Below are 54487 nucleotides of genomic sequence, written 5' to 3'. Positions count from 1 at the left end.
GGGGGCGTGCCGCAGGATCCGCGGGTCACCTGCCGGCAGCACCGGGAGATCCTGGACGCGGTACGGTCCGGTGACGCACGACGGGCCGAGGAGGCCATAAGGGAACACTTCGGCAACATCCGGGACCGTCTGTCCACACCGGCCCCGCACGACCCCCGCAGCCGTCACGATGAACGCGTATGACCGGTAAACGCCCTGTTTCGCGTCTTGCGATCATGATGGGCGACGTGGACGCTGGTTTCCTGTTTTCCGATTTGTTGCGGATTCGCGGCACTTCGGTGCGGTAAGCCGGTTGTCGGCGGCGCGGGGAGAGGGGCCCCGTTCGTGCGCCGGGCGCCGAGGGGGGCATCATGCAACCGGCAGGTCGCCCCACCATGTCTATAAGGTGTGGATGGCGTGGTGACAGCGACCCACCACTGACACGTCTGTGCAGGTCGAGGGGGCCTGGCACGGGCGGTAGGAAGCGACGGAACACGCGGTCGGCCCGCGTGTGGGGGGATGACTCATGACGTCGACGCCGCCGGGCGCCCGGCAGGAACGCGACCCGTCACAGACCACCCGGCTCAGGGTGCTCACGCACCGGACCGGTGACACGGGGACGTTCCGCCGGATCAAGAGGACACTGCCCAAGTACGACTACGAGCACTACAGCAGGCTGGCGGGCCCCCTCACCCAGCCGGACCCGGACAAGCCGTACCGGGTGCAGTACCGGTCGCTGATCTCGCAGGAGCCGCACCGCATCCGGGTCGCGCTGATGCTGGCCGCGGCCCCGGTGCTGTCGCTGGTGCTGCTGTTCTGGCTGCTCCAGCCCGAGCACTGGACCGAGCGGGACTACCCGGCCTTCGACTGGCTGCCGGCGCTCGACGTCGTGATGCTCGTCTCGATCGGCCTGATCGAGTTCTTCCGCTGCATGAACGTGCTGTCCAACGCGCACGCCACGCTGGTCGCCCGCGACCCGGTCCCGGTGGTGCCCGAGACCGGCACGCGAGTGGCCTTCCTCACCTCCTTCGTGCCCGGCAAGGAACCGCTGGAGATGGTGACGAAGACCTTGGAGGCGGCGGTGCGGATCCGCCACCGGGGCGTGCTGCACGTCTGGCTGCTGGACGAGGGCGACGACCCCGAGGTCAAGGCGGTCTGCGAACGCCTCGGCGTGCGCCACTTCTCCCGCAAGGGCGTCGCGAAGTGGAACCGGCCCACGGGCCCGCACCGCGCCAAGACCAAGCACGGCAACTACAACGCCTGGCTGGAGGCGCACGGCGACGACTACGACTTCTTCGCCTCGGTCGACACCGACCACGTGCCGCTGCCCAACTACCTGGAGCGGATGCTCGGCTTCTTCCGCGACCCGGACGTCGGCTTCGTCATCGGCCCGCAGGTCTACGGCAACTACGACAACTTCGTCACCAAGGCCGCCGAGTCGCAGCAGTTCCTCTTCCACGCCCTGATCCAGCGCGCGGGCAACCGCTACGGCGCGCCGATGTTCGTGGGCACCTCCAACGCCGTGCGCATCAAGGCGCTCCAGCAGATCGGCGGCCTGTACGACTCGATCACCGAGGACATGGCCACCGGCTTCGAGATGCACCGTGCCGAGAACCCGGCGACGGGCCGCAAGTGGAAGTCGGTCTACACCCCGGACGTGCTCGCGGTCGGCGAGGGCCCGAGCGCCTGGACGGACTTCTTCACCCAGCAGATGCGCTGGTCGCGGGGGACGTACGAGACGATCCTCAAGCAGTACTGGAAGGGCTGGTACTCGCTGCCGCCGAGCAGGCTCTTCAACTACACGATGATGATCATCTTCTACCCGATGTCGGCCCTGAACTGGATCCTGGCGGCGCTGAGCTGCGCGCTGTTCCTGGGCCTGGGCGCGTCGGGCGTGAACATCGACCCGGCGGTGTGGCTGATGCTCTACGGCAACGCCTCCGCCCTGCAGATCGGCCTGTACGTCTGGAACCGCCGCCACAACGTGTCGCCGCACGAGCCGGAGGGCTCCGGCGGTGTGGCCGGCATGGTGATGTCCGCGCTGTCGGCGCCGCTGTACGCCAAGGCGCTGATCGACTCCGTGCTGCGCCGCAAGAGCAAGTTCGTCGTCACCCCCAAGGGCGATTCGGCCAGCCCGGACCGCTGGTTCGGGACCTTCCGCTACCACTGGTACTTCATCCTGATCTTCGGCGCCTCGATCGCCGCCGGCTTCGTCTTCGGGCACTCCCACCCGGCGATGGTCGTCTGGGCCCTGTTCGCCATGCTCATCACCGCGTTCCCGGTCTTCGCCTGGCGTTACGAGCTGCGGCAGGCGAAGCGGAAGTCCGGCGCCCACGCCGCGGGCGCGCCGTCCCCGGCACGGCGGCCGCAGGACGCCGCGGGGCCGCACCGGACGCAGCCGCCGCTGTCCGTGCCGCAACAGCAGCAGCACGAGCCGCGGCTGCCGGCCGCGCCGCACGCGCCTCGGCACAGGCCCGGCTGGGCCGCCTCGGACGGGGACGACGACCAGACCATGCAGATCGCCCTTGGTGGACTTGGGGGACGTAAAGAATGAAGGACCGTGCAGGCCGCCGCCGCGCCCGCCGATTCGCGATAGGCACGGCGGTGGTACTCGCGCTGGCCGGGATGAACGGGCCGTGGCTGTACCGCTTCGGGACCGAGAAGTACCACCAGTACCAGATCGACAGACCCGAGTACAAAGCCGAGAACGGCCACTGGGACATCGTCGAGTTCCCCGAGGAGTACCGCCAGAACACCATCCACGCGGCGCTGCTGCACACCGGCAAGGTGCTGCTGATCGCCGGTTCGGGCAACAACCAGGACAACTTCGACGCCAAGCAGTACGACACCCGCGTCTGGGACCCGGTCAAGGGCACCGTCAAGAAGGTCCCCACGCCCAACGACCTGTTCTGCACCGGCCACACCCAGCTGGCCAACGGCAACCTGCTGATCGCGGGCGGCACCAAGCGGTACGAGAAGCTCAAGGGCGACGTGAAGAAGGCCGGCGGCCTGATGATCGTCCACAACGAGAACCCGGACAAGCCGATCACCCTGCCCGCGGGCACGACGTTCACCGGCAGGAAGAACGGCAAGACCTTCGTGTCGAAGGACCCGGTCCTCGTGCCGCGCGCGAAGAAGAACTTCGACCCGCGGACCGGCGCGTTCCTCGGCACCACTGCGGGGATCGGCCGCATCTACGTCGAGGCGCAGAAGGAGGGCGCCGCGTACGAGACCGGTACGCAGGACAACTACCGGATCCACGGTCTGAAGGGCGCCGACGCGCGCAACACGTACGGCATCGCGCAGAAGCTCGCCCTCGACAAGAAGGACTTCCAGGGCATCCGGGACACCTACGAGTTCGACCCGGTCGCCGAGAAGTACATCAAGGTCGACCCGATGAACGAGGCCCGCTGGTATCCGACGCTCACCACGCTGAGCGACGGGCGGATCCTCAGCGTCTCCGGCCTCGACGACATCGGCCAGCTGGTCCCGGGCAAGAACGAGATCTTCGACCCGAAGACCGGGAAGTGGGCCTACACCGGGAAGGTCCGCCAGTTCCCGACGTACCCGGCGCTGTTCCTGATGCAGAACGGCAAGATCTTCTACTCGGGTTCGAACGCGGGCTACGGACCGGACGACGTGGGCCGCGACCCCGGTGTCTGGGACGTGGAGACCAACGCGTTCACCAAGATCCCCGGGCTGAGCGACGCCGAGCTGATGGAGACGTCCAACACGGTGCTGCTGCCGCCGGCGCAGGACGAGAAGTACATGGTGATCGGCGGCGGCGGGGTCGGCGAGTCCAAGCTGTCCAGCAACAAGACCCGGATCGTGGACCTGAAGGCGGACGATCCGCGCTTCGTGGACGGGCCCTCGCTGGAGAAGGGCACCCGGTATCCGCAGGCGTCGATCCTGCCCGACGACTCCGTGCTGGTCTCCGGCGGCTCGGAGGACTACCGGGGCCGCAGCGACTCCAACATCCTGCAGGCCCGGATCTACGACACGGAGAAGAACGCGTTCCGGCGGGTCGCCGACCCGCTGGTGGGCCGCAACTACCACTCCGGGTCGATCCTGCTGCCCGACGGACGGGTGATGTTCTTCGGTTCGGACTCGCTGTTCAGCGACAAGGCCAACACCAAGCCGGGCAAGTTCGAGCAGCGCATCGAGATCTACACGCCGCCGTACCTGTACGGGAAGGACCGGCCGGAGCTGTCGGGCGGGCCGAAGACCGTCGCCCGCGGCGGGTCGGCGACGTTCGCCTCCCGGCAGGCGGCGTCGATCGAGAAGGTCCGGCTGATCCGGCCGAGCGCCTCCACGCACGTCACGGACGTCGACCAGCGGTCGATCGCGCTGGACTTCGAGGCGTCCGGGGACAAGCTGACGGTGACCGTGCCGAAGAACCGGAACCTGGTCCAGTCGGGCTGGTACATGCTGTTCGCGACCGACGCCGACGGCGTGCCGAGCAAGGCGCAGTGGGTCAAGGTGCCCTGACCGCACAAGGCGCCCGGACCCGCACCCGCACGGGGGCGCTCTCCACACCGGAGGGCGCCCCCTTTCTTCGTGCCACCGGTCCGGCCGGCCGGCTTCCGGGTCGGCCGGTCGGCCGGCCTCCGGTCAGTCCGAGGCCTTGGCCAGCTTCAGCGCGTAGTCGGACCACCACTGGCCCGCCTTCGGGCCGCCCTTGCACTCGCCGTCGGACTCGCCCGGGCGCTTGACCCACAGGTACGCGTCGACCAGCGGGTCCGCCGTCTTCGTCGTCGGGGTCTCCCCCAGCGCGCGGCCGGGCGGGTTGCACCAGCGCTCGCCGGGGTCGCCGCCGGTGTAGGGGCCGTTGCCGTTGCGGCTGGTGTCGACGACGAAGTGCTTGCCGCCCACCTTGGCCGACAGCCGCTTGCCGTAGGCGATGGAGTCCTCGGTGGAGTAGAAGTTGGAGACGTTGACCGCGAAGCCGTCGGCCTGGTCGACGCCCGCCCACTTCAGCGGCTCGAAGATCTGGTCGGGATCGCCCCAGCCGGCGTTGCCCGCGTCCAGGTAGACCTTGGTGTTCTTCAGGGAGGTGAGCTTGGCGACGGCGCCCTTGAGGAGGTCGTAGCGCTCCTCGTGGAACTCGTCCGGGGTGCAGCCGTCCACCAGGTGCAGCACCGCGTCGGGTTCCAGGACCACCAGGGCGGGCCGGTCGCCGATGCCCTTGGCCACGCCGTCGATCCAGCCGCGGTAGGCGTCCCCGTCGGCGGCGCCGCCCTGCGAGTACTGGCCGCAGTCGCGGTGCGGGATGTTGTACAGGACGAGCAGCGCGGTGCGGCCGGCCCGGTCGGCGGCCTCGGTGAGGCCGCGGGCCTCCTGCTCGGGGTTCTCCGGGCCGATCCACTCGGCGACCGGCTGCTCGGCGATCTTGCGGATCTGCGCGGCCTCGGCCTTCTTCCCGGCCTTCTCCAGGGCGGCCACCTGCCGGGCCGCGGTGCCGTCGGGATTCACCCAGAACGGTGCGGTCCCCTCGGGCCGCTGGGTGATCCCGGCCCGCTCGCCGCCGTCCCCCTCGGAGGAACACCCCGCGAGCAGCAGTGCCGCCCCCAGCACCGCCGCCGAGGCCCGCGCGCCGCGTCCCCTCCCGGCCCCCCACATGCCGTACATCCGACTCCCCCCTGCGTGCACCGTGCCGGATCCCCATCCTGGCACACGCCCCGCGGGGCCCGAGGGGGCCGCTCGGGCCCTGTCCTGGAGCTGTTACAGCCCCGCCCGGACCGGTCCGGGCGGGGGCTCGCCGGCCGGGCCGGGCGGGTCACGGGCCGGTGCGGCCCGTGAGGTAGGCGGAGACCACCACGTTCGCCGTGTAGGCGCCGGTCGCCCGGTCGAAGCGGCCTGCGCAGGTGATCAGCCGCAGCTCCGCCCGCCCGGACCGGCGCGGCCCGTAGGCCCGGTGGGCGTCGAAGCGGTCGCGGGCGAGGACCTGGACGTCCTCGACGGTGAACTCGGCGACCCCGGCGTCGTCGCGGACCACGCGGATCCTCTCGCCGGGCCGCAGGGCGCCGATGCCGTGGAAGACGGCGGGCCGGGTGTCGGTGTCGACGTGTCCCACCAGCAGCGCGGCGCCGGCCGCGCCCGGGGCCGGGCCGGCCGCGTACCAGCCGACGGCCCCGGGCCGGTCGAAGGGCGGCGGATCGGGCGCGCCCCGCTCGTCCAGGCCCCGGGCCAGCACCGGGGCGCGCACCCGCAGGCCCGGGATGTCCAGGCGCTGGGGCAGCGCCCTGTCCAACGGCCGGTGCGCGGGCGGCAGTCCCACGTCCGGCGGGCGTCCGGCCGCCGCCATGTCGCCGGTGGTGGGCGCGGACGCGTCGTACCGTACCTCGGTGATCTCACGGCCCCACAGCCACAGGCCGAGCAGCAGCGCCACCCAGGTGACCCCGGTCAGCGCACGGCCGGTACAGGTGGGGCGCCGGTGGTCGGACACGGTCAGCCCGCTTCGCGGCCGCGGCGGGCGCCGCCGAGGGCGACGGCCACCGCGGCGGCGCCCGCCAGGACCAGGCCGGTCGTGGTGTGCCCGGCGCCCGGGCCGGCCGTGCGGGCCCGGCCGGCGTCGGCGGCGGACGGGTGGACGGCACCGCCGCCGCCCGGCTCGGCGTCCCGCGCGGGCGAGGCCGGCGCGGAGGGCCGGGCCGGGGCGGGCGCGGTGGAGCGGCCGGCGACCGTGAGGGGGACCGTCCGGTCGGTGACGCCGCAGGTGATCTCGACGTCGTACGTCCCGGCCGGGAGCGTGGAGCGGACCCGGCCGGCGCCGACGAGGGTGCCGTCCCCGCCGGACAGCCGGACGTCCGCGACGAACGCCGGTGAGGCGGCGACGGCCGTCCGCTCCGCGCAGTCCGTCACGCGGAGCGTGACGTCGGTGCCGGGGACGGGGGTCGAGGGGGTCACCGAGACGCCGCCGTCGCCCGCGGCGTGCGCCGCCGGGGTGAGCGCCGCGGCGAGCGCGGCTCCCGTGCAGAGAGTGACTTTCAGCAGGCCCATCGTGAACCTCCAGACACCTGGAGACTCCCCCGCCGGCCCCCGTGCCGCATCCGCTGCGGGCGCGGAGTTGCTCCGAACGGGTTGCGCCGGGTTTGGGCCGGGCACGGAAGGCGTCCCCGCGCCCTGGCCGGGGCGCGGCTCAGATCCGGTCGACGAGGTCCGCGATGGAGTCCACGATCTGCGAGGGGCGGTACGGGAAGTCCTCCACCTGCTCGGGCCGGGTCAGCCCGGTGAGCACCAGGAACGTCTGCATCCCGGCCTCGATGCCGGCCAGGACGTCGGTGTCCATCCGGTCGCCGATCATCGCGCTGGTCTCGGAGTGGGCGCCGATCGCGTTCAGCCCGGTCCGCATCATCAGCGGGTTCGGCTTGCCCGCGAAGTACGGCTTCTTCCCGGTCGCCTTGGTGATCAGCGCGGCCACCGCGCCGGTCGCCGGGAGCGGCCCCTCGGTGGAGGGGCCGGTCTCGTCGGGGTTGGTGCAGATGAAGCGGGCCCCGTCGTTGATCAGCCGGACCGCCTTCGTCATGGCCTCGAAGGAGTACGTGCGGGTCTCGCCGAGGACGACGTAGTCCGGCTCGTGGTCGGTGAGGATGTAGCCGATGTCGTGCAGCGCCGTGGTCAGGCCCGCCTCGCCGATCACGTACGCCGAGCCGCCGGGCCGCTGGTCGTCCAGGAACTTGGCGGTGGCCAGCGCCGACGTCCAGATGTTCTCGATGGGCACGTCCAGGCCCATGCGGCGCAGTCGGGCGTGCAGGTCGCGCGGGGTGTAGATCGAGTTGTTGGTGAGGACCAGGAAGGGCCTGCCGGAGTCGCGGAGCTTCTTGACGAAGGCGTCGGCGCCGGGGATCGGCACGCCCTCGTGGATGAGCACACCGTCCATGTCGGTGAGCCACGACTCGATGGGCTTGCGGTCTGCCATGGGCCTCGTTCTCCTGCCGTACGCGGTCCTGCGTGCGTTCCAGCCTAGCCAGTGGCCGGATCTTGGAGGAACGGCTCGTTGAACGATGAGCTACCGGCGGCTTCCGGGCCGGCGGCGCCCGCGGGCCGGCGCGTCAGCGGCGCCCGCGGGCCAGCAGCAGGGCGCCGCCCACGGCGAGCAGCGCGACCGTGGTGGCGAGGACCGCGTGCGCCGGGCCGAGTCCGGTGCGGGCGAGTTCGTCGGCGAAGGGCAGCGACGGGGTCAGGACGGGGACGGACGCGGAGGGCGCGGGGTCCGTCGGGGCGGCGGGGGCGGCGGAGCCGTGCCGTCGGCCGGGCTGCGGGTCGGGCCGGGGGGTGATGCGGAAACGGTAGTCGTTCGACTGGCCGACCCAGTCGCCGTCGGCGTCGTGGCGCTGGACCACCGCGGCGTTGGCGGTGACCTCGTTGGGCACGGCGTCCGGGGCGACCGCCAGCCGTACCTTGACGGTGAGGGTGCGGTGGGGGGCGATGGTGAAGCCGGGGAAGCCGGGCTCCTCACGGGCTCCGGTGCCGGCCTGTGCGTCCTCCGTGGCGGCCCGCGTGCCCCCCGTGCCGGCCCGCGTGTCCCCCGTGCCGGCCGCCGTGCGGGTCTCGTCCGCGAACGCCCCGACGAGTTCGTCCCGGTCGGTCGGCTCGAAGCGGACGGGGCGCGGGCGGGCGCCGTCGTAGAACTCCAGGCGGGCCTGGGACGGCCGCAGCGCGCGCCGCTCGTCGACGAGGACGATGACCGGGTGGATGTTCGCGCAGGTGCGGGCGGTGGTGTTGGTGAGCTCCAGGTACCAGACGCCGGGGCCGCCGCCGGCCGCGTAGGCGCCGGGGCCGCCGTGGATGCGGGTGGTGACGGGGAAGGCGCGGTCGTCGGGGGTGGCACAGGTGGGCAGGGGGGATCGGGGGTCGGCGTGCGCGGGCGGGGCGAGGAGGGCGGCTGCCGCCACCAGGCCGAGGGACGCGGGTGTGCACAGTCGCATGACACATGCCCTTGCCGCCGGCGGGCGGACACCCTCGCGATCTCCCGGAAGTCCACCCGCACGGCCCTCGAAGTCCACCTGCTCGGCGGCGGGGCGACGGGCGGGTTCCGTCGTGCGGCGCCCCGCTCCCGTGCCGCGGAGACGGTCGCTCGCGCCAGGGCCGCGCCGGCCGCCGCGTCCGCTCCGGTCCGCGGCAGCCCCGGAAGCGGCCGCCCGGACGCGGCAGCCCCGGAAGCGGCCGGCCTACCCGTCCCTCCGCCCGAACACCGGCGCCAGCACCAGGTGGGCCGCGCCTTCGGCGATCCCGCGCCCGCCGCCGGAGGCGATCCGCACCGGCACGGGCGCGTCCCCCGTGCGCCGGGCCCGCGCGTCCAGTACGGCCTGTACGCCGCGCACGAACACCTCCGGGGCCGCCTCGACCGTGCGGCCGCCGAGCAGGACGCGGTCGATGTCCAGCAGGCCCACGAGGTTCGCGGCGCCGACGCCCAGCACCCGCGCCGCCTCCTCCGTCTCCCCCCGCTCCACGGCCCCCAGGCACAGGGCCTCCACGCAGCCGCGGTCGCCGCACCCGCAGGGCGGCCCGTCCAACTGCACCACCTGGTGCCCGAACTCCCCCGCCGCGGTCCGCGGCCCCCGGTGCACGCCGCCCCCGATCACCAGCCCGGCCCCGAGCCCGGTGCCGAGGTGCAGGTAGGCGAAGGACCCGCCCTCTCCCCCGACCGCCAGCCCGAGCGCCGCCGCGTTGGTGTCCTTGTCGACGACTACCGGCACCGCCCCCAGCCGCTCCGCCAGCGCGTCGCGCAGCGGGAAGCCGTCCCAGCCGGGGAACCCGGTCACCCGGTGCAGCACGCCCCGCTCGTGATCGAGCGGTCCGGGCAGCGCGACCCCGACGCCGAGCGGGCGGCGCGCCCGCGCGGCGGTCCCGTCCCCGGCCCACAGCGCCTCGACCGCTCCGGCCACCTGCGCCAGGACCGCCTCCGCCCCGGCGCCCAGGTCCAGCGGGGCCCGCCGCCGGGCCACCACCGTCCCGTCGAGGGCGGTCAGGACGGCCCGCAGCCCGTCCCGGTCCAGGTGCACGCCCACCGCGTGGCCCGCCTCCGGTACCAGCCGCAGGACCGTGCGCGGCTTGCCGCCGGTGGACGCGCGGCGGCCCGCCTCCGCCGCGAGGCCGTCCTGCCGCAGCCGGGCGGTGATCTTGCTGACCGCCTGCGGAGTCAGCCCGGTGCGTTCGGCGAGCTCCAGCCGGCTGATGCCCTCCGCGCCGGCCGTGCGCAGCAGGTCGAGCACCAGCGCGGTGTTGTGGCTGCGCAGGGCGAGCAGGTTCGCGCCGCCCGCCGCGCCCCGCATGCCGCCGTTCCCCGCTCCCGTACCGTCGCCGTTCGTCCTGTTCACGCCACCATTGTCCCCGGCGCTTGCACTTTGGCAACAGCGTTGCGAAAGTGGGACGCATGACTGGTACACCCCTCCGCGTCGGCCTGGTCGGCTACGGCCTCGCGGGCTCCGTCTTCCACGCCCCGCTGATCGCCGCCACCGACGGCCTCGCCCTCGACACGGTGGTCACCTCCCACCCCGAACGGCAGCGGCAGGCCCGCGCCGAGCACCCGGACGTCCGGATCGCCGCCACCTCGGACGAGCTGTTCGACCGCGCCGCCGAGCTGGACCTGATCGTCGTCGCGTCCCCGAACCGGACGCACGTCCCGCTCGCCACCACGGCGCTGCGGGCCGGCCTGCCGGTCGTGGTCGACAAGCCGATCGCGGGCACGGCGGCCGAGGCGCGCGGGCTGGCGGACCTCGCCGAGGAGCGCGGCCTGCTCCTCTCGGTCTTCCAGAACCGCCGCTGGGACAACGACTTCCTCACCCTGCGGGGGCTGCTCGACGCGGGCGCGCTCGGCGACGTGTGGCGGTTCGAGTCGCGCTTCGAGCGATGGCGGCCGCAGCCCAAGGGCGGCTGGCGGGAGTCCGGCGACCCGGCGGAGATCGGGGGGCTGCTGTACGACCTCGGCAGCCACGTCGTCGACCAGGCCCTGGTGCTGTTCGGCCCGGCGACCGCCGTGTACGCCGAGACGGACGTGCGCCGCCCGGGCGCGGAGGCCGACGACGACACCTTCATCGCCCTCACGCACGCCGGCGGCGTCCGCTCCCACCTGTACGTCTCCGCGACCGCCGCGCAGCTCGGCCCCCGCTTCCGCGTGCTCGGCTCGCGGGCGGGCTACGTCAAGTACGGCCTGGACCCGCAGGAGGCGGCGCTGCGCGAGGGCCGGCGGCCCGGCCCCGGCTGGGGGGTGGAGCCCGAGTCGCTGTGGGGCCGGGTGGGTTCCGGCGAGTCTCCCCTGACGGGCGGCGGCCGGCCCGAACCGACCGTCCCCGGCGACTACCCGGCCTACTACGCGGCGGTGGCCAAGGCCCTGCGGGAGGGCGGCCCGAACCCGGTGAGCGCCCGCGAGGCGGCCGCCGCCCTGGACGTGCTGGAGGCGGCCCGCCGTTCGGCCCTGGAGAAGGCGACGGTGACGCTGTGACCCCCGATCGGACCCGCCGGACCGACGAGCCGGAACCCACCCCGAGCCTGGAGGAGCTCCAGGCGCAGGAACGCCGCCTGGTCTTCCCCCGGTTCACCCACGACGACGCGTGGGCGCTGGGCTCGCTGCTGGTGGAGATGGCCCGGGAGCGGCAGGCCCCGGTCGCCGTCGACATCCACCGCGCCGGCCAGCAGCTCTTCCACGCGGCCCTGCCCGGCTCCACCCCCGACAACGACGCCTGGATCGCCCGCAAGCGCCGGGTGGTCGAGCGCTACGGCTCCGCCTCCTACCTGGTGGGCGCCCGTTTCCGGGCCAAGGGCACGACGTTCGAGGAGTCCTCCCGCCTCGACCCGGACGTGTACGCGGCGCACGGCGGCTCCTTCCCGATCACCGTCGAGGGCGTGGGCGTGATCGGCGCGGTGACGGTGTCCGGGCTGCCGCAGCTGCAGGACCACCGCTTCGTGGTGGAGGCGCTGGAGCGGTTCCTGGGCGTGTAGCCCGTCCGGGTGGCCCCGCGGAACCGGGGATTACCCGTGGGTTCCTCCCGGTTGGCATGTGCTGTACGTGATCACGTACGGCACCCACCCGGAGGGAACGGAACCGATGACCACCCCCCTGAAGGAGACCGTCGGCCGGTACGGCGTCTGGAGCGTGGGCCTGCGCTCCGAGGACCCGGACCGGCGCGGCGAACTCGCCGAGGCCGCCGCCGAACTGGAGGAACTGGGGTACGGCGCCGTCTGGCTGGGCGGCAACAGCGCCGCCCGGCACGCGGCGCCGCTCATCGAGGCGACCTCGCGGCTGACCGTCGGGACCAGCATCCAGAGCATCTGGGAGCACGAGGCCGCCGACAGCGCGGCGGCCTTCGCCGGGCTGGAGGCGGCCCGCCCCGGCCGTTTCGTGCTCGGGCTGGGCGTGAGCCACGGCCCGCTGGTGAAGGACTACCGCCGCCCCTACTCGGCCCTGGTCGCCTACCTCGACGGCCTGGACGCCGCCGGGGTGCCCGCGGACCGCCGGGTCCTGGCCGCCCTCGGCCCGAAGACGCTGGAGCTGACCCGCGACCGGGCGGCGGGCGCGATCCCCTACCTGGTCACCCCCGAGCACACCGCGCACGCCCGCGGGATCCTGGGCGAGGCCCCGCTGCTCGCGCCCGAGCTGGCGGTCGTCCTGGAGACGGACCCGGCCCGCGCTCGCGCGCTCGCCCGCGAGTTCCTGGCCGGCTACCTCCGCCTGCCGAACTACACCAGCAACTTCCTGCGCCACGGCTTCACCGAGGCCGACCTGGCGGACGGCGGCAGCGACCGCCTGGTCGACGCGTTGTTCGCGTGGGGCGAGGAGGACCGGATCCGCGAGCGGATCGAGGCCTTCCACCAGGCGGGCGCCGACCACGTCGCCCTCCAGGTGGTGGACGACTCCCCGCGCGACGTGCTGCCGAGGGCGGCGTGGCGCCGGCTCGCCGAGCTGCTCGCCTAGGCCCGGCCCCGGCGGGGGGACACGGGGAACCGCGCGGCGGCGTCCGCGGGCCGCGGACGGCCGCCGCGCGGTTCCCCGCCCCTCAGGCGTCCTTGAACTCCTGCCGCTGCCGCCCGAGCCCGTCGATCTCCAGCTCCACCACGTCCCCGGCCCGCAGGAACGGCTTCGGGTCGGGCCGCCCCAGCGCGACCCCGGCGGGGGTTCCCGTGTTGATGACGTCCCCGGGGTACAGGGTCATGAACCGGCTGAGGTAGCGCACCACCTCGGCCACCGGGAAGATCTGCTCGGCGGTCGTCCCGTCCTGCTTCAGCTCCCCGTTCACCCACAGCCGCAGCCCGAGGTCCTGCGGGTCCGGCACCTCGTCGGCCGTCACCAGCCACGGCCCGAGCGGGTTGAACGTTTCGCAGTTCTTGCCCTTGTCCCAGGTCCCGCCCCGCTCGATCTGGAACTCCCGCTCGGACACGTCGTGCGCCACCGCGTACCCGGCGACGCACTCCAGCGCCTCCTCCCGCGACTCCAGGTAGCGGGCCGTGCGCCCGATCACCACCGCGAGCTCGACCTCCCAGTCGGTCTTGGCGGAGCCGCGGGGCACGAGCACGGTGTCGTCCGGGCCGACGACCGTGTCGGGCGCCTTGAGGAAGACCACCGGTTCGGCCGGCGGCTCGGCCCCGGTCTCCCGCGCGTGGTCGTGGTAGTTCAGCCCGATGCACACGATCTTGCCGATGCGGGCCAGCGGCGGCCCGATCCGCGTCCCGGCGGCATCCAGCGCCGGCAGCTCGCCGGCGTCGGCGGCGGCCCGGATCCGGCCGAGCGCCGCGTCGTCGGCGAGCAGCGCCCCGTCGATGTCCGCCACCAGGCCCGACAGGTCCCGCAGGGTTCCCCCGGCGTCGAGCAGCGCGGGCCGCTCCGCCCCCGCCGTACCGACTCGCAGCAGCTTCATGGTCCCCATCTCCCTCGGTCGCGGGCGCCTGCCGGCGCGCACGGCCCGGGTGGGGCGGGCCGTGCGCGCCGGACCGGTCGATCCTCCGAAGTCACGGTCCAGCCCGCAAGACCCTGTTCACGTACTGGACCCGTCGGCTACCGGTGGAGGACGGCCCGTCCGACGGCGCTCCACGCTCGGGTGCGCACCGCCGGCTCCCGCTCCCGTGCGTCCCGCGCGGCCGCTCGTACGTCCGTTCCGCCCGTCCTCGTCAGGCCGTACCGGCGTCGGACGCGGGCCCGGTCTCGATGGGCTGGAGCAGCCGCTTCGGCCGGAGCAGCGCGCGGCTGACCGGATCCGCCGGGTCCGGATCGAGTCCCGGTCCCGGCGCCATCTCGACGTCCGGGACGGGCACGGCGGTCCCGCAGGCGGGGCATTCGCCGTACGGGCCGAGCTCGGTGCCGCAGTCGGCGTGCCGGAAGACGCGCAGCGGGGACTGGCCGTAGTGCTCCCGGCCCCACAGGCCGAGCGCCCACAGCGTCGGCCACAGCGCGATGCCGCGCTCGGTCACGACGTACTCGTCCCGCGGCGGCGACTCCTGGTAGCGGCGCCTGGCCAGGATCCCCTCGGCGGTGAGCGTCTGGAGGCGGGCGGCGAGGACCGCGCGGGGGATGCCGAGGTGGACGAGGAAGTCGTTGTAGCGCCGGACGCCGTAGAGCGCGTCGCGGATCACGAGCAGCGTCCACCGCTCGCCGACGACCTCCAGCGCCCGGGCGATCGAGCACTGCTGCGCGGCGTAGTCCTTGCCGAGAGCCATGCGACCCACTGTAACCAGCCGAGGGTTCATTCATCGAACCTTGGGTGCTACGGTTGCGGGCCACGAGTCGATTCAGTGACCGAACCTTGAGCGGTTCCGGGCCGCTCCCCTCCCCGGTCCCGAGGACGGAACAGGACAGGCCATGACAGAGACCGATCCCGCCGCCCCCACCGCCACCGGCCCCACGGCCGCCGCCCCCGCCGCACGGCTCACGGCCGGGCCGCGCCGGGACCCGCCCCCGCGCCCCGGTGCCACCCTGGCCCTGACCAGCGCCGCCACCGTCGTGGCGCTGATGACGTACACGGCGCCGATGGTGACGCTCCCCGCCACCGCGGCCGACCTGCACACCCCGCTCTCCGCGCAGGCCTGGCTGCTGAACGGCACCCCGCTGGGCCTGGCCGCGCTGCTGCTGGTCGCGGGCAGCCTGGCCGACGACCACGGCCGCCGCCGGGTCTTCGTCTCCGGCACCCTGGCCCTCGGCCTGACCACGGCGCTCGGCGCGTTCGCGACGAGCACCTGGCTGTTCGCCCTGGCCCGCGTCGCCCAGGGCGCGGCGAGCGCGGCCCTGCTGGCCAGCAGCCTGGGCCTGATCGCGCACGCCTTCCCCACGCCGGCCGGCCGGCTGCGCGCGACCGGGGTGTGGGGCGCGTTCGTCAGCGGCGGCATCGCGCTCGGCCCGCTGCTCGCCGGGGCGATACCGTCCTGGCGGCCGGCGTACGGCGTCCTGGCCGCGGCGGCGCTGATCGTGGCCGGCCTGGGTCCGCGGGCGCTGCCGGAGTCCCGCTCCCCGCGCGGCGGCCGCCCCGACCTGGCCGGCGCGGTGACGTTCGGCCTGGCCCTGGCCGCCCTGGTGGCGGCGCTGACGCTGGGCCGGGACGGCTGGCTGCGGGCGCCGGTGGGGCTGCTGCTGGCGGCGGCCGCGGCGCTGGCGGGCGGGTTCGTCCTGGTGGAGCGCCGCGCCCCGAACCCGATGATCGAACTCGGGCTGCTGCGCCGCCCGCCGTTCCTGGCGTCGTCGGCGGGCGGGCTGTTCACGGGGCTGGCGGTGATCGGCCTGTTCAGCTTCCTGCCGGCGCTGTTGCAGCAGGCGCTGGGCCTGTCCGCGATGGACACGGCGTGGCTGTTCCTGCTCTGGTCCGGCCTGTCCTTCACGGTCGCGCTCCAGGCCCGCCGCCTCGCGCACCGCCTCCCGTCCCGCCACCAGCTGGCCCTGGGGTTCGCGCTGCACGCGGCCGGCGTCCTGGCCATGCTCGGCGCGGTCGGCGCGGCCTCCTGGCCCCGTCTCCTGCCCGGCCTGCTCCTGGCCGGCGCGGGCAGCGGCCTGCTGAACGCCGCGCTCCCCCTCCTGGCGGTGGACTCGGTGCCGGCGGCGCGGGCGGCGATGGGGTCGGGTGCGCAGCAGACGTTCCGCTACATCGGCTCGTGCGCCGGGGTGGCCCTGACGATCGCCCTGGCGACGTCGGCGGGGGACCCGGGCCGGGGCGCGGACGTGGCACTGACGGTCTCGGCGGGGCTCGCGCTGGGGGCGGCGGCGGTGGTGCTGGGGCTGCGGGAACGGACGCCGGGCCGGAGCTGAACCGGCCGGCGGCCGGCGCCACCCGCTCCGCACGGACGCGGAGACTCCGTTCCGCGGATCGTCGGGGCCGGGCAGCGGCGGACGGGAACCGCCGGCCCCGGGGACCAGGGGATCCAGGGACCGCAGGACCGGGAACGACCGGGGCCGGGGGACCACCGGCCCGGGAACCACCGGCCGGCGCCGGCCCGCACTCGCCCCACCGATGTCACCGGGCGGCAGTACGGTGTCGTCCATGCGCCCCGACACGCCTGCCGAAACCGTCGACCACACCGCCGAGGCGGCACGCCTGGAGCGGACCGCCGGCCTGTACCCGGAGGACGCCGAGGCCCTGCTGCTGCGGGCCGCGGCCCACCGGGAACTGTCCGGCGACCGCCCCGCCGCCACCGCGCTCTACGACCGCCTGCTCGCCTCCGCCGAGTACCTGGAGAACCCGTCCCTGGTCCGCGCCCTGAAAGCCGCGAACCTCTGGGAGTACGGCCACGAGGCCGAAGCCCTGGCGATCATCGAGGGCATCCGCACGGCGGCCCCCCGGGACGCCGCCCCCTGGGTGATCGTGGCCGAGTCCCTGGAGGCCCACGACGAACTGGAGGCGGCCCACGAGACGTTCACGGAGGCGGTACGGCTCCTGCTGACGGACGTGGCGCAGCCCCCGTACCCGACGCACCCGCTGCTGTACGGCCGCCACCGGGTCCGCAGGATGCTGGGCCTGGCCCACGACGAGTGGGACGCCCTGGCGGACTCGGTGCACTCCCTCCCGGTCTCCCTGGACGAACTCCACGATCCGGGGCGCGTCTGGTCCCTGGGCTCGGAGAACCCCGCGGAACTGGAGGCGGAGATCTCCCGGCTGCGCGCCGAACTGGGGGCGTACCGGGAGGCCCTGTCCCGCCCCTTCCCGGTGGCCGTGCTGCACTGGCCGGCGGAGGAACTGACGGAGCTGGTCGCCGCCTACCCGGAGCTGGCCGCGGAGTACCCCTCGCACGAGGAGCACCTGGCGGCGATAGAGGGCGCGCTGCGGGAACTGGCGGCCTCCGGCACGCCCAACCTCGGCGTCGTGACCGGGACGGTGCCGTCGTACGAGGCCTTCGCGGCCTCGGAGGGCGCGTCGCCGCAGGACACGGCGTTGCTGCCGCAGTACGCGACGACACTGGCGGCCCGGGGGCGGGCCGTGGTCTGGCCGCCGGAGACGGGGGCGGGGTGCTGGTGCGGGTCGGGGCGGGTGTACGGGGAGTGTCACGGAAGATAACGACATCCGCCATGGGCTGAGCCTTCGGCCAGCAGGCGAACCCGCCAGAGCCACCAGCCCTCACAGCACGGCACATCCACAACAAATGGGGCAGCCGCCGTCGGGCACAGCTGAGGAATTTGTTTTAATACGAGACTCTTGATGCCGAGAGTCCGCGAGAAGATCACTGGCTCTCGCACGAGCAGCCACGTAGAAGGAGAGTCATGCCCGCCAGCGGCCATGAGCGCCCGCAGTTCGCCCAGCCACTGACCTCGATCGAGATCTGTGCGGGGGCCGGCGGCCAAGCCGTTGGGCTCCATAACGCCGGGTTTGACCATCTCGCCTTGGTCGAGTGGGACCACCATGCGGTGAGTACGCTGCGAGCTAATGTCGGGGACTGGCCCGGCTGGACACCCGAAAAGGCTCAGAAGATTGAGCCGATGGACGTCAGGGATTTTCTGGGATCGAAGGTCCTGAAGGATCTGGACCTCAACCCTGGAGATCTCGATCTCCTTGCCGGAGGAGTTCCCTGCCCGCCATTCTCGCTTGCCGGAAAGAGGCTGGGGCGGGACGACGAGCGGGATTTGTTTCCGGCGGCGCTGGAGATCATTGACCGCCTCAAGCCCAGAGCGGTCATGATCGAGAATGTTCGCGGAATCCTTGAGCCTCCCGAGTTCTTCATTGATTACCGGAACTACATTCTGGATTCACTGCGAGAGTCCGGTTACGTCATCCCGGACATCGACCTGACGCAGAGCGCGAAGGCGCAAGACATTGCCATGCGCAAGATCTGGCGCCGACTTGACGCCAAGGATTTCGGAGTCCCGCAGCTACGTCCGCGAGCCATCCTCGTGGCCTTCCATAAGGACGCACTGAAGGAAGGGCAAGAATTCCGCTGGCCGCTCCGGCTCAAAGCCGAAGAGGCAACCGTGTTCGAGCGGCTTGAGCCGACCATGCGTGAGCGCTGCGAGGACTTCTGGGACAAGAACCAGCGGGGCGAACCGGCAGAGCCGGGCGAGCGCACCGGCCGGGATGTGTACCACGAATGGCGCGAGGCGGCGGAGAAGGCCGCTGCTCTCGGCCGGGGAGTGGCACCCACCCTGGTCGGCGGGTCCAGGAAGCACGGCGGCGCTGACCTCGGGCCGACGCGCGCCAAGCGGGCCTGGGCCGCGATGCACGTGAACGCCATGGGGCTCGCCAACGACCGGGAGAACTGCGACCCTGAGCGTGACCTGTTCAGGGACGCCGGTCCGATGCTGACCGTGGAGCAGACGGCGATCATCCAGGGATTCCCCCGGGGCTGGGATTTCCAGGGCAGGAAAACGGCGCGCTACCGCCAGGTCGGGAACGCGTTCCCGCCGCCGGTGGCCGAGGCCGTGGGCCGGGCGATCGCTGCGGTTCTCCGCCCCGACCACCGGGACGAACTGCTCGCCAACTATGAGTTGGATTCCTCCGCCGCGGGAGGGGTCACCGAAGACGAGGCGCAGCAGATGGAATTCTCGATGTCAGGAACCCTCGGGGCCAGCCCTGCGAGCGAGGACCGCAGCGGCGATTTTGTCGGCGCAGGCCTCTGATGGCTCGTGCTCCCAGAAGCGGAGCACGAGCCATCCGGCTTCCTTCAGCCTCTGATCCGTGTCCCGGTCCCTGGTCACGTTCCGAAGAACCTTTTCTGACCAGTAACCGGAATTGGTTCTCGGCGGCACATAGTGCTCAGGGCAGCCATGCCAGTAACAGCCGTCTATGAAGACAGCCACCTTCGCCGGGCGGAAGACCAGATCGGCTGTCCGGCGAAGGTCCGGCAGGGGGCGGGCCGCCACCCGGTAGCGGAGGCCCCTGGCGTGAACGAGCCGCCGGATGAGCCACTCAGGCTTCGTGTCGCGGCTGCGGATCGCCTGCATGTTGCGTCGACGGGCCGCGGACGAGGCCCAGGACCCTTCCGGCGCTACCCACTCGGCTTCTTCGGACACGGCTCAGAGCGTAGTCCGGGGAAGCCCGGGTCCCGCAATCCGCAGAACTCAGCGACTGCGCATGTGGCTCAGCAGAGCCTCGATGTCACCAGGCGCGAGACCAGCGGCGACAGATGGCTCCTCCTCCAGATCGGCAAGCTGCTGGACGGTCGGGTCATCGAGGATCCGCCCCATGAAGTCCAGCTTCTGCTCCAGCCGTACCGCGACGACCTCGTCAATCGTGTTGCGGGCGGCTAGTACGGTCACCCGGGTTTCCGTATCCGGGGCCAGTCCGAGCCGGTGGATCCGGTCGAGGCTCTGCAGGAAGCGGCCGGCCATGAAGTCGCGATCCACATAGACAGCGTCATGGCACACATGGTGGAGGCTGATCCCCTCACCCAGAGTCGCCGGGTTGGAGACCAGCACCATGCAGCTCGGATCCTCGCGGAAACGCCGAAGCTGCTCCTCCCGGTCTGGCGTACCCCCGTACACCACTGCGGGACTGAACTTCTCCAGCATCCGTTCCAGAGTGGTCAGGCTGCGGACGAACGTCGTCCAGACCAGGGTCTTCCGCCCTCGCTCGGCGTTCTCAGCGATGATCGCCACCGCTTCCTTGTACTTGGGTGACAGCTCGTAGTCGGGAAGACTCTGCATGAGCGAGTAAAGCGAGCTGCCCTGCGGTATCTCCAGGGGCGGAAGCTGGTAGGCGAGCGGTTCGTACCGGCTGGCGCCCTCCAGCAGCAGGGCCGGGCTGGTGGCGGCCATGAGCAGCCGCAGAGCGGTCCTGCCGAGGGCGCTCAGGTCCTCCCGTGCGCCGCTCCCGTTGTCCATGCCACCGACCAAGGAGCTGTAGATCTCCTCGTGCAGCGGGGGCAGGTCTACATAGCGCAGACCCAACTGCACGGGCGGCAGGCCGAGTTCATGTTTCGTTGTCCGGGTGAACAGCGGACGGAGGACCGTGCTCGCGTAGGCCAGATCCCCGCCTGCCACAGCCTGGACCACCGTGCGCTGGCCGTGTCCCGGCCAGACGAAGCCCAGCAGGTTCTCCAGATCCTTTGAGCCGTTGGGAGCGGGAGTTCCAGTAAGGATCATGCGCCTGGCGGCCAGCGGTCCCAGAGCCATACAGGCCGCACCGTACGTTCCCCTCGCCCCCAGTTTCATCCGGTGTGCCTCATCCAGGATGATCATCGAGGGGCCGGCCTTGAGCCAGTTGGCCAGCGTGCCCAGGGAACGGTCGAGCCGTTCGTAATTGACGATCAGGACCTCTGTCCAGTGGTCCATAGAACCGTCGAGCACATGGGTCCGCAGCGGATGCCGGAAACAGACAGCGGTCTCATATCGCCAGGATTCGTAAGCCGACTTGGGACACACCACCAGCAACCGGCTCACTCGCCCCTGCGCTTTCTGCGCCGCGTACACGGCCAGGGCTACGCGGGTCTTGCCGGCGCCGGGCACGCTGAAGTTGGCGCCGTGCTGGAGAGAGAGCAGTTTCGCGATGTCCCTGAGCTGGAACGGGCTGAGATCGCCCTGCCACATCTCGCCCAGGAGATCCGGCACCTCTCCTGGGATGATCTCCCCCTGGGCGGACGCGTTGCCGAGTCGTTCCTTGACGGTATTGGCATCCTGTACGACCCCTGCCACGAGCGTGCGCAGTTCGGGTTCCCACTCCACGCCTTCGTGATGGGGCCAGGTACCAAGAGCGCCAAGGTTGGCCAGCAGCTCATCGAGCGCGATGGACGCGCTCAGGGGGCCCAGCTGGCCGCCGGTACGGAACCGGGCGGCCAACTGGACGAGTTCCTGCTGGTACTCGTCGGTGGTCCTCAGCACGACACGGGTGCGCGTTTCGTCGAACCCAAGGTGCAGGGACGTTCCGCCAGTGCTGGTGCTCACTGAGCAGCCTCCGCCGTGGCTTCCAGCAGCCACGTAACACCGTCACCGGGGTTGGGCAGTCCACGTCCCGCCTGCTGCGCCAGCTTCCGCAGGCTCGCGCGGAGCTTGAGGACGGCTTCATCGAAGGCTTCCTCGTCCAGGCTCCGGGAGGTCCGTGCCTGGACGAGGTCCGCCACACACTGGTCGATGCTGGCGCACGCCTCCGCGAGCCGGGCAGGCGCGAGCTGCTTGCGCTTACGCAGGCGCGCGCTGCGGCCGGCGGCTTCGATGGCCTCATCAAAGGCCTTCTTGGCGTTATCGAGGACCGCTTGGTTCTCAGCCTTCTCGGCGTCCCCCAAAGCGGGCCTCTTGTCGTTCACGACGGCGGTGGCCCGGAGGATCTGGTCGTTCAGCGCCCTGGCCTCGGAAACGGCCGAGGACGCCGCCGGAACGGTGAGCCCCAGTCCGGGAATGGCCACGTCGGCAGCCTGAGCGGAACTGGCCCCGCTGCTCCCGGAAACCGAGGGAAGCATTTCGACGAGACCTTCCTTGAGGAAATTCTCGTCGATGTGCCTTACGTCCGTCTTGGAGAAGTTGAGCAGGATCGCGGCCAGTCTCAGCTCCTTGAGCACTTCCGCCTGGTCCCGGTCCAGCGTCTCCATCTTCACGTACAGACGCTGCAGCTCCTTGAGACGCTCCTGTGCCCCCTCCCAGTCAACCAGCCGCAGCGTGGTACCGCCGCCACTCGCACTCCGGGCGATCAGCTCCCGGATGGTGCTCAGGATCCAGCGCTCCTGGTGGTACGTCCTCACCTGGATCCGGAAGGCCTTTGCGATCTGCTCCGGCGTATGCCCGAGCGCAGCCTGCTCCTCCATCGCGATCAGGCGGTTGATGTACGAGTAATCCCGGCGGTGGTCCTTGCGGAGCTGCAGAGACAGTTCGACGGCGTTGATGTCCGCCCACGTGAACGACTCGGGCAGTACGCCCACACGCATCGACTGGATGCCGAGTTCGCGCAGGGCGCTCGCCCTCGTGTTGCCGTTGACCAGAATCCCCTGATGCGTCACCAAGCCCGGATCGTTCTGTCCGAACTGCTGAAGGCTCTCCTTCAGAGCGTCGAAGGCCGGGTCCCGCAGGTTGGGGTCAGAGGGCGACGCCTGAAGCAGAAACCGCAGGTAGTCCTGGCTCTCGGCGCTCCACGGGTCCTTCTCCAGCACCTGCTCACGATCGGGGTCGTGGCTGCGCTGGGCCCGGATACGGTGCGTACCGGGGTTGAAGTAAAGGCTGTTGACGGGCAGGTCGATGACTTCGACGTGAGCCTGCTGCTCGTTCCAGTCGACCGTCACCGTCTCCCTGGTGCCGCCGGCCTCCCTGACCTCCTGCACCTTCTTCTTGATCAGCTCGCTGAACTCGGCCGCCCTCGGCGGCGGCGGGAACTCTCGCATCATCTCTTCCCCCGTTCTGTCAGTCGTCAGCGCCGGCCAGCGCGTCAGCTACTGCCTTGCGCGAGTCCTCGGGCAGGCTGCGGTAGATACCCCACATCTTCTCCAGCGGTCCCAGAGACCGCTGATCCGCAGCGATCCAGCTCTTCAGCACACGCCGCTCCATCGGCGCCAGGGCCCGCACCTGTGCCAGCACCTGCTCCAGATCGACCTGCCGGTCCCCGCTTCCGGCGCCGCAGCGCTTGCACTCCGTAACGGTCTGGTAGCTGGTAGACCCGTCCGGCAGCAGGACCTTGCGCCTGGCCACGTTCAGCACCACCGGGGTGACGCCGTCCTCATAGGTCTCGCCGGCCGCCGCGCCGCACGCGCGGCACACGTACCCGTCACTTTCGAAGATCTTCGCCCGCTGTGCGGCCGTAAGACCCGCCTTGTGCTTAGGGGCCTTGGACTTGCCCGGGATCCAGACGTCGGCACCCCTGGACACGAAGCGCTGTTCCTGCTGCTTCAGCGTCGGATCGTCACGACTCGTGTCGATCTTCCAGTCATGGTCCCGAAGATCCCGAAGCCGCCTGTCGATCTGCGCGACATCAGGAAATGCCGCACGCAAGTCGGCCTTGGTGAAGATCCCCCCTTCCCCCACCTCCTGGAGCAGCCACAGCGCGGCACGCGCCATGCTTCCCAGGTTCTTGTTCTGCCAGGAAGGCAGCGTCATCCGGTCCTCCGGTCTGATCGGAACGCGACATTAAGCACTAGGTCATACAGAGCGCAATAAAACGGCACTTGTGTGACCGGCCCCCCACTTCGCGAGCGGTTCCCCAAGTTTCCCACCACACACCGAACGAAAGTCCACCCCCGGAACACTTGCTCCAGAAATAGCAAGCTCAACTCTGGCCCTTTGGGGCAGAATTGGCGCCCTGACCGGCTCCGGGCAGGGCCGGGCGCGGAAAACAGGGGAGCCAGCGCATGGCACGGGGCAGAGCCAGCAGAACCAAGTACGAATGGGCGGCCAAACCGCTCAGCAGTGACGTTCCTCCAGGGAAACGCCAGCTGGCCGCAGCCCTCCAGAAGGTGTGCCGCCACCTCACGCCCCCCACTCACAGAAGAGGGGCAGAGCCTGGACCGACCCAGGCCGAGGCAGCTCTGCACGTCAACGTCAGCGAAACCTCACTGTCGAGGTTCCTGAGCGGGCAGTCGGTCCCCCGCCTGGAGACTCTTGAGCACATCTACAGGACGGCCTGTGCTGACGCTGGCGGCGAGGACCGCATAGGCATCAGCCTGACCGAACTCATCGAACTCCATGAGCGGGCAAACGCCGATCACTGCCACAGCTGCGTAGCCTTGCGCGCTGAAGTTGCGGCCCTCCGGGAGCAGCTCCGGAATGCAGCAGGCGAAGAAACGCAGACAGGACAGATCACCCAAACCACCGCTCGCGATATGCGCGAGGTCGCCAGACTGCGGCGAGAAGTCAGCGCTCTCCGGCTGACCGTGCGCACCCTGAAGGAAGCCGTCGCCAGCTTGACGGCGAATTCAGCCGGCCCTGAAGCGCGTCCTGCGGTCCGTCCAGCGGCCACAAGTCCGCTGCCGGTCCCCCCGCCGAGGGGGGACCGGCAGCGGAGCACGAGGACCGAGATGGCCGCGCGGAACCTGGCGCTGCGGGCCAGCGAACTGCAATCAGGCAGCCGGCAAGGGAATGCCGTGCCCCTCCTGCGCCACACCGCGGAGTCGCTCGGTCACGCAGAGATCGCGACGCTGCTGTGCCTGCTGAGACAACAAGAGCAGACGGAGCTGGCGGACAACCTGATCCATATCTATGGCCGGGACAGGAGCCATCAGGACGTGGTCCAGGTGGCAGTGGAGTTGCACCGGCACGGAGCGCAGGAGGACGCAGGCGCCCTGCTCCGCGTTCGGGCCACTTTGAAATGAGCCGCGCGACGACGAGCCCGCCCCTACGCCGCCTCAGCCTCGTAATGCACCTGCGCACGGTCGAGGATGTCGTCCGGGTCGTGTCCAATCGCAGCGGTCCAGTGGAGCAGGTCAGCGATCAGCTCGACCGCCGACTGCTCAAGCCCTGCCGTCCGCCTGCTTCCGTACGGGGCGACACCGCCCTTCGCCGTCCGGTACCTCTCAAGCGCGTCCGCGGCGCGCTCGACCCGCCGGCAAGCACGGCCGGCCCTGACCGGGATCTCGCACCACACCGCTTTGCCCGCAGCGGTCGGAACCGCGCCCCAGTCAGCCGCCAGCGCCCCCAGCAGGTGGAGACCCCGGCCGCACTCCTCGTCACAGCCGGCCGCTCGGACCGACGGCAGCACATGACTCCTGTCGTGGACTTCCAGCCGGAGGCGCTGTCCCCTCCACTCGAGAACCAGGGTCGACGGCATCCCTTCACCGACGTGCTTGATGACATTGGCCGCCAGCTCCGTGACGACCAGTTCCGCCTCGTCGGCGGCTACAGGGATTCCCCAGCGGCTCAACTGACCGACAACCGCCCGGCGAAGCAAGCGGACCTCCGCCGGCGCCGCTTCGAAAGGCAGGACACAGCGAAGCCGGGGTTCGGTGACCTCATGGTCAGGCACGGACCACTCCTCCCTCACAGGCCACGCACCCGCGTTGTCGTATCCGTGTGGCTGCGCTGCGTAGCGGTATGTGAATGAGCATGGCACAGAGAAGTCTCGCTGTGTAACTTCTCACCGGTCCCTATCGGGTGAATCCGGCACCGGGCCCGCCCCGGGCTGCCTAGCCTGATGGCGATCTCCGGGCCCGCTGCCCGGCGCACGGCGAAGGAGCCCGATGTCCGAACGGACCACGACCCGCCGCCGCCAACTCGGCGCGATGATGCGGAAGCTGCGTGCCCGGAGAGGGCTGACCCTCGAGGAGGCCGGGAGACTCGTCGGCCTGTCCAAAGCGACGGTCAGCAGGTACGAGACCCAAGCCGGGCCGGTCAAGTGGATCGTCGTCGATGCACTGTGCCGCGAGTACGGGGCGACGGACGCCGAACGCGAGGCCGTTGTCAGGCTCGCCAAGGACGCCAGGCAGCAGGGCTGGTGGAGCACCTTCGCGGACGCCATCCCGGAGAGCATGAACCTGCTGCTCACGCTTGAGGACGAGGCCGTGAGCGAGAACCACTTCTCCTGCGTATACGTCCCCGGTCTCCTGCAGACGCGCGCCTACAGCACAGCGTTGCAGAGAGCCAACGAAGTACCCCTGGAACCGGCGGAGATCGAGCGGCTGGTCGATATCCGCGCGAAACGGCAGGAGATCCTCACCCGCTCGCGGCCGCTCCGTCTGTGGGCCATCCTCGACGAGTCCGTGATCCGTCGGGTCGTCGGGTCACCGGAGGTGATGAGGGAGCAGCTCGGCCGGCTGCTGGAGGCGAACGAGTCCCCGCACATCACGCTCCAGGTGCTGCCCTTCTCCAAGGGAGCTCACGCCGCGGCCCTGGGCAGCTTCGTCATCATCGGCGGCCCGCAGCCGGCCCTCGACGTGGTGTACGTCGACTTCCACACGGGTTCGCTCTTCCTGGAGAAGGAGGAGGAACTGGAGCGATACAGACTTGCGTTCGAGTACCTCCGCGCACAAGCGTTGGACATGGAGGCTTCCTCCGCCCTGATCCATCGCGCCCGCAAGGAGCTCTGAATGACAGCCAGTCCTCAGTCCGTCTCCGAGCCCAGGTGGTTCAAGTCCTCCCACAGCGGCGGCAACGCCACCGAATGCGTGGAGTGCGCCCGCGTCCCCCACGGCACGCTCATACGGGACTCCAAGCGTGCGACGGGCCCCGTCGTCCCGGTCGGGAGCGAGGCGTGGCGTCGCTTCGTGGGCGCGGTGGGCCGGGGCGGACTGCCCGCGAGGCTCGAAACGGCGTGTTCCGCGTGAAGCCGTACCATCGCTGACACGACCGGAAGCCGCGGAAGGGCATCGGCACCATGACGCTCCTGGCCGAACACATCTGCACGACCACCCCGGGCCGCCGTGTCGTGGAGGTGTACGACGCGGACGCCTACCTCGGCGACGCCGGTGCCCTGGCCGCCGCCCGCAGAAAGGTGGTGGCCGGCGATGGCTATCACCTGTACCTGCTGAGCCTGCAGCCCGTCATGGCCGTCCAGGTGGTCGTCCGCGTCTGGGACACCCCGCCCGTTCCGCCGGGGGACGCCGAGGGGCACACCGCCGTCAGTCTGGAGTCCGAAACCGGCATCCTCGTGATCGGCCGGCTCGACCACGGCCCCGCCGGCGAGATCGCCCTCCCCCGCCCCGGCGTCTACGAGGGCCACGCCTGGTGGCAGGGCCGCCGGGCGGCCGCCGACCACTACGGTGCCGCCCTGCGCCGGATCGCCGGGGACTCCACCGCCGACGCGCCGGCCGGAGCCTGGGGCGACCGCCCCGTCACCGAGCGCTACGTCCTCGATCTGGCCTGGACCCGCGCACCCGAACCCCTCGACGAGGACGACCTCTGAAGCCCCCGGCGCCTGCCGGTCACGGGCCCCGGTCGGGCAGGTTCCCGTCACCCCCCAGGTTGGCGACGATGCGCCGCAGCACGTCGATCGTCGTCGCGAAGTCGGCCGGGTCGACGCCCTCGTGGGCGCGGTCGAGGACCTGCGCGTTGCGGGCCTTCGCCCGGAGGCGGGCCGCCTCGCCCTCCCGTGTCAGGGTCATCGTCCCCGTCGCCCCGTCCTCCGTGAGCCAGCCGCGGGCGATCAGGTCGTCGTAGACGGCGTCGAAGTCGGTGTCCTGGTCGTCGTACGGGGTCAGGCGGTCGGTGAGGGCGGGGCGGGTCCATGTGCCGGGGGCGCCGGCCGCGTGGTTGAGGGTCCACCAGTGGGGCTGGGTGAGGCCTTCCACCGCCAGCTGGGCGCGGAGGGCTCCGACCACCCGGCGGTAGGCCAGGCCGGTCCACGCGCCGATGGGCTGGGCGGCCAGTTCCTCCTGGGTGTACTCCTTCAGGGGTGCGCTCATGGCTCCTCCTTCCCGTGTTCCACCAGGGCGCGATCACCGTAGGAGCTCAAGTCCGCTTCAGGTCAACGGTGTCGGCAGCGGGGCCGCCGGTCTCGGGGGACACCGGTACGGCGGCCGGCGCCGGGATCGGTCGTGGTCCGAGCCCGGCAGGTCGAGGGTGACCGGCAGCTCCGGGGCGGGAGCGGCCTCCTCGACGGAGGCGGGGGCGGATTCGACGGATGCGGGGCCGGGCTCGACGGAGGCAGGGCCGGGCAGGAGGCCGGCGACGGCCGTGCGGATGGCGCCGCGGCCGACCAATTACTTGGCTAGCCACACAATCGGTGCTACTTTTATGTGGTCGGCCACAGAAGTGGTCCGGCGCGGCATCCCACTTCGAGGAGAGCAGTCATGAAGGCCATCGTTTTCGACACGTTCGGGGGCACCGAGGTCCTGCATGAGGCGGAGATCGACACCCCTCGGCCCGGCCCCGGCCAGGTCCGCGTGCGCGTACGGGCCGTCGGCGTCAACCCGGTGGACGGCAAGATCCGCTCCGGTGCCATGGAGGCCATCTTCCCCACCACGCTGCCCGCCGTGCCCGGCGGGGAGATCGCCGGCGTGGTCGACGCCGTCGGTGAGGGCGTCGACCACCTGAAGGCGGGGGACGGGGTACTGGGCTGGTCCGACACCGGCTCCTACGCCCAGTACGCCCTGGCCTCCGCGGCGGTCCTCGCCCCCAAGCCGGCCGGTCTGGACTGGACGCACGCCGCCGCCCTGCCCGTGGCCGGCGACGGCGCCGAACGCGTACTGGACCTGCTCGGTGTCACCTCGGGTGAGACGCTGCTGATCCATGGCGCGTCCGGCGCGCTGGGCACCATCGCCGTTCAGCTGGCCGTCGCCCGCGGCGCCCGCGTCATCGGCACCGCCGGACCGGGCAACCAGGAGTACGTCGCCTCGCTCGGCGCGACCCCACTGGTCTACGGGGACAACCTGGTCGAGCGGGTCCGTGAACTCGCCCCCGAAGGGGTGGACGCCGTCTTCGACGCCGCCGGCAAGGGCGCGCTGGAGGACTCCATCACCCTGCGCGGCGGCACCGACCGGATCGTCACCACCGCCGACTTCCGCGCCGCCGAACTCGGCATCGTCTTCGCCGAGGGGCCCCAGCGCCGCTCCGCCGCCCGCCTCGCCGAGCTGGCCCGGCAGGCCGCCGACGGCACCCTGGTCACCACGATCAGCGCCACCTACCCCCTCGCCGAGGCGGCCAAGGCGCAGCAGGCCAGCGACGCCGGCCACAATCGCGGCAAGATCGTCCTCACCGTCGACCAGTCCGTCGACCCGCTTGTCGCGTGATGAGGGAGCACCCATGTCGGACACCACTTCACCGGAGCTGCCGAACACGGCGGCAGAGGGACCGTTGAGCTACGCCCTCTTCCAGCTCGCCCGCGCCCACCGCGCCCATGCCGCCGCCATGCTGCGCGCCATGAACCTGCACCCGGGGCAGGAACTGCTGCTGATGCAGCTCTTCGACCGCGACGGCCAGACCCAGGCGGAACTGCTGGAGCGGGCCGGTCTCGACCACTCCACCGTCTCCAAGTCCCTGCGCCGTATGCAGGAAGCGGGGCTGCTCACCCGGGAGCCCGCCTCCCACGACCGGCGGGTCATGGTGGTCCACCTCACCGATGCCGGCCGTGCACTCCAGGAGCCCATCGCCGAGATGTGGCGCACCTTGGAACGGGTCTCCGTACGCGACCTGACCCCTGAGCAGGTCCAGGAGTTCATCACGTGCGCGCGCATCGTCGAGAAGTCGGTCAGGGACCACGGCCGACAGCCGCTCGCCGAGTAAGCGGGCGCGGGGAGCGGGCCGGCTCGCCGGCACCGTCTCCGTTCCGGGCGGAGCGAGGGCAGGCCCGAGGGCAGGCCCCGCCGCCCGGCCCGGGAGGAAGAACCGCTCCGGCTCGGGACGGGGCGGCTCCTCGGCGGACCTCCCGCACGCCTCGGCCTGCTCGCCGGCCGGAAACTCCACCGGCGCCAGGCGGACCGCGGCCGGCCCCGGCACCCGCCCGGCGATCCTTCCGCGGACCCCGGCGAAGCCCCCGGCCGGTGTGCCGGCCGCCGTGCCGGCGTGGGCCGGGAACACCACCCGGGCCCGGTCAGACGTCCGTCAGGAACCGCGCGATCTCCTCGTGCAGACGCCCCGGCTGGTCCAGGTGGACGTCGTGTCCCGCGTCCGGGACGAGGACGTGGCGGGTGGCCGGGCGGCGGGTGAGGGCCTTGGTGGCGTCCTGCTCGGTGAGGGTGCCGTGCTCGCCCCGGACGAGGAGGGTGGGGCTGGTGACGCGGGACCATGCGTCCCAGTACGCGGTCGTGGCCAGTTCGGAGACCGTGTCGATCATCGTCGTGCGGTCGAAGCGGGGGTGCCAGCCGTCCGGCCGTCGTTCCAGGCCGGCCGCCCAGGCCCGGTGCCCCAGGAAGCGCCGGGCCTCCTCCGGGGACGCGAACGGGACCGGCCAGCTGTCCAGCCAGCGCGCTGTCCGGTCCGGGAGTTCGGGGCTCGGGCCGCCGGGGCCGGCTTCCACGAGGACCAGGGACCGCACCAGGTCCGGGTGGTGGGCCGCGAGGAGCATCGCCGTGTGGCCGCCCAGCGACTGGCCGACGAGGGTGACGGGGGCCAGGGCGAGGTGCTCGATCAGCGCCACGGCGTCCCGTACGTGGCAGGCGCGGGTCACCGTGGCCGGGCGGCGGGTGCTCGCGCCGTGGCCGCGGGCGTCGTACGTCACCACGCGGTGGCCGTCGGCGAGGAGACGGGGCACCAGGTCGTCCCACTCGCCCTGGTGACCCGCCAGGCCGTGCAGGAGGAGGACCGGGCCGGTTTCCGGGGCCGGGGGCGACGGCGTGTGGTCCCGGTGGGCGAGGCGGGTGCCGTCGGGGACGGTCAGGTGGTGGGTGGGGGATGCGGTGTGCACCTGCCCGGCCTCCTGGTGGTCGGCGGCTTCTCCTGCCTGCTTTCCCCCGCGGCGGCGGCTTCCACCGGCCGATGAACGCCACCCCGCGACGCGCCGGCCGATGTCGGCCGGCGGAACGAACCGTGCGGTGACCGATCGCCGTCGCTCCCGCCGACGCCGCCGCTGGCGTCGTCGCCGCCGCCGTCGCCGCAGGGGAGGGTCACGGCGCCGGGCTCAGGTCCGCGCGGCCGAACAGCAGGGCGTAGCCCGGGGGCAGCTGGGACAGGATGCGGGTCACCAGTTCGTCGCCGACCAGCTCGGGCAGGACGCTGAGCACCGAGCTGACGTCCCAGCGGGCCGTGGCGGAGGTGGCTCCCTCGATGCGGGCGGCGACCGAGTCGACGAACTCCGCCGCGCTCAGCTCGCGGGTCGCCGGGATCTGGGAGGCGACCACCCGTGCGGCCTCCTCGGGCAGTGCGGCGGCCAGGTCGACCCGTTCGTCGCCGATCACATGGCCGCCGAGGGCCGACAGGACGATGCGGGTGACCCGTTCGGCCTCCGCCCTCGTCGGGTACTGGCCGGCCTCCCGCACCTCCTCGACCAGGTGGGCCCAGTTCGGCCTGTCCGCGGGCGGCGGCGCCGTCACCGTCGTGGCCGTCGCCGTCCTGGCCGGCGTCGCCGTCGTGGTCGGCACCGTCGTAACGCTCATCTGCGGGGTCCTCCTCCGGGGTGCGGGTCGGTCCGTCGTGTCGGCCGGCGGGCACGGGCGACCGCGTCCCGCAGGCGGGGGACGGTGCCTGCGGGACGCGTCTGGTGGGTGCGGCCGGCCGGTGGGCCGGGGCGGCCCTCACGCCGCCCCGGTGGTGCGGCCGGTTCAGCTGCCGAGCTGCTTGCGGCTGTCGCCGCCGGTGATCTGGATGCGGCGCGGCTTGGCCTGCTCGGCGACCGGGATGCGCAGGGTCAGGACGCCGGCGTCGTACGAGGCGTCGATGCGTTCCGTGTCGAGCGTGTCGCCGAGGAAGAGCTGGCGGGTGAAGGTGCCCGTCGGGCGCTCGGCGACGAGCATCTCCGAGCCCTCGGGGGCGGGGGACCTGCGCTCGGCGCGGACGTTCAGGACGTTGCGTTCGACGTCCAGCTCGATCGATTCGGGGTCGATGCCGGGGAGGTCGAAGTGGACGATGAAGTCGTCCCCGGACCGGTAGGCGTCCATCGCCATGGCGGACGGACGGGCGGACCCGAGGACCTGCTGCGCGAGACGGTCGAGTTCGCGGAACGGGTCCGTGCGCATGAGCATCACAGTTCACTCCTCTCTTCCAGGCGCTCTCCGTGCGATGCCCTACGGCTACTTCTTATATAGCTCGGGGGAGGAAACTTGACAACCCCCGACTCAGGTTCGTTCGCGGGGCGACACGGGCCGCGGGGGCGGGCCGGGCCCGCGGACCGGGGTTGGCCTCGGTGGATCCAGGCGGAGCGGCATGCAGGAGGCAGGGATGGCGAAGGTACCCAGCGCGCTGGTGGCCGCCGGCGGGCTCGTCGGCGGATACGGCGTGGCCCGCTGGTCGGGGAAGCGGCAGCTCGGCGGGGCCGTACTGGCCGTCGCGGGGGGCGTTGCGGCACGGCAGTGGCGGCAGCGGGCCGGCGGGAGGGCCGCGGGGGCGCTGACGGCCGCGTACGTGGCCGCCTTCGCCGGGTCCCACCCGCTGGCCAGGAAGGTGGGCGCCTGGCCCTCCGTGGCCGGCGTGGCGGGGGCCGTCGCCCTGGCGTCGTGGGCGGTCGCGGACCGGCGGGGCTGACCCGCCCGGACGGGACGGCGCGGCGGTCCGCCCGGTCCGGGTGACCGGGCGGACCGCCGCGCCGTCCGGTGCCTCCTAGGACGTGGCCGTCCGGGACCGCCGGCCGGTGCCCTCCGGCACCGCCGACGCCGCCGCCGTCAGCGGCTTGGCGATGTCCTCCAGGGAGCGGCGCTCCGCCCGGACCGCGAGGGCCGCCGCCACCAGGCCGGCCGCGCACATCAGGGCGGCGCCGATCTGGAAGGCGAGGACCGTGTCGCCGACCACGCCGGACTCGGTCAGGCCGGCGAAGACCAGCGGGCCGCTGATGCCGCCCGCGGCGGTGCCCAGGGCGTAGAAGAAGGCGATGGACATCGCCCGCGTCTCCATCGGGAAGATCTCGGAGACGGTCAGGTAGGCGCTGCTCGCGCCCGCCGAGGCGAAGAACAGCACCGCGCACCAGCAGGCCGTCAGCGTGCCCGCGCTCAGCGAGCCCTGGTCGAACAGCCAGGCCGTGCCGAACAGCAGCAGGCCGGAGAGCAGGTACGTCGAGGAGATCATCACCCGGCGGCCCACCGTGTCGAACAGCTTGCCCAGCAGCAGCGGGCCGAAGAAGTTGCCGAGCGCGATGACGGCGAAGTAGTAGCCGGTGCTGCCGGTCGGGACGTCGTAGAACGTCGTCAGGATCGCGCCGAAGCCGAAGGTGATGGCGTTGTACAGGAACGCCTGCCCGATGAAGAGGGCGAAGCCCAGGGTGGCGCGCCGGCGGTACTTCGAGAAGACGGTGCGGGCGATCTCCCCGAAGGTGACGCTCGGGCGCTGGTGGAGGGTGAGGCTGCCCTGCGCCCGCGGCAGCCGCTCGCCGCGCTCCGCCTCGATCTCCCGCTCGATGCCGGACACGATCCGCTCCGCCTCGTCGTCCCGGCCGTGGATCAGCAACCAGCGCGGGCTCTCCGGGACGTGCCGCCGCACCAGCAGGATCACCAGGGCGAGGACCGCGCCGAGCGCGAACGTCAGCCGCCAGCCCACGTTCATCGGCAGGATCTCGGTGTTCAGCGCGACGATCGACAGCAGCGAGCCGCCGACCGCGCCCAGCCAGAAGCTGCCGTTGATCATCAGGTCGACACGGCCCCGGTACTGCGCCGGGATCAGCTCGTCGATCGCGGAGTTGATGGCCGCGTACTCACCGCCGATGCCGAAGCCCGTGAGGAACCGGAACAGGAAGAACCACCAGGTGTCGAACGAGATCGCGGTCAGGGCCGTCGCACCGAGGTAGACGGCGAGCGTGATCATGAAGAGCTTCTTGCGCCCCCACTTGTCGGTCAGGCGCCCCCAGAACAGGGCGCCCGAACAGGCCCCGGCCACGTACAGGGCGGCGGCCAGGCCGGTGACCTCGCCGGAGGTGATCGGCAGGCCACTGCCGGGCTCCGACAGACGGCCGGCGATGTTGCCCACGACCGTGACCTCGAGGCCGTCGAGGATCCACACGGTGCCCAGGCCGATGACGATCGTCCAGTGCCAGCGCGACCACGGAAGGCGGTCCAGGCGGGCGGGGATGTCGGAGGTGATGGTGCGGCCGGTCCCGGCCTCTGCGGTGGTCATGGGCTCCCTCCTCATCGAGCGGACCGCCAGACCGTGTGCCCCGCCCCGGCCGGTTCACTCGCCCGAGGCAACCGCCCCTACGCCCCCAGCACCCGCGACACCGTGTAGATCAGCAGTCCCGCCAGCGACCCCACCACCGTGCCGTTGATCCGGATGAACTGCAGGTCACGGCCGATGTGCGCCTCGATCTTCCGCGTGGTGTGCTCGGCGTCCCAGCCCGCCACCGTGTCGGTGATCAGGGAGGTGATCTCCTTGCGGTAGGTGGTCACCACGTACACCGCGGCGCCCTCCACCCAGGTGTCGACCTTGCCCTGCACCTTCGCGTCGCCCGCCATCCGCGCCCCCAGCGACAGCAGCGACGCCCGCACCCGCAGCCGCAGCTCGCTGCGCTCGTCCTCCGCCGCCGAGACGATCATGGACCGTACGGCGGTCCACGCCGAGGCGATCAGGTCCTGCACCTCGCCCCGGCCCAGCACCTCGGTCTTCAGCCGCTCCACCCGCGCCCGGGTGTCGGTGTCGGACTGCAGATCGGCGGCGAAGTCGGTGAGGAACCGGTCCAGGGCGCCGCGCGCCGGGTGGGAGGGCATGTCCCGCATCTCGGCCGTGAAGCGCAGCAGCTCCTTGTAGACCCGCTCGCCCACCTTCCGGTCCACGAACTTCGGCGTCCAGCCGGGCGCCCCGCCCTGCACGGCGTCCATCACGTCGTCGACGTGCAGCACCAGCCAGTCGTGCGCACGGGAGACGACCAGATCGACCAGGCGCCGGTGGGCGCCGTCGGCGACGACCTTCTCCAGCATCTTGCCGAGGCCCGGCGCGACCTCCTGCACGCTCGCCCGCCGCGTGATCGCCTCCCCCACCACCGCCTGCACGTCCGAGTCGCGCAGCACCGTCAGCGCGCCCCTGAGCGCCGTCGACAGCTCCGCCGTGACCCGGTCGGCGTGGTCCGGCACCGCCAGCCACGCGCCCAGCCGGCCGCCGATGCCGACCACCCGCAGCCGCTGCCGCACGACGTCCTCGGACAGGAAGTTCTCCCCCACGAACTCGCCCAGGGAGACACCGAGCTGGTCCTTCTTGGTCGGGATGATCGCCGTGTGCGGGATGGGCAGGCCGAGCGGGCGCCGGAAGAGCGCGGTGACCGCGAACCAGTCCGCGAGCGCGCCGACCATGCCCGCCTCGGCCGCCGCGGCGACATAGCCCGCCCAGGCGCCCGCACCGGAGTTCTGCGCCCACTCGGCCAGGACGTACACCAGCGCCACGAACAGCAGCAGACCGGTCGCGGTCAGCTTCATCCGGCGCACCCCGCGCCGCTTCTCCTCGTCCGCCGGACTGAAGGTCGTCATCGCACGGTTCACGGCGGCGCCGGGGCGGACAGGGCGTCCCCCCGGCCCGACGGCACCGGTCTCTCCCGCTTTCGTCCGTTCCATCCGCTCCACCCGCTCGGTGATCCCGCACACATTGTCCCTTCCCGGCCTACTCCCGGAACGGAACAGGAGTTCCCCGCGTCTGTCCGGACGGGGGAACGCGCGGGGGTCCTGTCGGCTTCCCCCCGGCCCATGACGCATCATGGGCTCATCGGATCGGAGCCTCGGGCTCCCATCTCCCGAGGAGAACAACACAGCATGACCCGGGGTCGTGACGGGCGTGTGGGGCTCGCTGCCGAGCGGCAGAAGCCGGTGGTCCCCACCCAGCACCGTGCCCTGCTCGCCGCGATCATCGCCGCGATCGTGGCTCTTTCCACCGCCATCTACGTCTCCGTCGCCACCGGCGACGGCACCGCCGGCGACACCCTCGTCAAGGGGAGAACCCCGCACAACTCCGCCGCCCCCGCCTCCACCGGCACCTGGGTCGGCACCTGGACCACCTCCCCGGCCGCGGCCGAACCCCGAACCGAGACCACCGGTATGGCCGGCCGCTCCGTACGCAACGTCGTGCACACGAGCGTCGGAGGTACGAGTGCCCGCATCACGCTCTCCAATCTCTACGGCCAGTCCCCGCTGACCGTCACCCACGCCTCCCTCGCGCTCGCCGCCGGCACCGGCACCGCCGCCGCGGCCGACGGCACCATGCGGCGGCTGACCTTCGGCGGCGACCCCACCGTCGTCATCCCGTCCGGCGGGCAGGTGACGAGCGACGCCGTCCGCCTCACCGTCCCGCACGACAGCGACGTCCTGGTCACCACCTACTCCCCCACCCCCTCCGGCCCCGTCACCTACCACCCCCACGCCCGGCAGACCTCCTACCTCGCCGAGGGCGACCACACCGAGGACGTCACCGCCACCGCCTACACCGAGCGGACCCCCTACTGGCGCTACCTCACCGCGCTCGACGTCCTCAGCAACGAGTCCGACGGCACCGTCGTCGTCATCGGCGACTCCCTCACCGACGGCATCACCTCCACCGAGAACGCCAACCGCCGCTGGCCCGACGTCCTCGCCGACCGGCTGCACACCGCCGTCGCGGCCGGCCGGGACGTGCCCCGCTACAGCGTCGTCAACCAGGGCATCAGCGGCAACCGGATCCTCACCGACGGCCTCGGCCGCCCCGCCGACAACCCCAGCGGGCTGCACCGGTTCGGCCGCGACGTCCTCGGCCGCCCCAACGTCAAGGCCGTCGTCATCGCCCTCGGCGTCAACGACATCCTGCGCAACCCGCAGCTCGCCGACCCCGACCAGATCCTCGACGGCCTGCGCACCATGACCGACCAGGCCCACGCCCGCGGCCTCAAGGTCGTCGGCGCCACCCTGATGCCCTTCGGCGGCCACCGCGGCTACACCCCGCAGCGCGAGACCGTACGGCAGCGGATCAACGCCGAGATCCGCGCCGGCCGCGTCTTCGACGCCGTCGTCGACTTCGACCGGGCCCTGCGCGACCCGTACGACCCGCGCAGGCTGCGCGCCGACTACGACTCCGGCGACCACCTCCACCCCAGCGACAAGGGCTACGCGCGGATGGCCGAGGTGTTCGACCTGGCCGACCTGAAGGGCTCGGTGCCGGCCGAGCTGTAACCGGGCGGACCGGAGCGGCACGGGGCCGCGGGGTCGCACGGTCAGGGGGTCCCGGAATACTGGACCCCATGACCCGCTTGATCCTCGCCACCCGCAACGCCGGAAAGATCACCGAGCTGAGGGCCATCCTCACCGAGGCCGGCCTGCCGCACGAACTCGTCGGGGCGGACGCCTACCCCGACGTCCCCGACGTGAAGGAGACCGGCGTCACCTTCGCCGAGAACGCGCTCCTGAAGGCCCACGCCCTGGCGAAGGCCACCGGCCTGCCGGCCGTCGCCGACGACTCGGGCCTGTGCGTCGACGTCATGAACGGCGCCCCCGGCATCTTCTCCGCCCGCTGGGCCGGCCGGCACGGCGACGACAAGGCCAACCTGGACCTCCTCCTCGCCCAGCTCGCGGACATCGCCGACGAACACCGGGGAGCCCACTTCGCGTGCGCGGCGGCCCTGGCCCTGCCGGACGGCACGGAGCGGGTGGTGGAGGGCCGACTGCGCGGAGTCCTGCGCCGGGAACCGGCCGGCACCGGCGGCTTCGGCTACGACCCGGTCCTCCAGCCGGAGGGCGAGAGCCGCACCTGCGCGGAACTGACCCCCGAGGAGAAGAACGCGATCAGCCACCGGGGGAAGGCGTTCCGGGCGCTGGTGCCGGTGGTGCGGGAGCTGATCGGCTGACGAGCCGGACGTTCGGTGCGGCCGGAGGGACTCGAACCCTCACGGGAGTTACCCCACTGGGACCTAAACCCAGCGTGACTGCCAATTCCACCACGGCCGCTTGTCGTCGCCCGGCCATGTTACTGGCCGGGCGGCGTCCTCAGAGGCCCAGATCCTTGATGATCTTGGCGACGTGGCCGGTGGCCTTCACGTTGTACAGGGCCCGCTCCACCTTGCCCTCCTCGTCGACGATCACCGTGGAGCGGATGACGCCGACGACCGTCTTGCCGTACAGCTTCTTCTCGCCGTAGGCGCCGTAGGCCTCCAGCACCTTCTTGTCGGGGTCGGCGAGGAGGGTGACCCGCAGGGACTCCTGGTCGCGGAACTTCGCGAGCTTCTCCGGCTTGTCCGGGGAGACGCCGATCACGTCGTAGCCGGCGCCGGCCAGCAGCTCCAGGTTGTCGGTGAAGTCGCAGGCCTGCTTGGTGCAGCCGGGGGTCAGGGCCGCCGGGTAGAAGTAGACGATGACCTTGCGGCCCTTGTGGTCGGCCAGGGACACCTCGTTGCCGTCGGCGTCGGGCAGGGTGAAGGCGGGGGCCACGTCCCCGGGCGTAAGGCGCTCGGCCATCGGTCCTTGACTCCTCGTACGTGCGTGCTGGCGGGAAAGGCGTGCCGGTCCGAGCCTAACCGGGGGGTCCTGGCCGTGCGGACCGGCACGGAGCTGCCAGACTGTCCGGAACAGCATCAGCCAACTTCGGAGGCCGTACGGTGGCGGACACGTCGGACACCAGAACCCCGGCGCAGATCGAGGCGGACATCAGGCGCCGCCGCGAGGTGCTGGCCGAGACGCTCGACGAGATCGGGGTGCGGGTGCATCCCCGGACGATCGTGGGCGACGCGAAGGCCAGGGCCGTGTCCCACGTCGATCACACGCTGGGACGGGCCTACGTCCAGGTCAACCGCGTGGTGAGCGATGTGAAGGCGCAGCTCGTCGACGAGCAGGGCGCGCCCCGGCTGGAGCGGGTCGTGCCGGTCGCGCTGGTCGTGGTCGGGATCGTGGGGCTGCTCGCCCTGGGCACCCGGCGGCGCAAGGGCTGAGCACAAGGACCCACCCACCCGCGTACGGACGCGTCGAAGGCAGGTAGGTTCGAAGGCGTGAGCGCCAACAGAAACGAGCACAGTCCCCATCACGACAAGCTGCCCATCCGGATGCTGCACGACCGGGTACTCGTGCGGCAGGACACCAACGAGGGCGAGCGGCGTTCCGGGGGCGGCATCCTGATTCCCGCCACGGCGGCGGTCGGCCGTCGGCTGGCCTGGGCCGAGGTGGTCGCGGTGGGACAGAACGTACGGACCGTCGAGCCGGGCGACCGGGTCCTGTTCGACCCGGAGGACCGGGCCGAGGTCGAGGTGCGGGGCATCGCGTACGTGCTCATGCGCGAGCGCGACCTGCACGCCGTGGCCGCGGACCGGTTCGAGGGGGCGGAGGACTCCACCGGCCTGTACCTGTAGGCCGGCCGCCGGACCGTACCCGTCGGCCCCGCCGCCGGTTCGCCTCCGCGGGCCGGCGGCCGGTCCGTGTCCGTGGGACCGGTGGCCGGTCCGGCTTCCGCGGGCCGGTCGACGGTCCGTAGCTCTGCACCTGGTAATCGACGGCTCAAGGGGCCGGTGACCGTGGTCACCGGCCCCTTCTTTCGTTTCTCTGCTAGGTTCGAAGGAGCCCGACGAGACGCGCCGTACCGGGATGCAGGCAAAGACGACGCATTCGCTGTCAGTGGTTCGACGTCCCGGAGGTGCTTGTCGTGGCCTGGGTGCTGCTCGTCGTCGCCGGTCTGCTGGAGGTCGGCTGGTCGGTCGGCATGAAGTACACGGACGGTTTCACCCGCCCCCTGCCCAGCGTGCTCACCGGAGCCGGCATCGTCACGAGCATGCTGCTGCTGTCGTACGCCGCCCGGACCCTGCCCATCGGCACGGCGTACGGCGTGTGGGTGGGCATCGGGGCGGCCGGGGCGGCGGTCCTCGGCATGGTGGTGCTGGGGGAGCCGGTGACCGCCGCCCGGATCTTCTTCATCTGTCTGCTGCTGGTCGCCGTGGTGGGGCTGAAGGCGACCAGCGGTCACTGAGGCGTCACCGGGTCACTGCCGGCGGGAGGCGTTCTGCGCGCCGGTGCCGGTGGTCGTGCCGGTCGTGCCGCCGGTGCCGGTGGCGCCGCCCTCGGGCGGGGTGCCGCCGGTCGCCGGGTCGTCGGTGGTGCCGCCGTCGGCCGTGCCGCCGGTGTCGGCGGCGCCGCCCTCGGGCGGGGTGCCGCCGGTCGCCGGGCCGCCGGTGGTGCCGCCGTCGGCCGTGCCGGGGGTGTCGCCGCCGCTCTGGTCCGGCGTCCGGTCCGGGGTCTCGCCGCCGGGGGTGTCGCCGGTGTCCCCGCCCGTCGCGGCGTCGCCCTCGGCCGGGTCGTCCGTGCCGGGGGTGCCGGACGGTTCGGTGGCGGGGGCCTGCGGCTGGTCGGCGCCCGCCTGGATCCGCAGGTCGAAGTCGGCGACCGGCTCGCCCTCCAGCGCGTCCCTGGTGAACTGGGCCCAGATCTCGGCGGGGGCGCCGCCGCCGTTGACGCGGTCCAGGCCCATCGCGCCGTACAGCGACTTGTGGGCGGCGGTGACGGGGTCCTGGCCCATGACGGAGACGACCGTGGCGAGGTCGGGCGTGTAGCCGGCGAACCAGGCGGCGGTGTCCTCCTCGGCGGTGCCGGTCTTGCCGGCGGCGGGGCGGCCGGCGGCCTGGGCGGCGGTGGCGGTGCCGTTCTGGACCACGCTGCGCAGGACGGCGGTGGTGGTGTCGGCGGCCTCGCGGCTGACGGCCTGCCGGGTGCGCCGCTCGGGCAGTTCCACGGTCTCCTTGCCGTCCTTGGTGATCTTCTTGATCATCGTGTACGTGCCGTGCTTGCCGTGGTTGGCGAGGGTGGCGTACGCCTCCGCCATGTCCAGGACGCTGGCCTGGGCCACGCCGAGCGCGATGGACGGGGACGGGTACAGCTCCGGGGTGGTGGCGGGCAGGCCCAGGTCGATCGCGGTCTCCTTGACCTTGTCGGAGCCGACGTCCACGGCCATCTGCGCGTAGACCGAGTTGACGGACTTGTCGGTGGCCTCGCGGACGGTGACGTCGCCGTAGGAGACCTGGTCCTCGTTCTCGGGGGCGTAGGAGCCGCCGCTCCAGCCCTGCACGGGGCGCTTGTTGGTGCCGTCGTAGATCGTGTTCGGGGTGATCGGGCGGCCGTCCTGGGTCCGCGACCCGTGCTCGACGGCGGCGGTGAACACGAACGGCTTGAAGGTGGAGCCGACCTGGAAGTCGCGGCGGGTGGCGTTGGGCGTGTACTGCTTGACGTAGTCGATGCCGTTGTACATCGCGACGACCTCGCCGGTCTTCGGGTCGATGGCGGCGCCGCCCGCGCGGACGTAGGTGTCGACCTTGCGGTTCTTCTTGTCCAGCTTGCTCATCAGCTGGTCGTCGACGGCCTTGACGAAGGCGTCCTGCTTGTCCTTGTGCAGGGTGGTGGTGATGCGGTAGCCGCCCGCGTCGAGCGAGGCCTCGTCGACGATCTCGTTCTGGACGAGGTAGTCCTGGACGATGCGGACGATGTAGCCGCGCTGCCCGGACAGGCCGGTGGAGATCGTGGTCTCCTTCGGCATCGGGAACTTCATGCCGGCCCGCTCCGACCGGCTGAGCCAGCCCTTGGTGACCATGCCGTCGAGGACGTAGTTCCAGCGGGCCTCGGCGGCCCTGCGGTTCTCGGGGTGGGCGACGACGTCGTACTGGCTGGGGGCGTTGACGAGGGCCGCGAGGTAGGCGGCGCGGCCGGCGTCGAGGTCCTTGGCGTCCATGCCGTAGTAGGCCTGGGCGGCGGCCTGGATGCCGTAGGCGTTGCGGCCGAAGAAGCTGGTGTTGAGGTAGCCCTCCAGGATCTTGTCCTTGCTCTGCTCGCGGTCCAGCTTGATCGCGATGAAGAACTCCTTCACCTTGCGGGTGACGGTCTGCTCCTGGCGCAGGTAGTAGTTCTTCACGTACTGCTGGGTGATCGTGGAGCCGGACTGCTTGCCCTTGCCCAGGGCGGTGTTCCAGGCGGCGCGGAGCATCGCCTTGGGGTCGACGGCGGACTCGGTGTAGAAGTCGCGGTCCTCGGCGGCCAGGATCGCGTACCGGGCGTCCTCGGAGATCTGGTCGAGGGTGACGTTCTCCCGGTTGACCTCGCCGTCGCGGGCGATCACCGAGCCGTCGGCGTAGAGGTAGACGTTGGCCTGCTGGGTGGCGAGCGCGTTGGCGGGCGGGATCTTCACCAGCTGGTAGCCGAGGAAGAATCCGCCGGCCGCCAGCAGGACGACGATGACGCAGGCGCCGAGCACCACGCGCCAGGTCGGGACCAGCCGGCGCCAGCCGGTCCGCCTGGGCCGCTCGGGCTTCGCGCCCCCCTCGTCCTGAGCCGCCTGTGGCTCTCCCGGTGCCCAGCCCTCGTTCGGCTGCTGCGGCTGCGGCTCGTCGCTCATGTCGTGCACGGACTCCTGTTGTTGCGTCGTACGTTCGTTTCCGTACGGCCTCGTACGCCATCCGGCCCCCAGAGGAAGACTCTCGCAGCGGCCGTTCCGTTCCCGGTCACCGGCACACCCGGAAAAAATCCGTGGGCCGGCCGTCCCTCCGCCCACTAGGCTTCTGCGCTTCGGTGCCGGGCGGACGAGGAGGGCTGTGGGTGTGGGCTCGGGACGGTTGTACGCGGCCGTCGCGGCGGGGGGCTTCCGACGGTACGCGACCTACCGGGCGGCCACGGCGGCCGGGGTGTTCACCAACACCGTCTTCGGGCTGATCCTGGTGTACACCTACCTGGCGCTGTGGGAGGAGAAGCCGCACCTCGGGGGGTACGACCAGGCGCAGGCGGTGACGTACGTGTGGCTCGGGCAGTGCCTGTTCGCGACGCTCGCCGTCCAGGGCGGCGGCGTCGAGAAGGAGCTGATGAACCGCATCCGCACGGGGGAGATCGCGGTCGACCTGTACCGGCCGGCCGACCTGCAGCTGTGGTGGCTGGCGAGCGATCTGGGGCGGGCGCTGTTCCAGCTGCTGGGCCGGGGGGTGGTCCCGTTCGCGTTCGGGGCGCTGTTCTTCCCGACGGCGCTGCCCGCCGACGTCCTCACCTGGGCGGCGTTCGCGCTGGCGCTGGCGCTGGCGATGGTGGTCAGCTTCGCGATCCGCTATCTGGCGGCGCTGAGCGTGTTCTGGCTGCTGGACGGCACGGGCGTCTCGCAGGCGCTGATGGTCACGGGGGTCTTCTGCTCCGGCATGACGCTGCCGCTGAACGCCTTCCCGGGCGCGCTCGGCGACGTCGTCCGGGCGCTGCCGTGGGCGGCGCAGCTGCAGATGCCGGCGGACGTGCTGATGGGCGAGACCGGTCCGCCGGCGGCGTACGCCTTCCAGGCGGGCTGGGCGGTGGTGCTGCTGGCGGCGGGCCGGCTGGTGCAGGCGGCGGCGACGCGGCGGGTGGTGGTGCAGGGTGGGTGAGGTGTCCGGTGCGGGCGGGTTCCCGCGGCTCGCGGGGGTGTCCGGGCCGGGTGTGCTCCGCCGGGTGGGCGAGGGCCTGCGGGCCTACCGGCTGATCGCCGGGATGTGGATCCGGTCCACCCTGGCCTACCGCGCCTCGTTCGCGCTCACGGTGTTCGGGAACCTGCTGGTGACCGGCCTGGACTTCGTCGCGATCCTGCTGATGTTCTCGCAGGTGGACTCGCTCGGCGGCTGGTCGCTGCCCGAGGTGGCCCTGCTGTACGGGCTGTCCGCGACGGCGTTCGGGACCGCCGACCTGGTGATCGGCTCGATGGACACGCTGGGCGTCCGGATCCGCGACGGCTCCTTCGACACCCTGCTGGTGCGGCCCGCCCCGGTGCTCGCCCAGGTCGCCGCGGACCGCTTCGCGCTGCGCCGCCTGGGCCGGATCACCCAGGGCTCGCTGGTGCTGGGCTGGGCGCTGACGGCGGTCGACGTCGACTGGAGCGGGCCGAAGGCGCTGCTGGTGCCGGTGATGCTGGCCGGCGGGGCGGCGATCTTCGGCGCGGTGTTCGTGGCGGGCGCGTCCTTCCAGTTCGTGGCGCAGGACGCGGCGGAGGTGCAGAACGCGTTCACCTACGGCGGGACGACGCTGCTGCAGTACCCGCCGAGCGTGTTCGGGCGGGACCTGGTGCGCGGGGTGACGTTCCTGGTGCCGCTGTCCTTCGTGAACTGGCTGCCGGCGAGTTTCCTGCTGGGGCGGCCCCTGCCGCTCGGGCTGCCCTGGTGGGCGGCGTTCGCCACGCCGCTGGTCGCGGCGGCGTGCTGGGTGCCGGCCGGGCTGGCCTGGCGGGCGGGGCTGCGGTCGTATCGGAGTACGGGGAGTTAGCGGTGGACGGTGCGCTGATCGAGCTGGACGGCGTCGAGAAGGTCTTCGACGTGCGGAGGAGGACCGGGTTCCTGCGGCGGGAGCGGCGGCGGGTGCGGGCGGTGGACGGGATCTCCTTCACCGTGGCGCGCGGCGAGATGGTCGGCTACATCGGGCCGAACGGCGCGGGCAAGTCGACGACGATCAAGATGCTGACGGGCATCCTGACGCCCAGCGGCGGCCGGCTGCGGGTGGCCGGGATCGACCCGTCCCGGGACCGGATCCGGCTCGCGCACCGCATCGGGGTGGTGTTCGGGCAGCGGACGACGCTGTGGTGGGACCTGCCGCTGATCGACTCCTACCGGCTGGCGCACCGCATGTACCGCATCCCCGACGCCCGGTACCGGGAGAACCTCGACCGGTGCGTGGAGTTGCTGGAACTGGGCGCCCTGCTGGACGTGCCGGTGCGGCAGTTGTCGCTGGGGCAGCGGATGCGCGGCGACATCGCGGCGGCCCTGCTGCACGACCCGGAGGTGCTGTACCTCGACGAGCCGACGATCGGCCTGGACGTGGTCTCCAGGACCAGGGTGCGCGGGTTCCTGCGGGAGCTGAACGCCGAGCGCGGCACGACGGTGCTGCTGACCACGCACGACCTGCAGGACATCGAGCAGTTGTGCTCGCGGGTGATGGTCATCGACCACGGGCGGCTGATGTACGACGGCCCGCCGGCCGGGCTGCACGAGGCCGGGGAGAGCGAACGCGTCCTGGTGGTGGACCTGGAGCGGGAGTTCCCGCCGGTCGAGGTGGCCGCGCCGGCCCGGGTGGTGCGGGTGGCGGGGCCCCGGCAGTGGCTGGCGTTCCCGGCGTCGCAGTCGGCGGCGCCGCTGGTGGCGCGGATCGCGGCGGCGTACCCGCTGGTGGACCTGTCGGTGCGGGAGCCGGACATCGAGGCGGTGATCGCCCGGATGTACGCCGGGCAGTCCCCGGGCGGCGCGGGCGTGGTGCCGGGCGCCCGGGGTTCGCAGGCCGCTGTCGGGGAGTGAACAGGCCCCCGGGCTCCGCGCGTCCGGCGCGGTGCCCGGGACGCGGCCCGCGGGGACGGGCGCGGCGGGACGCCCGGGGGCCGTCGCGGGAGCGTCCCGGAAGGCGCCGCCAGGACCGGTGCGCGGCGCCGCCCCCGGCCCTGGCGGGGTTACGGCGTGCAGACCTTCGTCAGTTCGCCCGCCGCGTCCGTGACGGGGCCGATGTCGGGGGTCTCGTCGCCGTTCTCGACCGCCGTGCGGACGTTGCCGACGGCCTTGCCGAGGTCGTCGACCGCCTTGTCGACGTCGGCGTTGTCGGTCTGGTCGCCGATCTTGTCGAGGTTCTTCTCGATGGAGTTCAGGGACTCCTGAAGCTGCGTCGGGTCGTTGGAGGCGTTCTCCACCGCCTGCTGGAGTTCGGTGACGCTGTCGGCGATGGCGTCGGCGGTCTGGACGCAGTCCAGCGCCTTGTCGACGGCGTCGCAGCCGGTGGTCAGTCCGGCGGTCAGCGCGGCGGCCGCCAGGGTGGCGGCGACGGCTGCGGTGCGGCGTCGGCGGCTCGCGGCCATGGAAACGGTCCTCCCTCGATCGGGCCGGTGGCCGGGCGCACGGGGGCGAGCCCGCGCGCCCGTACCTGTAGGGACGCGGCGGGCGGCGTCGCGGTTGCCCGCGCCGGCCACCCGGCTTGGTGCGTCCTTTACTTTTCCACACCGGTGTCGAGCGCCGCGCGCTGCGCCGCCGCCAGTTCGGCGCACCCGGCGACCGCGAGGTCCAGCAGGGCGTTCAGCTCCTCGCGGGCGAACGGCTCGGCCTCGGCGGTGCCCTGGACCTCGACGAAGCGGCCGTCGCCGGTGCAGACGACGTTCATGTCGGTCTCGGCGCGCACGTCCTCCTCGTAGCACAGGTCCAGCAGCGGGACGCCGCCGACGATGCCGACGGAGACCGCGCTGACCGTGCCGGTGAGCGGCTTGCGGCCGGGCCGGATCAGCTTCCTGGCCTGGCCCCAGGCGACCGCGTCGGCGAGTGCGACGTACGCGCCGGTGATGGCCGCGGTGCGGGTGCCGCCGTCGGCCTGGAGGACGTCGCAGTCGAGGACGATGGTGTTCTCGCCGAGCGCCTTGTAGTCGATGACGGCCCGCAGGGAGCGGCCGATGAGGCGGCTGATCTCGTGGGTGCGGCCGCCGATCCGGCCCTTGACGGACTCGCGGTCGCCGCGGGTGTTGGTGGCGCGGGGCAGCATGGCGTACTCCGCGGTGACCCAGCCCTCGCCGCTGCCCTTGCGCCAGCGGGGGACGCCCTCGGTGACGGAGGCGGTGCACAGGACCTTGGTGTCGCCGAAGGAGACGAGGACGGAGCCCTCGGCGTGCTTGCTCCAGCCGCGTTCGATGGTGACGGGGCGGAGCTGTTGGGGGGTGCGGCCGTCGATTCGTGACATGCGGGTGAGCCTAGCCGTACCTGCGCGAGGGGCCCCTCCCGCGTTCGGAAGGGGCCCCGCCCGGCGGGAGGGCCGGGTTCACATCATGTCTTCGATCTCCGCCGCGATCGGGTCGGCGTCCGTGCCGATGACGACCTGGACGGCGGTGCCCATCCTCACGACGCCGTGCGCGCCGGCGGCCTTCAGGGCGGCCTCGTCGACCTTGCCGGGGTCCACGACCTCGGTCCGCAGCCGGGTGATGCAGCCCTCGACCTCTTCGATGTTGTCGATGCCGCCGAGCCCGGCAACGATCTTCTCAGCCTTGCTGGCCATGTTCTTTCTCCCTGATCAGAACCGCTTTGTCGCAGTAACCCACAGTTGGCCCAACTTTGCGAGCGGTCATGTCGCACGCCCCGGATGATGACGTTCACGACAAGGCGACCACCGTCCGCGGACTGGTCTACACCACCCTGCGGAGGGTCGCCAAACCCGCCGGCCGGCAGAGGGGATCCGGATGAGCGCCGACCCTGCGGTGAGCCCCGCCCGGGCCCGCTGGAACAGCCTGTTCCAGGGGCTGCAGAAGATGGGCCGCAGTCTGCAGCTGCCCATCGCGGTCCTGCCGGCCGCGGGCATCCTCAACCGGCTCGGCCAGCCGGACGTGTTCGGGGACCAGGGGCTGGGGTGGACGGCCCTCTCCAAGGTGACGGCGGGCGCGGGCGGCGCGCTGCTCGACGGGGCGCTGGGGCTGCCGCTGCTGTTCTGCGTGGGCGTCGCGATCGGCATGGCGAGGAAGGCGGACGGTTCGACGGCGCTGGCGGCGCTGACGGGCTTCCTCGTCTACCACAGCGTGCTGCGCCAGTTCCCCGAGGACTGCCCGGCCGGCACGCGGGCGGTCACGACCGGCTGCCGGGCGGCGGACGGAACGGTGTCCGCCTTCACCTACCAGAACCCCGGGGTCTTCGGCGGCATCGTCCTGGGCCTGCTGGCGGCCTTCCTCTGGCAGCGCCTGCACCGCACGCGGCTGGTGGACTGGCTGGGCTTCTTCAACGGCCGGCGGCTCGTGCCGATCGTCATGGCGTTCGCGTCGATCGTCTTCGCCGCGCTGTGCCTGTGGGTCTGGCCGCCGGTCGGGGACGCGCTGGAGGGGTTCGGGGACCGGATGAGCGGCCTGGGCGCCTGGGGCGCGGGCGTCTTCGGCGTCGCGAACCGGGCGCTGCTGGTGGTGGGCCTGCACCAGTTCCTGAACGTGCCCCTGTGGTTCCAGTTCGGCACCTACACCAGGCCCGACGGCACGGTGGTGCACGGCGACGTCAACATGTTCCTGGCGGGCGACCCGGAGGCGGGCCAGTTCACCTCGGGCTTCTTCCCGATCATGATGTTCGCGCTGCCGGCCGCCGCCCTCGCGATCACGCACTGCGCGCGGCCCGCGCGCCGCAAGGAGGTCGGCGGGCTGATGCTGTCGGTGGCGCTCACCTCGTTCGTCACCGGCATCACGGAACCGATCGAGTACTCCTTCCTCTTCGTCGCGCCGCCGCTGTACGCGCTGCACGCGCTGCTGACGGGGGTGTCGATGGCGGTGACGTGGGGGCTCGGCGTGCGCGACGGCTTCAGCTTCTCGGCGGGCCTGATCGACTACGTCATCAACTGGAACCTGGCGACCAGACCGTGGCTGATCGTCCCGATCGGCCTGGGTTTCGCGGCCGTCTACTACACGGTCTTCCGCTTCGCGATCGTCCGGTTCGACCTGAGGACCCCGGGGCGGGAACCGGAGGAGGAGACCGAGGACGTGACCAAGGCCTGACCCCGGCCGGAGGGAGGGCCGCGGCCGCCGGAATCCGGCGGGCCGGTCCCGGTCGTCGCGGGTTCCTCATCCGCCCCTCAGCGTGCTACAACAGGTCTACACCACCAGGTGGTGTAGACCAGAGACACCGCCGTCCCCCTCCTTTGTGCCCGGGCGGCGCCATGCCCTCCCCCAGCCTGCGGCCGGGGGTATTCCCAGGAGGAAGTTGTGACCACGGCCAGCGCCGCTCCCGCGGCCGGAAACAAGAAGGGCGCCGGTGTGATGGCTGTTCTGCAGCGCATCGGCCGCAGCCTGATGCTGCCGGTGGCAGTGCTGCCCGCCGCCGCTCTCCTGGTCCGCCTCGGCAACACCGACATGCTGGGGCGCGAGTCGTTCCCCGCCTTCGTCACGCGGATCGCGGGCTTCATGGCGGCCGGCGGCAACGCGATCCTGGACAACATGGCGCTGCTGTTCGCCGTGGGCATCGCGATCGGCTTCGCCAAGAAGTCGGACGGCTCGACGGCGCTGGCCGCCGTGGTCGGCTACCTCGTCTTCAAGAACGTGCTCGCCACGTTCACCGACAAGAACCTGCCCGAGGTGGCCACGGTCGTCGACGGCAAGGTCGTCATGGTCGAGGCGCCGGTGGACGCCAAGGTGCTCGGCGGCGTGGTGATGGGGCTCGTCGTCGCCCTGCTCTACCAGCGCTTCTACCGCACCAAGCTGCCCGACTGGGCGGGCTTCTTCGGCGGCCGCCGCCTGGTGCCGATCCTGTCCGCCTTCGCGGGCCTGGTCATCGGCATCGTCTTCGGCTACATCTGGCCGGTGCTCGGCACCGCCCTGCACAACCTCGGCGAGTGGCTGGTCGGTTCGGGCGCCGTGGGCGCCGGCATCTTCGGTGTCGCCAACCGCGCGCTGATCCCGGTCGGCATGCACCACCTGCTGAACTCCTTCCCGTGGCTGCAGGCCGGCGAGTACGAGGGCAAGAGCGGCGACATCGCCCGGTTCCTGGCGGGCGACCCGACCGCCGGCCAGTTCATGACCGGCTTCTTCCCGATCATGATGTTCGCGCTGCCGGCCGCCTGCCTGGCGATCGTGCACTGCGCCCGGCCCGAGCGCCGCAAGGTCGTCGGCGGCATGATGTTCTCCCTCGCGCTCACCTCGTTCGTCACGGGCGTCACCGAGCCGATCGAGTTCACCTTCATGTTCATCGCCCCGGTGCTGTACGCCGTCCACGCGGTGCTCACCGGCGTCTCGATGGCGCTGACCTGGGCGCTGGGCATGAAGGACGGCTTCGGCTTCTCGGCCGGCGCGATCGACTTCCTCCTCAACCTGGGCATCGCGACCAACCCGTGGGGCCTGGCCCTGGTGGGGCTGTGCTTCGCGGCGGTGTACTACGTCGTCTTCCGCTTCGCCATCACGAAGTTCGACCTGCCGACGCCGGGCCGCGAGTCCGACGAGGAACTCGCGGACCTGCAGAAGGCCGAGGCGAAGTAACAGCCGGCCGCGCGCGACGAAGGGCCCCGGAGCCGTGACGGCTCCGGGGCCCTTCGTCGCGTCCGCGCCGGACCTCGCGGGTCAGATCTCGTACGTCGCCCCCGGCGCCGCCAGCTCCACCGGACCGTCGTAGGCCGCGTGGGCGTCGGCGAGGTTGACGCGGGGGTCGGTCCACGGGGGGATGTGGGTGAGGACCAGGCGCCGGGCGCCGGCGCGGCTGGCCGTCTGGCCCGCCTCGCGGCCGTTGAGGTGCAGGTCGGGGATGTCCTCCTTGCCGTACGTGAAGGCGGCCTCGCACAGGAACAGGTCGGCGTCCCGGGCGAGGTCGTCGAGCGCCTCGCTGACGCCCGTGTCGCCGGAGTACGTCAGCGCCTTCCCGTCGTGCTCGATCCGGATGCCGTAGGCCTCCACGGGGTGGGCCACCCGCTCGGTGTGCACGGTGAACGGGCCGATCTCGAAGGTGGACGGCTTGACCGTGTGGAAGTCGAAGACCTCGCTCATGGACGAGGCGGTGGGGGTGTCGGCGTAGGCGGTGGTCAGCCGGTGTTCCGTGCCCTCGGGGCCGTAGACGGGGAGCGGGGCGCAGCGGCCGCCGTCGTGCCGGTAGTAGCGCGCCACGAAGTACGCGCACATGTCGATGCAGTGGTCGGCGTGCAGATGGCTGAGGAAGATCGCGTCGAGGTCGTAGAGACCGCAGTGGCGCTGCAGCTCGCCCAGGGCGCCGTTGCCCATGTCGAGGAGCAGCCGGAAGCCGTCGGCCTCGACGAGGTAGCTCGAACAGGCCGATTCCGCGGACGGGAACGACCCCGAGCAGCCGACGACGGTGAGCTTCATGGAGCAGAAACCTCCGCTGGCGGGAAAAGTCGGTGAGGGGCGTCGGGGGTCGTGCGGTCCGTCGAGCGTAAGGCGCGAAACCTCCGGTCGCTCCTCCGCCAGGGGCCGTTGTGGGCGAACTCACCTGCGCTGTCACCGGTTCGGCTGGATGTGGGGCGCACGAGGCCGATGAGGGGGCGCGCGGGGGTGGCGTACGCCGGTAACGTCGTCAGTATGGACACGTCCTGGTGGCTCGCGCTCGCCGCGGTGATCCTGCTCGCGCTGGTCGCCACGCTGGTGGACGGCTGGGGACGGCGGCCGGCGGGCCGCGGGCGGCCGCCGGGGCCGCGGGAGCGGACGGCGCGGCCGCAGCCGGCGGAGATCTGGTGGGCGAGCGTGCCGTTCGAGGACCGGGCGGCGTCCGGGGGCGCCCCGCGGAGCGTGCCCGGCGGGACGGCGCGGGACGACGGGCCGGCGAAGGTCCGGCCGTGCCTGGTGCTGGCCGTGCACGGCCGGCGGGCGACCGTCGTGAGGATCACCAGCAAGTACCGGGACGGGCGGTCCGGGGTGATCCCGCTGCCGCCGGGCTCGGTCGGGGACGCCCACGGCCGGGCCAGCTTCCTGGAGACGGACGAACTGCGGGACGTCTCCGTGTGGGACTTCCGGCGGCGGGTGGGCGTGGTGGACCCGGCCCTGTGGGACCAGGTCCGTCACCTCGCCACGTAGGGCGTCACGCCCAGAGCTGGCCCTGGAGGGTCTCGATGGCCTCCTCGGTCGTGGCGGCCGTGTAGACGCCCGTCGAGAGGTACTTCCAGCCGCCGTCGGCCACGATGAACACGATGTCCGCGCTCTCGCCGGCCTTCAGCGCCTTGCGGCCGACGCCGATCGCGGCGTGCAGGGCGGCGCCGGTGGAGACGCCCGCGAAGATGCCCTCCTGCTGGAGGAGTTCACGGGTGCGGGTGACCGCGTCGGCGGAGCCGACGGAGAAGCGGGTGGTGAGCACGGAGGCGTCGTACAGCTCCGGCACGAAGCCCTCGTCGAGGTTGCGCAGGCCGTACACCAGGTCGTCGTAGCGCGGCTCGGCGGCGACGATCCGCACGTCCGGCTTGTGCTCGCGCAGGTAGCGGCCGACGCCCATCAGGGTGCCGGTGGTGCCGAGTCCGGCCACGAAGTGGGTGATCGAGGGCAGGTCCGCCAGGATCTCCGGGCCCGTCGTCGCGTAGTGCGCGCCGGCGTTGTCGGGGTTGCCGTACTGATAGAGCATCACCCAGTCCGGGTGCTCGGCCGCCAGCTCCTTGGCGACCCGTACGGCGGTGTTGGAGCCGCCCGCGGCCGGGGAGGAGATGATCTCCGCGCCCCACATGCCGAGCAGGTCCCGGCGCTCCTGGGAGGTGTTCTCCGGCATCACGCACACCATGCGGTAGCCCTTGAGCTTGGCCGCCATGGCCAGCGAGATGCCGGTGTTGCCGGAGGTGGGCTCCAGGATGGTGCAGCCCGGGGTCAGCCGGCCGTCCTTCTCCGCCTGCTCGATCATGTGCAGGGCCGGGCGGTCCTTGACCGAGCCGGTCGGGTTGCGGTCCTCCAGCTTGGCCCAGATGCGGACGTCGGCGGACGGCGACAGCCGCGGCAGGCGCACCAGGGGGGTGTTGCCCACCGCGGCCAGCGGAGAGTCGTAGCGCATCGCGGATCAGCAGCCCGTCAGGCCATGCCGCCGGCCACGGCCGGCAGGATCGTGACGTTGTCCCCGTCGGAGACCTTGGTGTCGATGCCGTCGAGGAAGCGCACGTCCTCGTCGTTGAGGTAGACGTTGACGAAGCGGCGCAGCTGGCCGCCGTCCACGATGCGGGCCTGGATGCCCGCGTGCCGGGTCTCGAGGTCGGCGAAGAGCTCGGCAAGGGTGTTCCCGGTGCCCTCCACCGCCTTCTGGCCGTCGGTGTACTGGCGGAGGATGGTCGGGATGCGGACCTCGATGGCCATGGCTCAGGGCTCCTGTCGGAAGGTGTCTTAGGTTCGTAAGGCGCACGGCGGCCGCCGCGCGGCCTCGGCCGTGCGGCGACGGGGAAGTTCAACAGAGGGCGCTGTTCAGCCTGCACAGGTCGACGTGCAGCCGCGCCACGAGCAGCGTGCCCGGCGCCTTGTCGCTCACGTCGAGAAGAACCATGCGGTCATCGTATCGATTCCCGGTCCGCCCCCCGGAATGTGATCCCACATTTCGGACGGAATTCATCCACGGTACGAGATCGGGGGTGCGGGAGCGGGGTCGCGGGCCGGGGCGCGGGGCCGGGGGCGGGGTCAGTACGCCTCCACCACCTGGACCTTCTCCTCGGTGACCTCCCCGTCCACGATCCGGAACGAGCGGAACTGGAACTCCCCCAGCCCGTCGGTGTCGGCGGTGGAGACGAGGACGTAGTGCGCGCCCGGCTCGTTCGCGTAGGAGATGTCGGTGCGCGACGGGTAGGCCTCGGTCGCCGTGTGGGAGTGGTAGATGATCACCGGCTCCTCGTCGCGGTCGTCCATCTCGCGGTACAGCTTGAGCAGGTCCTGCGAGTCGAACTCGTAGAAGGTGGGCGAGCGGGCGGCGTTCAGCATCGGGACGAAGCGCTCGGGCCGGCCCGACCCCGCGGGGCCCGCCACCACGCCGCACGCCTCGTCGGGGTGGTCCTCGCGCGCGTGGGCGACGATCTGGTCGTACAGGGCCTGGGTGATGGTCAGCATGTCGGCCAGGATAAGCAGAAGGGCCTTCGCGTACCGAGGGGTGGTACGCGAAGGCCCGTATGCCGGACATCCTGAGCGGCGGGCGCCCCGGCGCGGTGCGCGGGCCCCGGGCGCCCGGACGCCCCCGGGGTCAGACGACCTTCTCCGGCTCCGGGTCGCGGCGCTCGGTGACCGCCGGGTTGCGGCTCTTGAGGACCGCCCAGCCGATGCCCAGCGCGACGGCCCAGCCGGCCATCACGTACAGGCAGACGCGGGAGTCGGCGTCGTAGGCGATCAGGCCGGTGACGAAGAGCAGGAACGCGATGGCGACGTAGGAGAACACCGCGCCGCCCGGCGCCGGGAAGGAGGAGGCGGGCAGCCGGCCCGCGACCACCGCGCGGCGGTACAGGACGTGGCTGATCAGGATCATCAGCCAGGTCCAGATGCCGGCGGCGGTGGCAACGGAGGTGACGTAGCCGAACGCCTTCTCCGGGACGATGTAGTTCAGGATCACGCCGATGCCCATGAACAGCACCGAGACGGTGATGCCGAAGGCGGGGGTCCTGGTCGCCGACAGCCGGGTGAAGGCGCGCGGGGCCTCGCCGTTGTCCGCGAGGGTGCGCAGCATGCGGCCGGTGGAGTACATGCCGGAGTTGCAGGACGACAGGGCCGCGGTCAGCACGACGAAGTTGACGATGCCCGCGCCGGCCGGGATGCCGATCACCGCGAAGGCCTTCACGAACGGGCTGACGCCGGCCGCGAACTCGGTCCACTTCACCACGCACAGGATGACGGTGAGGGCGCCGACGTAGAACAGCGCGATGCGCCACGGCAGGGTGTTGATCGCCTTCGGGAGGGTCTTCTCCGGGTTCTCCGACTCGCCGGCCGTGACGCCGACCAGCTCGACGGCGAGGTAGGCGAACATCACGCCCTGCAGGGTCATCAGGGACGAGCCGATGCCCTTGGGGAAGAAGCCGTCGAAGGCCCACAGGTTGGAGACGGCCGCGGTGTCGCCCGCCGCGCTGAAGCCGAAGGTGAGCACGCCCAGGCCGATGACGATCATGCCGATGAGGGCGGTGACCTTGACCATCGAGAACCAGAACTCGATCTCGCCGAACAGCTTCACCGAGATCAGGTTGGCCACGAACAGCACGACCAGGAACACCAGGGCCGTGACCCACTGCGGGATGGCCGGGAACCAGTAGTTGACGTAGATCGCGGCGGCGGTGAGTTCCGCCATGCCGGTGACGACCCACATCAGCCAGTACGTCCAGCCGGTGAAGTAGCCGAAGAACGGGCCGAGGAACTCGCGCG

At 72.0% G+C, this 54487-nt stretch carries 57 protein-coding genes, 1 tRNA gene and 1 riboswitch (2 of these 59 only partly in view); of the genes, 27 read left to right on the top strand and 31 right to left on the bottom strand.

What is annotated here, in order from left to right; translation table 11 throughout:
- The 3 genes from ABD363_RS00600 to glxA all read left to right on the top strand — a co-directional run.
- On the top strand, positions 1-183 hold the final stretch of the coding sequence (locus ABD363_RS00600; protein ID WP_344599326.1) for a FadR/GntR family transcriptional regulator. The gene continues 531 nt to the left of window position 1, outside the view; the window shows 183 of its 714 coding nt (coding positions 532-714); the start codon falls outside the window, past its left edge; its stop codon occupies positions 181-183.
- Positions 184-505: 322 nt separating this feature from the next.
- Positions 506-2533 carry a glycosyltransferase family 2 protein gene (locus tag ABD363_RS00595; RefSeq protein WP_344599325.1) on the top strand — a complete coding sequence of 676 codons (2028 nt, stop codon included), beginning with the start codon at positions 506-508 and terminating at the stop codon, positions 2531-2533.
- The gene (glxA, locus tag ABD363_RS00590; protein WP_344599324.1) at positions 2530-4467 is read left to right on the top strand and encodes a radical copper oxidase GlxA; all 1938 of its coding nucleotides are present in this window, start codon (positions 2530-2532) and stop codon (positions 4465-4467) included. Before ABD363_RS00595 ends, glxA begins: the two co-directional genes overlap by 4 nt.
- Before the next feature lie 123 nt (positions 4468-4590).
- Here glxA and ABD363_RS00585 read toward each other — a convergent pair whose 3' ends face one another.
- From ABD363_RS00585 to ABD363_RS00560, 6 genes are all read right to left on the bottom strand, one after another.
- Complete coding sequence (locus ABD363_RS00585; RefSeq protein ID WP_344599323.1) at positions 4591-5607, bottom strand: glycoside hydrolase family 6 protein; 1017 nt, start codon at positions 5605-5607, stop codon at positions 4591-4593.
- 148 nt (positions 5608-5755) lie between these two features.
- Positions 5756-6424 carry a class F sortase gene (locus ABD363_RS00580; protein WP_344599322.1) on the bottom strand — a complete coding sequence of 223 codons (669 nt, stop codon included), beginning with the start codon at positions 6422-6424 and terminating at the stop codon, positions 5756-5758.
- 2 nt (positions 6425-6426) lie between these two features.
- Positions 6427-6978 (bottom strand): hypothetical protein, encoded by a 552-nt coding sequence (locus ABD363_RS00575; protein ID WP_344599321.1) that lies wholly within the window; start codon positions 6976-6978, stop codon positions 6427-6429.
- A 139-nt stretch (positions 6979-7117) separates the two neighbouring features.
- Positions 7118-7897, bottom strand: coding sequence for an HAD-IIA family hydrolase (locus ABD363_RS00570; protein WP_344599320.1), 780 nt, complete (start codon positions 7895-7897; stop codon positions 7118-7120).
- Positions 7898-8030: 133 nt separating this feature from the next.
- On the bottom strand, positions 8031-8906 hold the full coding sequence (locus ABD363_RS00565; RefSeq protein ID WP_344599319.1) for a hypothetical protein: 876 nt from the start codon (positions 8904-8906) through the stop codon (positions 8031-8033).
- A 243-nt stretch (positions 8907-9149) separates the two neighbouring features.
- Entirely contained in the window at positions 9150-10253 is a 1104-nt protein-coding gene (locus ABD363_RS00560; protein WP_344599471.1) for an ROK family transcriptional regulator, read from the bottom strand.
- A 101-nt stretch (positions 10254-10354) separates the two neighbouring features.
- Between ABD363_RS00560 and ABD363_RS00555 the strand changes: the two genes are divergently transcribed.
- From ABD363_RS00555 to ABD363_RS00545, 3 genes are all read left to right on the top strand, one after another.
- Positions 10355-11422: a Gfo/Idh/MocA family oxidoreductase gene (locus tag ABD363_RS00555; RefSeq protein WP_344599318.1), complete on the top strand. Its 1068-nt coding sequence runs from the start codon at positions 10355-10357 to the stop codon at positions 11420-11422.
- The gene (locus ABD363_RS00550) at positions 11419-11919 is read left to right on the top strand and encodes a heme-degrading domain-containing protein (RefSeq protein ID WP_344599317.1); all 501 of its coding nucleotides are present in this window, start codon (positions 11419-11421) and stop codon (positions 11917-11919) included. The genes ABD363_RS00555 and ABD363_RS00550 overlap by 4 nt, the downstream gene beginning before the upstream one ends.
- A 106-nt stretch (positions 11920-12025) precedes the next feature.
- Positions 12026-12892 (top strand): LLM class F420-dependent oxidoreductase, encoded by an 867-nt coding sequence (locus ABD363_RS00545; RefSeq protein ID WP_344599316.1) that lies wholly within the window; start codon positions 12026-12028, stop codon positions 12890-12892.
- Between the two features lie 82 nt (positions 12893-12974).
- On the opposite strand, the gene ABD363_RS00540 is transcribed toward ABD363_RS00545, so the two are convergent.
- Together ABD363_RS00540 and ABD363_RS00535 are read right to left on the bottom strand one after the other, a co-directional pair.
- The gene (locus ABD363_RS00540) at positions 12975-13832 is read right to left on the bottom strand and encodes a fumarylacetoacetate hydrolase family protein (protein WP_344599315.1); all 858 of its coding nucleotides are present in this window, start codon (positions 13830-13832) and stop codon (positions 12975-12977) included.
- A gap of 250 nt (positions 13833-14082) precedes the next feature.
- On the bottom strand, positions 14083-14628 hold the full coding sequence (locus ABD363_RS00535; RefSeq protein ID WP_344599314.1) for a winged helix-turn-helix transcriptional regulator: 546 nt from the start codon (positions 14626-14628) through the stop codon (positions 14083-14085).
- 142 nt (positions 14629-14770) lie between these two features.
- Between ABD363_RS00535 and ABD363_RS00530 the strand changes: the two genes are divergently transcribed.
- From ABD363_RS00530 to ABD363_RS00520, 3 genes are all read left to right on the top strand, one after another.
- Entirely contained in the window at positions 14771-16204 is a 1434-nt protein-coding gene (locus ABD363_RS00530) for an MFS transporter (RefSeq protein ID WP_344599313.1), read from the top strand.
- Positions 16205-16436: 232 nt separating this feature from the next.
- Positions 16437-17447, top strand: coding sequence for an SEC-C domain-containing protein (locus tag ABD363_RS00525; RefSeq protein ID WP_344599312.1), 1011 nt, complete (start codon positions 16437-16439; stop codon positions 17445-17447).
- Positions 17448-17650: 203 nt separating this feature from the next.
- Positions 17651-19000 (top strand): DNA cytosine methyltransferase, encoded by a 1350-nt coding sequence (locus ABD363_RS00520; RefSeq protein WP_344599311.1) that lies wholly within the window; start codon positions 17651-17653, stop codon positions 18998-19000.
- On the opposite strand, the gene ABD363_RS00515 is transcribed toward ABD363_RS00520, so the two are convergent.
- Genes ABD363_RS00515 through ABD363_RS00500 form a run of 4 tightly spaced genes read right to left on the bottom strand, consistent with a single transcriptional unit; the run spans position 18932 to position 23395 of the window.
- Positions 18932-19393, bottom strand: coding sequence for a very short patch repair endonuclease (locus ABD363_RS00515; RefSeq protein ID WP_344599310.1), 462 nt, complete (start codon positions 19391-19393; stop codon positions 18932-18934). The two genes, ABD363_RS00520 and ABD363_RS00515, sit on opposite strands and share 69 nt — an antisense overlap.
- A gap of 48 nt (positions 19394-19441) precedes the next feature.
- Entirely contained in the window at positions 19442-21262 is a 1821-nt protein-coding gene (locus ABD363_RS00510) for a DEAD/DEAH box helicase (protein ID WP_344599309.1), read from the bottom strand.
- Positions 21259-22689: a hypothetical protein gene (locus tag ABD363_RS00505; protein WP_344599308.1), complete on the bottom strand. Its 1431-nt coding sequence runs from the start codon at positions 22687-22689 to the stop codon at positions 21259-21261. Before ABD363_RS00505 ends, ABD363_RS00510 begins: the two co-directional genes overlap by 4 nt.
- 16 nt (positions 22690-22705) lie before the next feature.
- The gene (locus ABD363_RS00500; RefSeq protein WP_344599307.1) at positions 22706-23395 is read right to left on the bottom strand and encodes a hypothetical protein; all 690 of its coding nucleotides are present in this window, start codon (positions 23393-23395) and stop codon (positions 22706-22708) included.
- Positions 23396-24312: 917 nt separating this feature from the next.
- Between ABD363_RS00500 and ABD363_RS00495 the strand changes: the two genes are divergently transcribed.
- Entirely contained in the window at positions 24313-24606 is a 294-nt protein-coding gene (locus tag ABD363_RS00495; RefSeq protein ID WP_344599306.1) for a hypothetical protein, read from the top strand.
- A 23-nt stretch (positions 24607-24629) separates the two neighbouring features.
- Here ABD363_RS00495 and ABD363_RS00490 read toward each other — a convergent pair whose 3' ends face one another.
- On the bottom strand, positions 24630-25256 hold the full coding sequence (locus ABD363_RS00490; protein WP_344599305.1) for an ATP-binding protein: 627 nt from the start codon (positions 25254-25256) through the stop codon (positions 24630-24632).
- 214 nt (positions 25257-25470) lie between these two features.
- On the opposite strand from ABD363_RS00490, the gene ABD363_RS00485 reads away from it, so the two are divergent.
- From ABD363_RS00485 to ABD363_RS00475, 3 genes are read left to right on the top strand one after another with little or no spacing between them, the layout of a single operon-like run.
- The gene (locus tag ABD363_RS00485; RefSeq protein ID WP_344599304.1) at positions 25471-26316 is read left to right on the top strand and encodes a helix-turn-helix domain-containing protein; all 846 of its coding nucleotides are present in this window, start codon (positions 25471-25473) and stop codon (positions 26314-26316) included.
- Positions 26317-26553, top strand: a complete 237-nt coding sequence (locus ABD363_RS00480; RefSeq protein WP_344599303.1) for a DUF397 domain-containing protein — start codon at positions 26317-26319, stop codon at positions 26551-26553. It abuts the gene before it with no gap.
- A 50-nt stretch (positions 26554-26603) separates the two neighbouring features.
- Entirely contained in the window at positions 26604-27131 is a 528-nt protein-coding gene (locus ABD363_RS00475) for a hypothetical protein (protein ID WP_344599302.1), read from the top strand.
- Positions 27132-27150: 19 nt separating this feature from the next.
- Here ABD363_RS00475 and ABD363_RS00470 read toward each other — a convergent pair whose 3' ends face one another.
- A complete protein-coding gene (locus tag ABD363_RS00470) occupies positions 27151-27630 on the bottom strand; it encodes a MarR family winged helix-turn-helix transcriptional regulator (RefSeq protein ID WP_344599301.1) in 480 nt (159 codons plus the stop codon).
- A gap of 387 nt (positions 27631-28017) precedes the next feature.
- Between ABD363_RS00470 and ABD363_RS00465 the strand changes: the two genes are divergently transcribed.
- The gene (locus tag ABD363_RS00465; protein ID WP_344599300.1) at positions 28018-28956 is read left to right on the top strand and encodes an NADP-dependent oxidoreductase; all 939 of its coding nucleotides are present in this window, start codon (positions 28018-28020) and stop codon (positions 28954-28956) included.
- A gap of 13 nt (positions 28957-28969) precedes the next feature.
- The gene (locus tag ABD363_RS00460) at positions 28970-29449 is read left to right on the top strand and encodes a MarR family winged helix-turn-helix transcriptional regulator (protein ID WP_344599299.1); all 480 of its coding nucleotides are present in this window, start codon (positions 28970-28972) and stop codon (positions 29447-29449) included.
- Between the two features lie 307 nt (positions 29450-29756).
- On the opposite strand, the gene ABD363_RS00455 is transcribed toward ABD363_RS00460, so the two are convergent.
- From ABD363_RS00455 to ABD363_RS00445, 3 genes are all read right to left on the bottom strand, one after another.
- Positions 29757-30569, bottom strand: a complete 813-nt coding sequence (locus ABD363_RS00455) for an alpha/beta fold hydrolase (protein ID WP_344599298.1) — start codon at positions 30567-30569, stop codon at positions 29757-29759.
- A 199-nt stretch (positions 30570-30768) separates the two neighbouring features.
- A complete protein-coding gene (locus tag ABD363_RS00450) occupies positions 30769-31257 on the bottom strand; it encodes a DUF2267 domain-containing protein (RefSeq protein ID WP_344599297.1) in 489 nt (162 codons plus the stop codon).
- A gap of 165 nt (positions 31258-31422) precedes the next feature.
- On the bottom strand, positions 31423-31842 hold the full coding sequence (locus ABD363_RS00445; protein WP_344599296.1) for an Hsp20/alpha crystallin family protein: 420 nt from the start codon (positions 31840-31842) through the stop codon (positions 31423-31425).
- Positions 31843-32038: 196 nt separating this feature from the next.
- Between ABD363_RS00445 and ABD363_RS00440 the strand changes: the two genes are divergently transcribed.
- Positions 32039-32341: a hypothetical protein gene (locus ABD363_RS00440; RefSeq protein ID WP_344599295.1), complete on the top strand. Its 303-nt coding sequence runs from the start codon at positions 32039-32041 to the stop codon at positions 32339-32341.
- 75 nt (positions 32342-32416) lie between these two features.
- Here ABD363_RS00440 and ABD363_RS00435 read toward each other — a convergent pair whose 3' ends face one another.
- Both ABD363_RS00435 and ABD363_RS00430 read right to left on the bottom strand, forming a co-directional pair.
- Entirely contained in the window at positions 32417-33919 is a 1503-nt protein-coding gene (locus ABD363_RS00435) for an MFS transporter (RefSeq protein WP_344599294.1), read from the bottom strand.
- 77 nt (positions 33920-33996) lie between these two features.
- A complete protein-coding gene (locus ABD363_RS00430) occupies positions 33997-35343 on the bottom strand; it encodes a DUF445 domain-containing protein (protein ID WP_425577913.1) in 1347 nt (448 codons plus the stop codon).
- Positions 35344-35538: 195 nt separating this feature from the next.
- Between ABD363_RS00430 and ABD363_RS00425 the strand changes: the two genes are divergently transcribed.
- The gene (locus tag ABD363_RS00425; RefSeq protein ID WP_344599292.1) at positions 35539-36924 is read left to right on the top strand and encodes an SGNH/GDSL hydrolase family protein; all 1386 of its coding nucleotides are present in this window, start codon (positions 35539-35541) and stop codon (positions 36922-36924) included.
- Positions 36925-36992: 68 nt separating this feature from the next.
- Positions 36993-37595, top strand: coding sequence for an RdgB/HAM1 family non-canonical purine NTP pyrophosphatase (gene rdgB / locus ABD363_RS00420; RefSeq protein ID WP_344599291.1), 603 nt, complete (start codon positions 36993-36995; stop codon positions 37593-37595).
- Between the two features lie 16 nt (positions 37596-37611).
- Here the strand turns inward: rdgB and ABD363_RS00415 are convergent.
- A tRNA-Leu gene (locus tag ABD363_RS00415) sits at positions 37612-37695 on the bottom strand.
- Between the two features lie 39 nt (positions 37696-37734).
- Entirely contained in the window at positions 37735-38202 is a 468-nt protein-coding gene (gene bcp / locus ABD363_RS00410) for a thioredoxin-dependent thiol peroxidase (RefSeq protein WP_344599290.1), read from the bottom strand.
- 140 nt (positions 38203-38342) lie between these two features.
- Between bcp and ABD363_RS00405 the strand changes: the two genes are divergently transcribed.
- The 3 genes from ABD363_RS00405 to ABD363_RS00395 all read left to right on the top strand — a co-directional run bounded on the left by ABD363_RS00405 (position 38343) and on the right by ABD363_RS00395 (position 39697).
- Positions 38343-38672: a DUF3618 domain-containing protein gene (locus tag ABD363_RS00405; RefSeq protein ID WP_344599289.1), complete on the top strand. Its 330-nt coding sequence runs from the start codon at positions 38343-38345 to the stop codon at positions 38670-38672.
- Between the two features lie 57 nt (positions 38673-38729).
- Positions 38730-39086 (top strand): GroES family chaperonin, encoded by a 357-nt coding sequence (locus ABD363_RS00400; RefSeq protein ID WP_344599288.1) that lies wholly within the window; start codon positions 38730-38732, stop codon positions 39084-39086.
- A 184-nt stretch (positions 39087-39270) separates the two neighbouring features.
- A riboswitch (guanidine-III (ykkC-III) riboswitch) is annotated at positions 39271-39340 on the top strand.
- A gap of 36 nt (positions 39341-39376) precedes the next feature.
- On the top strand, positions 39377-39697 hold the full coding sequence (locus ABD363_RS00395; RefSeq protein WP_344599287.1) for a DMT family transporter: 321 nt from the start codon (positions 39377-39379) through the stop codon (positions 39695-39697).
- 12 nt (positions 39698-39709) lie between these two features.
- Here the strand turns inward: ABD363_RS00395 and ABD363_RS00390 are convergent, their stop codons facing one another.
- Positions 39710-42106, bottom strand: a complete 2397-nt coding sequence (locus tag ABD363_RS00390; RefSeq protein WP_344599286.1) for a transglycosylase domain-containing protein — start codon at positions 42104-42106, stop codon at positions 39710-39712.
- Positions 42107-42308: 202 nt separating this feature from the next.
- Here ABD363_RS00390 and ABD363_RS00385 point away from each other — a divergent pair, with 202 nt between their 5' ends.
- The 3 genes from ABD363_RS00385 (at position 42309) to ABD363_RS00375 (ending at position 44999) form a co-directional block, all read left to right on the top strand.
- Positions 42309-43109: an ABC transporter permease gene (locus ABD363_RS00385; RefSeq protein WP_344599285.1), complete on the top strand. Its 801-nt coding sequence runs from the start codon at positions 42309-42311 to the stop codon at positions 43107-43109.
- A gap of 103 nt (positions 43110-43212) precedes the next feature.
- The gene (locus tag ABD363_RS00380) at positions 43213-43977 is read left to right on the top strand and encodes an ABC transporter permease (protein WP_344599470.1); all 765 of its coding nucleotides are present in this window, start codon (positions 43213-43215) and stop codon (positions 43975-43977) included.
- A 2-nt stretch (positions 43978-43979) separates the two neighbouring features.
- Positions 43980-44999 (top strand): ABC transporter ATP-binding protein, encoded by a 1020-nt coding sequence (locus ABD363_RS00375; RefSeq protein WP_344599284.1) that lies wholly within the window; start codon positions 43980-43982, stop codon positions 44997-44999.
- 149 nt (positions 45000-45148) lie between these two features.
- On the opposite strand, the gene ABD363_RS00370 is transcribed toward ABD363_RS00375, so the two are convergent.
- The 3 genes from ABD363_RS00370 to ABD363_RS00360 all read right to left on the bottom strand — a co-directional run bounded on the left by ABD363_RS00370 (position 45149) and on the right by ABD363_RS00360 (position 46725).
- On the bottom strand, positions 45149-45547 hold the full coding sequence (locus ABD363_RS00370) for a hypothetical protein (RefSeq protein ID WP_344599283.1): 399 nt from the start codon (positions 45545-45547) through the stop codon (positions 45149-45151).
- A gap of 128 nt (positions 45548-45675) precedes the next feature.
- Positions 45676-46413: a ribonuclease PH gene (rph, locus tag ABD363_RS00365; RefSeq protein ID WP_344599282.1), complete on the bottom strand. Its 738-nt coding sequence runs from the start codon at positions 46411-46413 to the stop codon at positions 45676-45678.
- A gap of 78 nt (positions 46414-46491) precedes the next feature.
- The gene (locus tag ABD363_RS00360) at positions 46492-46725 is read right to left on the bottom strand and encodes a PTS sugar transporter subunit IIB (RefSeq protein ID WP_344599281.1); all 234 of its coding nucleotides are present in this window, start codon (positions 46723-46725) and stop codon (positions 46492-46494) included.
- Positions 46726-46906: 181 nt separating this feature from the next.
- Here ABD363_RS00360 and ABD363_RS00355 point away from each other — a divergent pair, with 181 nt between their 5' ends.
- Together ABD363_RS00355 and ABD363_RS00350 are read left to right on the top strand one after the other, a co-directional pair.
- Positions 46907-48193, top strand: coding sequence for a PTS transporter subunit EIIC (locus ABD363_RS00355; RefSeq protein WP_344599280.1), 1287 nt, complete (start codon positions 46907-46909; stop codon positions 48191-48193).
- A gap of 207 nt (positions 48194-48400) precedes the next feature.
- The gene (locus ABD363_RS00350) at positions 48401-49666 is read left to right on the top strand and encodes a PTS transporter subunit EIIC (protein WP_344599279.1); all 1266 of its coding nucleotides are present in this window, start codon (positions 48401-48403) and stop codon (positions 49664-49666) included.
- An 81-nt stretch (positions 49667-49747) separates the two neighbouring features.
- Here ABD363_RS00350 and ABD363_RS00345 read toward each other — a convergent pair whose 3' ends face one another.
- Positions 49748-50500 (bottom strand): MBL fold metallo-hydrolase, encoded by a 753-nt coding sequence (locus ABD363_RS00345; RefSeq protein WP_344599278.1) that lies wholly within the window; start codon positions 50498-50500, stop codon positions 49748-49750.
- Positions 50501-50713: 213 nt separating this feature from the next.
- Here ABD363_RS00345 and ABD363_RS00340 point away from each other — a divergent pair, with 213 nt between their 5' ends.
- The gene (locus ABD363_RS00340) at positions 50714-51205 is read left to right on the top strand and encodes a type II toxin-antitoxin system PemK/MazF family toxin (protein ID WP_344599277.1); all 492 of its coding nucleotides are present in this window, start codon (positions 50714-50716) and stop codon (positions 51203-51205) included.
- Positions 51206-51209: 4 nt separating this feature from the next.
- On the opposite strand, the gene ABD363_RS00335 is transcribed toward ABD363_RS00340, so the two are convergent.
- The 5 genes from ABD363_RS00335 to ABD363_RS00315 all read right to left on the bottom strand — a co-directional run.
- A complete protein-coding gene (locus ABD363_RS00335) occupies positions 51210-52160 on the bottom strand; it encodes a PLP-dependent cysteine synthase family protein (RefSeq protein WP_344599276.1) in 951 nt (316 codons plus the stop codon).
- A 17-nt stretch (positions 52161-52177) separates the two neighbouring features.
- Positions 52178-52456: a MoaD/ThiS family protein gene (locus ABD363_RS00330; RefSeq protein WP_344599275.1), complete on the bottom strand. Its 279-nt coding sequence runs from the start codon at positions 52454-52456 to the stop codon at positions 52178-52180.
- An 88-nt stretch (positions 52457-52544) separates the two neighbouring features.
- A complete protein-coding gene (locus ABD363_RS00325; RefSeq protein ID WP_344599274.1) occupies positions 52545-52640 on the bottom strand; it encodes a putative leader peptide in 96 nt (31 codons plus the stop codon).
- A gap of 131 nt (positions 52641-52771) precedes the next feature.
- Positions 52772-53194, bottom strand: coding sequence for a M67 family metallopeptidase (locus tag ABD363_RS00320; RefSeq protein ID WP_344599273.1), 423 nt, complete (start codon positions 53192-53194; stop codon positions 52772-52774).
- 130 nt (positions 53195-53324) lie between these two features.
- Positions 53325-54487 carry the 3' portion of an amino acid permease gene (locus tag ABD363_RS00315; protein WP_344599272.1) on the bottom strand. It continues 262 nt past the right edge of the window, so the window shows 1163 of its 1425 coding nt (coding positions 263-1425); the start codon falls outside the window, past its right edge — the gene reads right to left on this strand; its stop codon occupies positions 53325-53327.

Origin of the sequence: Streptomyces glaucus (assembly GCF_039533365.1) — a bacterium.
Taxonomy (GTDB): domain Bacteria; phylum Actinomycetota; class Actinomycetes; order Streptomycetales; family Streptomycetaceae; genus Streptomyces; species Streptomyces glaucus.
The sequence above is the reverse complement of the archived record's forward strand: the minus strand, read 5'-3'. Positions and strand labels throughout refer to the sequence as shown.

Excerpts from the sequence above, each read along its gene's own strand:
- ABD363_RS00595 (WP_344599325.1), top strand. The coding sequence starts at position 506 with ATGACGTCGACGCCGCCGGGCGCCCGGCAGGAACGCGACCCGTCACAG.
- glxA (WP_344599324.1), top strand. The coding sequence starts at position 2,530 with ATGAAGGACCGTGCAGGCCGCCGCCGCGCCCGCCGATTCGCGATAGGC.
- ABD363_RS00585 (WP_344599323.1), bottom strand. The coding sequence starts at position 5,607 with ATGTACGGCATGTGGGGGGCCGGGAGGGGACGCGGCGCGCGGGCCTCG.
- ABD363_RS00575 (WP_344599321.1), bottom strand. The coding sequence starts at position 6,978 with ATGGGCCTGCTGAAAGTCACTCTCTGCACGGGAGCCGCGCTCGCCGCG.
- ABD363_RS00570 (WP_344599320.1), bottom strand. The coding sequence starts at position 7,897 with ATGGCAGACCGCAAGCCCATCGAGTCGTGGCTCACCGACATGGACGGT.
- ABD363_RS00565 (WP_344599319.1), bottom strand. The coding sequence starts at position 8,906 with ATGCGACTGTGCACACCCGCGTCCCTCGGCCTGGTGGCGGCAGCCGCC.
- ABD363_RS00560 (WP_344599471.1), bottom strand. The coding sequence starts at position 10,253 with ATGCGGGGCGCGGCGGGCGGCGCGAACCTGCTCGCCCTGCGCAGCCAC.
- ABD363_RS00555 (WP_344599318.1), top strand. The coding sequence starts at position 10,355 with ATGACTGGTACACCCCTCCGCGTCGGCCTGGTCGGCTACGGCCTCGCG.
- ABD363_RS00545 (WP_344599316.1), top strand. The coding sequence starts at position 12,026 with ATGACCACCCCCCTGAAGGAGACCGTCGGCCGGTACGGCGTCTGGAGC.
- ABD363_RS00540 (WP_344599315.1), bottom strand. The coding sequence starts at position 13,832 with ATGAAGCTGCTGCGAGTCGGTACGGCGGGGGCGGAGCGGCCCGCGCTG.
- ABD363_RS00535 (WP_344599314.1), bottom strand. The coding sequence starts at position 14,628 with ATGGCTCTCGGCAAGGACTACGCCGCGCAGCAGTGCTCGATCGCCCGG.
- ABD363_RS00530 (WP_344599313.1), top strand. The coding sequence starts at position 14,771 with ATGACAGAGACCGATCCCGCCGCCCCCACCGCCACCGGCCCCACGGCC.
- ABD363_RS00525 (WP_344599312.1), top strand. The coding sequence starts at position 16,437 with ATGCGCCCCGACACGCCTGCCGAAACCGTCGACCACACCGCCGAGGCG.
- ABD363_RS00520 (WP_344599311.1), top strand. The coding sequence starts at position 17,651 with ATGCCCGCCAGCGGCCATGAGCGCCCGCAGTTCGCCCAGCCACTGACC.
- ABD363_RS00505 (WP_344599308.1), bottom strand. The coding sequence starts at position 22,689 with ATGATGCGAGAGTTCCCGCCGCCGCCGAGGGCGGCCGAGTTCAGCGAG.
- ABD363_RS00500 (WP_344599307.1), bottom strand. The coding sequence starts at position 23,395 with ATGACGCTGCCTTCCTGGCAGAACAAGAACCTGGGAAGCATGGCGCGT.
- ABD363_RS00495 (WP_344599306.1), top strand. The coding sequence starts at position 24,313 with ATGGCCGCGCGGAACCTGGCGCTGCGGGCCAGCGAACTGCAATCAGGC.
- ABD363_RS00485 (WP_344599304.1), top strand. The coding sequence starts at position 25,471 with ATGTCCGAACGGACCACGACCCGCCGCCGCCAACTCGGCGCGATGATG.
- ABD363_RS00480 (WP_344599303.1), top strand. The coding sequence starts at position 26,317 with ATGACAGCCAGTCCTCAGTCCGTCTCCGAGCCCAGGTGGTTCAAGTCC.
- ABD363_RS00475 (WP_344599302.1), top strand. The coding sequence starts at position 26,604 with ATGACGCTCCTGGCCGAACACATCTGCACGACCACCCCGGGCCGCCGT.
- ABD363_RS00470 (WP_344599301.1), bottom strand. The coding sequence starts at position 27,630 with ATGAGCGCACCCCTGAAGGAGTACACCCAGGAGGAACTGGCCGCCCAG.
- ABD363_RS00465 (WP_344599300.1), top strand. The coding sequence starts at position 28,018 with ATGAAGGCCATCGTTTTCGACACGTTCGGGGGCACCGAGGTCCTGCAT.
- ABD363_RS00460 (WP_344599299.1), top strand. The coding sequence starts at position 28,970 with ATGTCGGACACCACTTCACCGGAGCTGCCGAACACGGCGGCAGAGGGA.
- ABD363_RS00450 (WP_344599297.1), bottom strand. The coding sequence starts at position 31,257 with ATGAGCGTTACGACGGTGCCGACCACGACGGCGACGCCGGCCAGGACG.
- ABD363_RS00445 (WP_344599296.1), bottom strand. The coding sequence starts at position 31,842 with ATGCTCATGCGCACGGACCCGTTCCGCGAACTCGACCGTCTCGCGCAG.
- ABD363_RS00440 (WP_344599295.1), top strand. The coding sequence starts at position 32,039 with ATGGCGAAGGTACCCAGCGCGCTGGTGGCCGCCGGCGGGCTCGTCGGC.
- ABD363_RS00435 (WP_344599294.1), bottom strand. The coding sequence starts at position 33,919 with ATGACCACCGCAGAGGCCGGGACCGGCCGCACCATCACCTCCGACATC.
- ABD363_RS00430 (WP_425577913.1), bottom strand. The coding sequence starts at position 35,343 with ATGGAACGGACGAAAGCGGGAGAGACCGGTGCCGTCGGGCCGGGGGGA.
- ABD363_RS00425 (WP_344599292.1), top strand. The coding sequence starts at position 35,539 with ATGACCCGGGGTCGTGACGGGCGTGTGGGGCTCGCTGCCGAGCGGCAG.
- rdgB (WP_344599291.1), top strand. The coding sequence starts at position 36,993 with ATGACCCGCTTGATCCTCGCCACCCGCAACGCCGGAAAGATCACCGAG.
- bcp (WP_344599290.1), bottom strand. The coding sequence starts at position 38,202 with ATGGCCGAGCGCCTTACGCCCGGGGACGTGGCCCCCGCCTTCACCCTG.
- ABD363_RS00390 (WP_344599286.1), bottom strand. The coding sequence starts at position 42,106 with ATGAGCGACGAGCCGCAGCCGCAGCAGCCGAACGAGGGCTGGGCACCG.
- ABD363_RS00380 (WP_344599470.1), top strand. The coding sequence starts at position 43,213 with ATGTGGATCCGGTCCACCCTGGCCTACCGCGCCTCGTTCGCGCTCACG.
- ABD363_RS00370 (WP_344599283.1), bottom strand. The coding sequence starts at position 45,547 with ATGGCCGCGAGCCGCCGACGCCGCACCGCAGCCGTCGCCGCCACCCTG.
- rph (WP_344599282.1), bottom strand. The coding sequence starts at position 46,413 with ATGTCACGAATCGACGGCCGCACCCCCCAACAGCTCCGCCCCGTCACC.
- ABD363_RS00360 (WP_344599281.1), bottom strand. The coding sequence starts at position 46,725 with ATGGCCAGCAAGGCTGAGAAGATCGTTGCCGGGCTCGGCGGCATCGAC.
- ABD363_RS00355 (WP_344599280.1), top strand. The coding sequence starts at position 46,907 with ATGAGCGCCGACCCTGCGGTGAGCCCCGCCCGGGCCCGCTGGAACAGC.
- ABD363_RS00345 (WP_344599278.1), bottom strand. The coding sequence starts at position 50,500 with ATGAAGCTCACCGTCGTCGGCTGCTCGGGGTCGTTCCCGTCCGCGGAA.
- ABD363_RS00340 (WP_344599277.1), top strand. The coding sequence starts at position 50,714 with ATGGACACGTCCTGGTGGCTCGCGCTCGCCGCGGTGATCCTGCTCGCG.
- ABD363_RS00335 (WP_344599276.1), bottom strand. The coding sequence starts at position 52,160 with ATGCGCTACGACTCTCCGCTGGCCGCGGTGGGCAACACCCCCCTGGTG.
- ABD363_RS00330 (WP_344599275.1), bottom strand. The coding sequence starts at position 52,456 with ATGGCCATCGAGGTCCGCATCCCGACCATCCTCCGCCAGTACACCGAC.
- ABD363_RS00325 (WP_344599274.1), bottom strand. The coding sequence starts at position 52,640 with ATGGTTCTTCTCGACGTGAGCGACAAGGCGCCGGGCACGCTGCTCGTG.
- ABD363_RS00320 (WP_344599273.1), bottom strand. The coding sequence starts at position 53,194 with ATGCTGACCATCACCCAGGCCCTGTACGACCAGATCGTCGCCCACGCG.